Here is a 56,075-nt window from a genome sequence, read left to right on the forward strand (position 1 = left end):
ATCGTCAACGGCGAGGACGCGCACCTGCGCGAGGTGCTGGCGATGGGTTGCTGGACCCCGGTGGAGCGTTTCGGCCTGGATCCGGCATTCGACTGGAGCGCGCGCCTGCTGGTGGCCGACGGCAGCCATTTCGCGGTGCTGCACCATGGCCGGGAGCTGGGCCAGGTGCGCTGGCCGCTGCTCGGCCGGCACAACGTGATGAACGCGCTTGCGGCGCTGGCCGCGGCGCACGCGGTCGGCGTGGCGCCGGCGCAGGTGATGCCGGCGCTGGCGCAGTTCCGCAGCGTCAAGCGGCGCCTGGAAGTGCTGGGGCAGGCGCAGGGCATCACCGTCTACGACGATTTCGCGCACCATCCCACCGCGATCCGCACCACGCTCGAAGGCCTGCGCGCCAAGGTCGGCGCGGCGCGCATCGTGGTGGCGATGGAGCCGCGCAGCAATTCGATGCGGCTGGGTGCGCACGCCGATGCGCTGGCGCCGGCGCTGGAGGCGGCCGACGCGGTGGTGTTCCTGCAGCGGCCGGAACTGGCCTGGGACGCGGCCAGGGTGATCGCCGACGTGCGCGGCCAGGCCTGCGCCGCGGCGGACGTGGACGAATTGCTGGCGGCGCTGCGGGCGCAGGCGCAGGCCGGTGACCATGTGGTGTTCATGTCCAACGGCGGCTTCGACGGCGCGCCGCGGCGCTTCCTGGCGGCGCTGCAGTGAGCGCCATGCGGTGCGGCGGAGTGCGCGCATGAGCGAGGAACGCAGCACGCTGCCGCTGTTCCCGCTGCAGGCGGTGCTGCTGCCGGGCGCGTCGATCAAGCTGCGCGTGTTCGAACGCCGCTACCTGGACATGGTGCGCGAATGCGGCCGCAACGGCAGCGGCTTCGGCGTATGCCTGATCCTGGAGGGCGCCGAGACCGGTGCGCCGGCGGTGCCGGCCGCCTACGGCACCGAGGCGCGCATCGTCGATTTCGATGTCGGCGCCGACGGCGTGCTGGTGCTGAGCCTGCGCGGCGAGCGCCGCTTCCACGTGCTGCGCAGCCGCGTGCGCGACAACGGCCTGGTGGTCGGCGACGTGCACTGGCGCGAGCCGGACAGCGACGACGAGTTGCAGCCGCAGCACGCGCTGCTGTCGACCGTGCTGGACAGCATCCTCGACCAGGCCGCCGACGTGTATCCGGTGGCCGGCCCGCGCCTGCTCGACCAGGCCGCCTGGGTCGGCTGGCGCCTGGCCGAACTGCTGCCGCTGGAGGAACGCCAGCGCCTGGCGCTGCTGCAGGAAGACGATCCGCACGAGCGGCTGGAGCAGTTGCTTGGCTGGATACCTTGAGGCCGGGATTCGGGATTCGGGATGGATTGGCTGGGGTATCGGTGGCGGGTGCGTGGCGAGCTGCCAGGCGCTTTCTGACGAAGCCGGGCAGTGGCGTTCTTGTAGGAGCGGCTTCAGCCGCGACATGCGCCATCCGCGACCCGGGTCGTTCCATACACGACACCGAATTTATAGGTGCGACGAGGCGGCCTCGATCATTGGGCGCGACGGGTTTCGTCGGTAGTGCCTGTCGCGACTGAAGTCGCTCCTGCAGTGCTTCGCTACGCGATCCTGGCGGTGAACGGCTGAAGAGGAGGACGTGTCACTCGGCCTCCGCCGGCGCCTGGCCCTCGCTGCGCACCAGCAACACCGGCACCTGCGATGGGTGGTGCATGTCCTTGCGCGTGGGCAGCGCGTGCAGCGCTTCGGTGACCGCGTTCAGCGCGGGATCGGCGCCGCGCAGCGGCCGCCACAGGCCGATCAGGTTGAAGTGGCGTTCGTAGCGCAGGCTCTGCGCGCTGCCCAGCCACAGCGGCACGTTGCCCGGTTGCAGCTGCGCCGGCGCCGGCCACAGGCGCAGCGCGTAGAGTTCGCCGGGGCGCGGGCCGCTGCGCAGCATCAGCAGCGATTCCACCTGGGTGTCCAGCGTCGCCGGCAGCACCGGCACCTGCTCGGGCTGGGCCTTGTAGTCGAGCAACTGCAGCGCCTGCTGCCAGCCGGCCTGCGCCTGCACGCGCCAGCCGGCGGCCTCCAGCCGGCGCTGCAGCGGCGCCAGCGGCCCAGCCACCTGCAGGTCCAGCGGCCAGCGCTGGTTGTCGTCGAACTCGTTGCGCCGCGACGGCAGCAGGCGCCATTCGTCCTGCCACCACGCGCTCGTCGCCAGGTCCATGCGCACCGGCGGCGGCGGTTCGAACTTGGCCAGCTTGCGCTCCAGGTCGCGCGGCGCGTACCACAGCGCGGCGGCGACGAAGCCGCCATAGAACAGCCACGCCAGCGGCTTCATCCAGAACGCGCGGTTGAAGCGGCGGCGGTAGGCGATGCCCAGCACCAGCAGCCAGAAGATGCCGAACAGCATGCCGCCGATCACGTCGCTGAGCCAGTGCGCGCCCAGGTACAGGCGGGCGAAGCCGATCAGCGTCACCAGCGCGCCCGACAGCAGGTACGGCCACACCCGCGAGCGCCCGGGCAGTTCGCGCGCGATCAGCACGGCGAAGAAGCCGAAGCTGATCGTGGCCATGGTCACCGCCACCGACGGGAAGCCGAAGCCGCTGCTGGCCGCCGGCGGGCGCACCACGTGCACGGTGGTGCCGAGCAGCTTGGTCAGGGCCAGGCCGAAGGCCAGCGCCGCCAGCCAGTGCGCCGCGGCCATCCAGCGCCGGCGCCAGATCAGGTAGCCCAGGCCGAGCGTGGTGGCCGGCACCAGCACCTGCCAGTCGCCGAGCGAGGCCAGCGCGGTCATCGGGTAGTCGGCCAGCGGGTTGCGCAGCGCCAGCATCAGGTCGTGCACCGCCAGGTCCAGCCGCAGCGGCTCGCCGTGGCCGACCACCACCATCAGCAGCGCGAACCAGCACCAGCCCAGCGCCAGCAGCATCACCGCCAGCATCGCCAGCGGCACCGATTCGCGCCGTTGCGGGTCGAACACCGCGATCGAGTAGCGGCCCAGCACCGGGTGCCGGCGCGACCAGTCCAGGCCGCGCGCCAGCAGCGCGTCCATGTGCCCGGCCGACCAGCGGTAGCCGTACAGCACGATCGCCCAGGCCAGGCCCAGCGCCAGCACCAGCAGGCCCACCACCAGGAACAGGCGCCCGGCGACCGCGGCGACCGCGTCGTAGGCCTGGCCGAGCAGCCAGCCCGGGCCCAGGAACAGCAGCGCCCAGGTCACCGCGGCGACGCCGCTGGCGAGGAAATAGCGGCGCAGCGGCATCTTCATCATGCCCGCCACGGCCGGCACGAACGGGCGGATCGCGCCGACGTAGCGCGCGATCAGGATGCTCTTGAAAGCATTGCGGCGGAACATGGTCTCGCCGCGGTCCAGCAGCTGCGGGTAGCGCCGGAACGGCCAGTAGTTGCGCAGCTGGTGGCCCCAGCGGTGGCCGACCCAGTAGCTGAGCGCGTCGCCGGCCAGCGCGCCGAGGGCGGCGCTGACCACCGCGTACGGCCCGGAGATCTGGCCCAGGCCGATCAGCACGCCGATCGCGAACAGCAGCGGCAGCGCCGGCACGATGGTGCCCAGCACGATGACCGCGTCGCAGAACGCGATCGCGAAGATGACCGCGCCGGCCAGGAGGGGATGCGCTGCGACCCACTCCAGCGTGGCGTCGATCCATGATGCATTCATGGGGGGATTATAGGTGGGCTCAGATGGCGTTCCGCTTAAACTGGCGCGATGACCCGCGCGCCGGCCGCTTCCACCCAGATCCTCAAGTCCGACAGCTTCGGGCGCATCCTGCTGGTGCGCGACGGCGGCGCGGGCGTGTTCGTGCGCCGCGACCTGACCGCCGCGCCCTGGTGGCTGCGGCTGCCGGCCTGGTGGCTGGCGCGGCGCGAGGCGCAGGCCCTGCAGCAGTTGTCCGGCATGGCGGCGACGCCGCAGCTGCGCGGCTGGGACGGCACCTTCCTGGACCGCAGCTACCTGGCCGGCGAGGCGATGTACCAGCGCCCGCCGCGCGGCGACCTGGCCTATTTCCGTGCCGCCCGACGCCTGCTGCAGCAGGTGCACCGGCGCGGCGTGGCGCACAACGACCTGGCCAAGGAAGCCAACTGGCTGGTGCTGGAGGACGGCAGCCCGGCGCTGATCGATTTCCAGCTGGCGGTGCGCGGCGCGCCGCGCTCGCGCTGGATGCGGCTGCTGGCGCGCGAAGACCTGCGCCACCTGCTCAAGCACAAGCGCATGTACTGCCGGCACGCGCTGACCCCGGTCGAACGGCGCCTGCTCAAGCGCCACTCCTGGGTGCGCGAGCTGTGGTTCGCCACCGGCAAGCCGGTCTACCGCTTCGTGACCCGGCGCCTGCTCAAGTGGGAAGACAACGAGGGGCAGGGGCCGAAGCCCTGAAGGCCGGGAGTGGGGATTGGGGATTGGGGATTGGTAAAGCGCATGGCTGTGTCTGGGGCTGTCCTGGCGGGGACGACAAAAGCGCTAAGCTGCGGCGAATCTCCAATCCCGAATCCCCAATCCCGTGACCCTGAACGGCAAAACCCTGTTCATCACCGGCGCCTCGCGCGGCATCGGCCTGGCGATCGCGTTGCGGGCGGCGCGCGACGGCGCCAACGTGGCGATCGCGGCCAAGTCGGCGGTGCCCAATCCGAAGCTGCCCGGCACCATCCACGACGCGGCGGCGGCGGTGGAGGCGGCCGGCGGGCGCGGCCTGGCGCTGAAGTGCGACATCCGCGAGGAGGAGCAGGTGCGCGCGGCGGTGGCGGCCACGGTCGAGGCGTTCGGCGGCATCGACATCCTGGTCAACAACGCCAGCGCGATCTGGCTGCGCGGCGCGCTGGACACGCCGATGAAGCGCTTCGACCTGATGCAGCAGGTCAATGCGCGCGGCAGCTTCCTGTGCGCGCAGGCCTGCCTGCCGCACCTGCTGCGCAGCGCCAACCCGCACATCCTGACCCTGGCGCCGCCGCCGTCGCTGGACCCGAAATGGTGGGCGCCGCATACCGGCTACACCCTGGCGAAGATGGGCATGAGCTTCGTGACCCTGGGCCTGGCCGGCGAATTCGGCCCGCAGGGCGTGGCGGTCAACGCGCTGTGGCCGCGCACGCTGATCGCCACCGAGGCGCTGAACATGATCCCGGGCGTCAGCGCGGGCAATGGCCGCCGGCCGGAGATCATGGCCGACGCCGCGCACGCGCTGCTGACCCGGCCGGCGGCCGGGTTCCATGGCCAGTTCCTGATCGACGACGAGGTGCTGGCCGCGGCCGGGGTGATCGACCTGTCCGGCTACGCGCTGGATCCGGCGCAACCGTTGCTGCCGGATCTGTTCCTGGATTGAGCGGCGCAGGCGCAGGCGACGCCAGCGTGGCGGCGGATGCGCCCGGCGCACGGCAGGAGGGGCGTCGGTCGGCCCAGGCCGTTTCCGCGGTGTCGCAAACGTCCCCCGGTTTCGTTCGGGGCGGCGGGCTAACGATTGCTCCTGCAGGACCCGCGCCCGGCCGCTGGGTGCGCTGGAGCGCTGTCGCACGCGGCCCATGCCCCGCGGTTTGCCCGTCCCTGCACGCCGCGGGCGCTACCCTATGCATATGCAGCACGGCGCCGCGGCGCCATGCCGCCGGTTCCCCCATCCACTGGAGTTGTCGCAATGAAATACCTGCACGCCATGATCCGCGTCCACGATCTGGAGAAGACCAGCAAATTCTTCACCGAAGGCCTGGGCCTGCGCGAGACCCGGCGCAGCGAGCACGCGGCCGGCAAGTTCACCCTGGTGTACTTCGGCGCGCCGGAGAACCCGGAAGCCGAAGTGGAGCTGACCTACAACTGGGATTCGGACGAGGACTACGGCAGCGCGCGCAACTTCGGCCACCTGGCGTTCGAGGTCGACGACATCTACGCGACCTGCGCGCACCTGCAGGCGCAGGGCATCGTCATCAACCGCCCGCCGCGCGACGGGCGCATGGCCTTCGTGCGCAGCCCGGACCTGATCTCGATCGAGCTGCTGCAGAAGGGCGAGGCGCTGGCCCCGGCCGAGCCGTGGGCGTCGATGCCGAACACCGGCGTGTGGTGAGCCGCCGCCGCGCGCGCGCGGGATGCGCTGCGCGGCACCTGGCGCCAGCGGTCTTATACTCGTGGGCTTTCCCCTCAGGAATCCCTTCGATGACCGCTTCTTCCGCCGCGGACCTGATCGCCCTCGGCCAGCACTACTACCTGCCGATCTACCGCCAGCGCCAATTGGTGCTGGAGCGCGGCCAGGGCGCCAGGGTGTGGGACAGCGAAGGCCGCGACTACATCGACCTGTCCGCCGGCATCGCGGTGTGCGGGCTCGGCCACAACGATCCGGACCTGACGGCGGCGCTGCTCGAGCAGGCCGGCAAGCTGTGGCACACCAGCAACGTGTTCTACAGCGAGCCGCCGCTGCGCCTGGCCGAGGAACTGGTCGCCGCCTCGCGCTTCGCGCGCAAGGTATTCCTGTGCAATTCCGGCAGCGAGGCCAACGAGGCGGCGATCAAGCTGGTGCGCAAGTGGGCCGCCAGCCGGGGCCGCGCGCCGGACCGGCGGGTCATCGTCACGTTCCGCGGCAGCTTCCACGGCCGCACCCTGGCCGCGGTCACCGCCACCGCGCAGCCGAAGTACCAGGAAGGCTACGAGCCGTTGCCCGGCGGCTTCCGCTACGTGGATTTCAACGACATCGTGCAGCTGGAGACGGCGATGGCCGCCGGCGACGTGGCCGCGGTGATGCTCGAGCCGGTGCAGGGCGAAGGCGGGGTGATGCCGGCCGCACCGGGCTTCCTGGCGCAGGTGCGCGCGCTGTGCGACCGCCACGACGCGCTGCTGCTGCTGGACGAGATCCAGTGCGGCATGGGCCGCACCGGCACCTTGTTCGCGCACTGGCAGGACGACGTGACGCCGGACATCGTGACCCTGGCCAAGGCGCTGGGCGGCGGGTTCCCGATCGGTGCGCTGCTGGCCGGGCCGAAGGTCGCCGAGACCATGCAGTTCGGCGCGCACGGCAGCACCTTCGGCGGCAATCCGTTGGCGGCGGCGGTGGCGCGGGTGGCGCTGCGCAAGCTGGCGTCGGCGCCGATCGCGGCGAACGTGTCGCGGCAGGCGGCGGCGCTGCGGCAGGGGCTGGCCGCGCTCAACGAGGAGTTCAAGCTGTTTTCGCAGGTGCGCGGGCGTGGCCTGATGCTCGGCGCGGTGCTGAACCAGGCGCATGCGGGGCAGGCCGGGGCGATCCTCGATCACGCCGCCGCGCAGGGGCTGTTGACGTTGCAGGCTGGGCCGGATGTGTTGCGGTTCGTGCCCTCCTTGAACCTCACCGATCAGGAGCTGGCCGAGGGGTTGAGGCGGTTGCGGGCGGCGCTGCGGGAGTATGTCGGTAAGCGGTGAGTCGGGATGCGGATGGTGCTTGCTTGCACGTGATGCAACGGCGGCAATAGCCACAGCCAAAGCCAAAGCCGAAGCCAAAGGCCGAAGCCAAAGGCCGAAGCTTTCGCGCTTTGCGCGAGTCACCTTTCTTTGCTTGTGCAAAGAAAAATAACCAGAAGCGCTTTACAGCAGCCGAAGGCTGGTCAAGCACACCCCGGACGCGCGCCCTCCGCCGCGCTCTATGGGGCCCCGAAGAGCAACGTCGAAATCCTGAGCAACAGCAACAGCAACAACCGCTATAGCCATGGCCGCGGGCACAGGCACAGCCGTGGCCGCTGCAGCTGCGGCGGATCTGTTGCGCGGATGCGTGGTGCTTACGCCAGCCCGTGCCGCGCCAATGCGCGGCGCAGGGCGCGGGCGCCGCTGGCGGTTTCGGCAGGCATGCCGATGGCGCGGGCGCCGCGCACGTTGACGAACAGGTCGTCGATGAACAGCGCGTGCCGCGGTGCGACGCCGAAATGGGCGAGCGCGCGCCGGTAGACCTCGGCCTGCGGCTTGCGTCCGCCGAGTGCGCCGCTGCACAGCACACGTCCCTGCAACAACGGGAACAGCGCCGGCACGATCCGTGGGATCGCCTGCGCCATCAGCGTGCCGTTGTTGGTCAGCACGCCGATGCCGATCCTGTCGGCCAGCGCCAGCACGCGTTCGATCACGCCGGGATCGCCGCGGCTGCCGGCCACGCGCGCGGCGATCCAGTCGGCTTCGCCAACCTGCGCGCCCAGGCCCGCGCCGAGCCGTTGCAGATAGTCCGCGGTGGCGACGCCGCCGCCGTCGTAGGCGGTTTCCAGTCCGGACGCGAACAGCACCTCCCGCACCCGTGCCGGATCGCAGCCGCAGTGGGCGGCCAGGTGCGCGATGCGTGCCGTCCGCGAGTAGGCGGCCAGCACGCCGTCGAAGTCGAGCAGCAGCAATCTCGGGCTTGGATGGATCAACGCGGCCACCGTGTCTGGCGCTGCACGCAACGGCGCGGATGGGACATGGCTCGGGCCAGAAATGTCGGTGGCCGAGATTAACCCACTCCCCGCGGCGATGAACGCCACTACCCGCGGCTCGGCACTCGCCCGCCCCCACCCACCCGCTCGCGGCGCACCTACCCGTCGGATCCGGCCGCCGAGCGCTGTGCGCTGGCTATGGTCCCTGCACGCCGCGATCGCGGCGCCGCCGGCCGGGGAGCCGGTGCGCATCCACGCCACATCCACGTCACCTCGGGGGTCTTGAACATGAGCAAGCGTTTGAACGCCGATCGTCTGGCGGAATCGGTATGCAGGGGACTGCGCAACGCACGTCACGGCCACGGACTGGCCACGCTGACGCTGCTGCTGGCCGGCACGCAGGCGCTGCCGGCGCTGGCCGAAGAGCCGGGTGGCGAGGCCAAGACGCTGGACGCGATCACCGTCATCTCCACCGGCACGCGCAAGGCCAACATGGCGGTGACCGACAGCCCGGCGCCGATCCAACTGGTGAGCGCCGAGATGCTCAAGCAGTCGGCCGCGCCCGACCTGATCAACGCCATCGCCAACCAGGTGCCGTCCTACAACGCCAACCAGACCGGCAACGACATGGCGAGCCAGACGCTCACCGCCAGCCTGCGCAACCTGTCGCCCAACCACACCCTGGTGCTGGTCAACGGCAAGCGCCGTCACATCACCTCCAACGTCAACACCACCACCGGCGCGGCCTCGGCCGACCTGTCGTTCATTCCGGCCGCGGCGATCGACCACGTGGAGGTGCTGACCGACGGCGCCGCCGCGCTGTACGGCTCGGACGCGATCGCCGGCGTCATCAACATCATCCTCAAGAAGAACCACGAGGGCGGCGAGGTGGATGCCGGCTACGCCGGCTACAAGGATGGCGGCGGCGGCACCGATTCGTGGGGCGCCAACATCGGCTTCGGCAGCGACGCGGCGTATTTCAGCCTCAGCGCCGAGGTCGAGAACCGCAAGACCGTGTACCGGCTCGGTTCGTACAGCTACGCCGACTGCGTGGCCAACTATGCCGACTGTTCGGCGGTCAATCCGAGCATGGCCGAGTTCCTGGCCGACGACGTCGAGGGCATGACCCTCAACGGGCGCTTCCCCAACGTCAACGCCTGGCTCAATCCGCCGGAAGTGCATCGCAAGGCGCTGTTCTTCAACTCCGGCGCGGTGCTCAGCGACACCCTGGAGTTCTACGCCTTCGGCAGCTACGGCAAGAAGACCGCGGAGTCGGAGGAGAACTACCGCCGCCCCAGCCAGGACGGCGGCTACGTCGATCCGGCGACCGGCGCGGTCAGCCACAAGTATCCGCTGGGCTTCAATCCGTCCGAGGCGTCCGACGAGGTCGACTACGAGCTGACCGCCGGGCTGAAGGGCGTGCTGGCCGACTGGTCCTGGGATTTCTCCAGCAGCTACGGCAAGAACGAGATGGACGTGTACACGCTGAACTCGATGAACTTCAGCCTGTGGCAGGACTACGGCTATTCGCCGGAGGACTTCTACGACGGTTCGTTCTGGGCCAGCCAGTGGACCACCAACCTCAACGCCACGCACGACTTCGACGTCGGCCTGTCGCAGCCGCTGACCTTCAACGCCGGCGTCGAATACCGACGGGACCAGTACGGCATCGATCCGGGCGATCCGACCTCGTACTACGGCGCCGGCGCGTCCTCGTTCCCCGGCTACAACCCGCTGTTCAACACCGGCTCCTACAGCCGCCACAGCTACGCCGCCTACGCCGACGTGGTGTTCAACCCGACCGAGAAGTGGCTGCTCGACGTGGCCGGCCGCTACGAGAACTACAGCGACTTCGGCAGCAAGGTGGTCGGCAAGCTGACCACCCGCTTCGACCTCACCGATACCTTCGCGGTGCGCGGCACCGCCAGCACCGGCTTCCGCGCGCCGACCCTGCAGGAAGGCTACTACTCGGCGGTGCAGGTCGGCCCGACCAGCGCCACCCCGACCCTGCAGCCCAACAGCGCGGCCGCCGCGGCGCTGGGCTTCGGCAGCCTGAAGCCGGAGACCAGCACCAACTACAGCCTCGGTTTCGTGTTCCGGCCGATGCAGAACTTCGACAGCACGCTCGACGTCTACCGCATCACCATCTCCGATCGCATCGGCGTCGGCACCTTCGAGTATTCCAGCGCCGGCCAGCCGGGCGACACCAATGGCGACGGCACGCCCGATGCCGCCTACAACGCCGCGCTGGGCCAGGCGCTGGTCGACTTCGGCTACCTCGGCGGGATCGATCCGGCGGCGCCGGGCGGCTCGCTCGACGCCACCGCCCGGCAGAACATCTCGGTGGCGATCTTCAACAACGCGCTGAAGACCCGCAGCACCGGCGTGGACTGGGTGACCAACTACATCACCGAGTTCGACTGGGGCTCGATCGACTGGATGCTGGCGGCCAACTACAACAAGACCGAGGTACTCAGCGCCAAGCCGGCGCCGGAGGTGCTCGGCGGCGCCACCATGTACAGCGCGGCGACGCTGATCAACCTGGAGAACAACGCGCCCAAGTACCGCGCCAACCTGGGCGCCACGTTCAACGTGGGCAAGTTCAGCCTGCGCGTGACCGAGGCGATCTACGGCCCGCAGTACCAGTTGATCGCGCCATACGACGAATGGAACGGCGACGTCTTTCCCGACAGCGTGCTGGGCCAGCTCGACGTGGTCGACGTCAACGGCGCGCCTTACTACAAGCAGAAGATCGGCACGATGGCGCTGACCAACGTCGAACTGACGTTCCGGCCCAACGACCAGCTGACCGTCAGCGTCGGCGGCGACAACGTGTTCAACAAGTACCCCGACAAGATCCCGTCGGCGGCCTACGACTACCTCGAGAAAAACTACCTCAGCTACTACAACTCGCCGTACCTGACCGGCAGCCCGATCGGCTACTTCGGCGCGCGCTACTACGCCAAGCTGACCTACCGGTTCTGAGCGCCGCGCCCCGCTCGAGCCCCTCTCCTCCAGGGAGGGGGGAGGGGTGAGGGTCCGTCCGCGCCGCAATGCCCGCCACCGATCGCGCCGCGCACCGCACCGGCCGCGGTCCTACCCGCTCCATCGCGACCTACCCGCCGCACACGGCCTGCGCCGCCGCCGCGGCGGCTATGGTCGCTCTGCAATCCGCGAGGCGACGTCGACGATGCAAGCACCAACCAGGGGAGCCATGACCCGCCGCCAATTGCTCGCCAGGATCGGCCTGGCCGGCGGCGGCGCGATGATGTACCAGGCGATGCACAGCCTGGGCCTGGCCGCCGAATCGCGCTTCAATGGAGTGCCGCGGCTGGACGGCGACGCCAGGGGCGCCTCGGTGCTGGTGCTCGGCGCCGGACTGGCCGGGCTGACCGCGGCCTACGAACTGCGCAAGGCCGGCTACCGGGTGCAGGTGCTCGAGTACAACGCGCGCCCCGGCGGCCGCAACTGGACGCTGCGCGGCGGCGATCGCTACACCGAGCTGGGCGGCTTCGCGCAGCAGTGCGGCTTCGACGAAGGCATGTACCTCAATCCCGGCCCGTGGCGCATCCCGCACCACCACAAGGCGGTGCTGTCCTACTGCAGGCAGTTCGGGGTGGCGCTGGAACCGTTCGTGCAGGTCAACTTCAACGCGTTGCTGCACAGCCGCGAGGGTTTCGGCGGTAAGCCGCAGCGTTTCCGCGACATCGACGCCGACTACAAGGGGCATGTGGCCGAACTGCTGGCCAAGAGCACCCGGCAGGGCGCGCTGGATGCGCAGGTGCAGCGCGAGGACCAGGAGATCCTGCTCGAGTCGCTGCGCAACTGGGGCGCGCTGGACAAGGACTTCGGCTACGTCAAGGGCCGCGAGAGCAGCGAGCGCCGCGGCTTCGCCAAGTATCCCGGCGGCGGCCTGTCCGGCAAGCCGCAGTTCTCCGAACCGTTCACCACCCAGGACATCCTGCGCTCGCGGCTGTGGACCACGCTGGCGGCGGGCAACAACTACGAAATGCAGACCGCGATGTTCCAGCCGGTCGGTGGCATGGACCAGATCGGCAAGGCGTTCGCGCGCCAGCTCGGCGACGCGATCCGCTACAACGCACGGGTCACCCGCATCGACCAGGACGCGCACGGGGTCAGCGTCGCCTATCAGGACGGAAACGGCGGCGAGCAACTGGCCAAGGCCGACTGGTGCGTGTGCACGATCCCGCTGTCGATCCTCAGCCGCATCCCGCTGGCGGTGGGCGAGAAGATGGCCGCGGCGATCGGCCAGGTGCCGTATGCGGCCTCGGTGAAGGTCGGGCTGCAGTTCAAGCGCCGCTTCTGGGAAGAGGACGAGGCGATCTACGGCGGGATCAGCTACACCGACCTGCCGATCACCCTGATCAGCTATCCGAGCACCGGTTTCCAGAGCGCCGGCAAGGGCGTGCTGCTCGGCGCCTACGTGTGGGGGCTGGAGGCGTTCGAGTTCACCTCGATGACGCCGCAGCAGCGCGTGGCCAAGGCGGTGGAATACGGCACGCAGCTGCATCCGCAGTACCCGCGCGAATTCGACAACGGCATCGCCGTGGGCTGGCACCGGGTGCCGTTCACCCATGGCTGCTTCGGCATGTGGAGCGATGCCGCGCGCGCCGAGCACTACGAGAACCTGTGCCGGATCGACGGCCGCATCGCGCTCGCCGGCGAGCACGCCTCGTACATCCCGGCCTGGCAGGAAGGGGCCATCACCTCGGCGCTGGACGCGATCGAGCGCCTGCATCGCCGCGTCGTCAATGGAGCCCACGCATGAAGCTGGACCGTCACTGGGTGCTGGCCGCGGCGGTCGCCGCCGCGGTGCTGGCGCCGATGCTGCCACCGGCGATCGGCCCGGCCGCGGCGCAGAGTTCCGATGCCACGCCGCTGTATCCGCAGGCCACGTTCGCCACCGCTTCCGGCGCCACCGTGTACGCGGCGATCTGCCAGGGCTGCCACATGCCCGGCGGGCAGGGCGCGCGCGGCGGCGGCGAGTATCCGGCGCTGGCCGGCAACCCGAAGGTGGCCGCGGCGCCGTACGTGGCGATGATGGTGCTCGACGGCCGCGGCGGCATGCCCGGCTTCGCCGGCATGCTCAACGACCAGCAGGTCGCCGAGGTCGTGCACTACGTGCGCAGCCAGTTCGGCAACGACTACCCTGGCAAGCTCAGCGCCGACGAGGTGCGCACGCTGCGGCACTGAGCCGGTACCGTTTCATTCCCCTTTTCGATCGCGAGGAGTTCCGCATGCGCCGTCCGTCCGTTTCCCGCCCGCTCCGTGCCGGCCTGTGCGCCGCGCTGTGGCTGCCCGCCCTGGCCGGCGCCGCCGAGATCGTGCGCCACAAGATCCCCAACAGCGATTTCCCGATTTCCGCGGCGGTGGAGATCCCGGCCGGCAAGACCACGGTCTATCTCAGCGGCGCGGTGCCGCGGCCGATCGACCCGGACGCGCCGAAGGATTCGCCCGCCGCCTACGGCGACACCAAGGCGCAGACCGTCAGCGTGCTGTCGCAGATCAAGGCGCAACTGGAAGGCATGGGCCTGGGCATGCGCGACGTGGTCAAGATGCAGGCGTTCCTGGTCGGCGACCCGGCGCTGGGCGGGAAGATGGATTTCGCCGGCTTCATGGACGGCTACCGGCAGTTCTTCGGCACGCCCGAGCAGCCCAACCTGCCGTCGCGCTCGGCGTTCCAGATCGCTGCGCTGGGCAATCCGCTGTACCGCATCGAGATCGAAGTGGTCGCGGTACGTCCGTAGGTTCTTCGCCACGTTTTCCAAGGAGTCCGCCATGCAGCAACCGTCGCGTTCGCGCCGCACGTTCCTCAAGGAGTCGGCGCTGGTCGCCACGGCCGGCTTCGGCGCGCCGTGGCTGGCGCAGGCCGCGCCAGGCGCAGCGCAGGCGGCCGACGCCGACCTGGCGCCGGTGCTGATCAACGCCAACGAGTACCCGGGCGGCCCGTCGCCGGCCGCGCAGCGCGCGATCGCCGCGATCGCGCCCAGCGGCGGCCGCTACCTGGGCGAGCTGCAGCTGGAATTGCTGCAGACCCTCGCCGACCAGCTCGGCGTGGGACTGGATCACCTGATGGCCTACGCCGGTTCCACCGAGCCGCTGGACTACGCCATGCTGGCGTTCACCTCGCCCGGCGCGTCGCTGGTCACCGCCGATCCCACCTTCGAGTCCGGCTGGCGCGCCGCCGCGCGCAACGGCGCCAAGGTGATCAAGGTCCCGCTGCGCAAGGACGATGCGCACGACGTGCAGGCGATGTGCGCCGCCGACGCCAATGCCGGCGTGATCTACATCTGCAACCCGAACAACCCGACCGGTTCGGTGACGCCGCGCAAGGACCTGGACTACGCGCTGGCGCACAAGCCCAAGGGCAGCGTGCTGGTGGTCGACGAGGCGTACCTGCATTTCTCCGACAGCGCCGGCAGCATGGTCGATCGCGTCGCCGCCGGCGACGACGTGATCGTGCTGCGCACCTTCTCCAAGCTCTACGGCATGGCCGGCATCCGCCTGGGCTATGCGGTGGCGCGGCCGGAGCTGCTGGCCAGGCTGAAGTTCTACAGCGTCAACAGCCTGCCGGTGACCGCGGTCGCCGCCGGCCTGGCCAGCCTGCGCGACCCGACGCTGGTGCCGCAGCGGCGCGCGCTCAACAGCGCCATCCGCAACGACGTGGTGCGCTGGCTCGCCGCGCAGGGCCATGCGTGCACCGCCTCGGAAAGCAATTGTTTCATGGTCGACGTGAAGCGCCCGGCGAAGGAATTCATGGACGCGATGGCGACGTATGGCGTGTTCGTCGGCCGCAGCTGGGCGCTGTGGCCGAACCGTTCGCGCATCACCGTCGGCACCGCGGCGGAGATGGCGCGGTTCAAGCGCGCGTTCGCGCAGGTGGCGGCCGGCAAGCGCGGGCCGCTGCCGGTACCCGCGCCGAGGATGGCGCTGCACGATCCGCTGCACGGATTTTTCCGCAACGCCTAAGCGTGTTCCGCACTGCCGGGCAGGGCCAACCGGCGCCGTCGTACCCACGCGCGGCCGCGCGTCGCCCGGGCGCCGCCGCCTGTGCATTTGCGCGGTCCACGCATGCGCAAGGCGGCGCGGTCCGCTCGGGATGGACGCCAACGTCGGGCCCGCGATGTTGCAGTGCAAGAGCGATCGTCGTTGACAAACATTTGCGCAAAGGCAGACAGTCGTGGCGGCGCCGCCGCCGTTATTGCGCAGCGCATGCTGGCGACGTCGCTCGCATGTGCCGTCCCCATCGTCCAAGGAGTCCGTCTTGAAAGCGAAGTTCCTGTCTCCCCTGCTGGTCCTCGCCGCGCTCGCGTTCGCGCCGGCGGCCTGGGCCAAGACCTGCGCGGTGACCATCACCGGCACCGACCAGATGTCCTTCGACCAGACCCAGATCAAGGTCGCCGCCGACTGCACCGAAGTGGCGCTGACGCTCAAGCACAGCGGCAAGCTCGCCGCCGCGGTGATGGGCCACAACTGGGTGCTGACCAAGACCCCGGACTTCCAGGCGGTGGCCAATGCCGGCACCAGTTCCAGCCTGGCCGACAACTACCTGCCCAAGAGCGACGCGCGGATCATCGCGCATACCAAGGTGATCGGCGCGGGCCAGTCGGATACGGTCAAGTTCTCCACCGCCAAGCTCACCAAGGGCGGCGACTACACCTTCTTCTGTTCGTTCCCGGGGCACTGGGCGATGATGAAGGGCAAGTTCGTGTTCGGCTGAGCCGCGCGCGCGGGTTGCGACCGGCAACCCTGCCGCGGATGCTTCCGAACGTGATGGCGCCGCAGGCGTCGGCCCGTTTCGGCGCCTACTCCCCTGTAGGAGCGACGCCAGTCGCGACGGGCGTTCCCGCTAAAGCCCGTCGCGACTGACGTCGTTCCTACAGGGCCGCGCCGGCTCTTGCCGGTCGCGATGCCGCACTCAGTCCAGCGCCGGATCCGGCGGCGCCGCGCGCTGCAGCAGGCCGCGTTGCAGCGCGCTGGCCAGCGCCGCCTCGCGCGTGCCGGCTTCGAGCTTGCGGTACAGGTTCTTCAGGTGGAACTTGACCGTGTTCTCCGACAGCGCCAGGCGCCGCGCGATCTGCTTGTTCGCGTCGCCCTGCGCCAGCAGCGCCAGCACTTCCAGTTCGCGTTCGCTGAACAGTTCGGCGCCGCTGTCCTGGTCGTGGCGCAGCTTGTCGAGCAGCGTCTGGATGGTCATCGCCAGCGTGGTGTTCGGCGCGGCCTGCGGATCCTGCTGGCGCGCCATGCGCAGCAGCGCCTTGCCCGGTACCCCCAGTTCCAGCAGGCATTGCCAGGCCTGGGTGCTGGCCACGTGCTGCAGCGAATGGCGCAGGTAGGGCAGGGCGGCGGCGGATTCGCCGCGGTCGTGCAGCACCAGTGCGATGCGCGCGCGCGCCCGCGCCAGCTGCACCAGGTTGTCGGCCGCCATGCAGGCCGCCTCGACGCCTTGCAACACCGCCAGCGCGGCGCGGGTGCGTCCGCCCAGGCGATGCCAGCGCGCCAGGGCGAAGCCGAGCGCGGCGAGGAAGCGCCAATCCTGCGGCTGGTCCAGCGCGTGTGCGAACCGCGCCTCGCCGCCTGCGCGCGCGACCAGCACGTCGATCGCCGGCGAGGGCGGCTGGTCGAGCAGCACGTGCAGCCGCCAGGCCAGCGCCAGGTCGGCGAGCCGGCCCAGATGCCGCGCATGCGCGATGCGGTCGATGTGGTCGAGCAGGTCCAGCGCGGCGCGGCCGCTGCGGTCGTGCTGCCGCGCCAGCACCAGCGCGGTCTCGTAGCCGGCGGCGTATACGTCCAGCCAGCCGTCGTGCTGTTCGAGGAAGCCCAGCGCCGGCTGCAGGCAGTCGGCGGCCTCGTCGTAGCGGCCGTGCTCGCATTGCAGTTGCGCCAGCAGGCATTGACCCACCGCCTGCAAGGTGGGATCGAGCTGCTGCTGGCGCTGGGCGATGGCCAGCGCCTGCCGGCAGGTGGCCTCGGCCCGTTCCAGCCGGCCGCGGTAGTAGTGGCTCTGCGCCAGATGGATCAGCGCATAGCTGGCGCCGACCTCGCTGCCGCTGGCCTGCATCGCGGTGCCGGCCAGCTGCGCATAGCGTTCGGCGCCGGCGAAATCGGCGCGGCCCAGCGCGGTGGTGGCGCAGATGCACCACAGCGTGCCGCGGCCCAGGCTGTCGTCCTCGTCCAGCGCCGCCGCCTGCGCGGCGATCTGCGCCAGCCCGCGCGGGTTGGCGCATATCTGGTCGAGCAGGTCGCGCAGCAACGCGACGACCACCGTGTAGTCGCGCTCGAACGGCGCGCGCACGTGTTCGGGAAAATCGCGGAAGCGTTCCAGCAAGGTCTGCGCGTGGGCGAACTCGCCCAGCTTCATGTGCAGGTAGGCCTGGGTCAGGTTCAACGCCGGCCGTTCGCCGATGCTGCTGCGCGGGAAGCGGCGCAGCAGCGCGCGGATCGGCGCGGTGCCGTGGCGCAGCAGCAATTGCCAGGTGCCTGCGCGGGCGATGCAATCGGCGGCGCTGTCGATCGCGCCGCCGCGCACCGCATGCCGCACCGCTTCGGGCAATTGCCCATGCGCGTCGAACCACTGCGCGGCGCGCCGGTGCAGCTGCGGCGCCAGCCCGGGCGTATCGCGCTCCAGCTGCTGATGGAGGTAGTCGGCAAACAGCGGATGGAAGCGGAACCATTCGTGCTCGCCGTCCAGCGCCACCAGCAGGCCCTGGAAGTGCGCCAGGCGCTCCAGCAGGCGGCCGCTGTCGTCGCGCTCGCGTACCGCGTCGGCGAGCGCGGCGTTGAACCGTTCCAGCGGCGAGAGTTGCAGCAGGAACGCGCGCAGCGCCGGATCCAGGTCGTTGAGCACCTGTTCGGCCAGATACGCCGCCAGTTCGGCGGTGCGTCCGGAGAAACGGCCCAGGTCGTCGCGGCGGCGTTCGTCGCCGCCCAGCCACAGCCCGGCCAGCTGCAGCGCGACCGCCCAGCCCTCGGTCTGCCGGCGCAACTGGTGGGCCATCGCCGCCGGTACCTGCGGCCCCAGCAGCGCCAGCGTCTCCGCCTCGTCCAGCGCCAGTTCGCGCGCGCCGATGCGTTCCAGCTGGCCTTGCAGCGCCCAGCGCGCCAGCGGCAGCGCCGGTGCGCGCCGCGTCGCCAGCAGCAGGTGCAGCTGGCCGCCGGCATGTTCGACCAGCCGCGTCACTGCCTCGTCGAGCGCGCTGGCGTGGCCGCGGTCGTAATCGTCGAGGATCACCAGCAGGCGCTTCGGCGCGGCGCGGATCGCGCGGATCAGGCCGGGCAGGGTGGACCCCACGTCCAGGTCCTGGCCCTGCTGCTGCAGCGCGGCCTGCAGCGGCGCGCCGAGCTCGATCCCGGCGCCGCGCGCGGCCATCGCCAGGTAGGCGAGGAAACGCCCGGGATCGGCGTCGTCCTCGTCCAGCGACAGCCACGCCACCGCGGCGTCGCCGCGCTCGCGCAGGCGCTGGTGCCATTGCCCCAGCAAGGTGGTCTTGCCGAATCCCGGCGGCGCCAGCAGCAGCGTCAGCGGCAGGTCGGCGGCGCGGTCCAGGCGCTGCAGCAATGCTTCGCGCGCCACCGCGGCCACGCGCGAGCGCGGCGGCGCCAGTTTGTCGGCCAGCACCCAGTCGGGCACGGCAGGGCTGTCGTGCACGGAGGGCAGGGAACGCGGATTCAACAGCGTGACAGGCTTGAGCATGTCGCCACGGGTGTCTGCAGCGGTCGCCCTCGCGCCCTCTGGCGGCTCGGGTGACGGGACGGAAGCGACGCATGCCGGTTCGCCGCGCAGATCGCGGAAAGCCGTGTGCCGCGCCGATTCCACGGGCCCCCGCCCTGATGCCGTCCGTTGGCGTTGAACGTTGAACTTATGACACCGCCGCGACAAAAGCAAAGTCGCGACCGGGTGCTCAGTTTTCGTTCAGCTGGCGGCGACCACGGCGAATGCCTCGCGCGCCGCGGCCAGCGTGGCCTCCAGCACGCCGTCGTCGTGGGCGCTGGACAGGAAGCCGGCCTCGTACGCCGACGGCGCCAGGAACACGCCGCGCTCCAGCATGGCGTGGAAGAAGCGGTTGAACGCTGCGGTATCGCAGGCGGTGGCCTGGGCGTAGGTCTCGACCTTCTGCGTGGTGAAGAACAGGCCAAACATCGCCCCGACCTGGTTGGTGGTGACCGCCACGCCGGCGGCGGCAGCGGCCTGCTCCAGCCCCGCGCACAGCGCGGCGGTGGCGGCGTCCAGCCGCTGGTGGAAGTTCGGCGCCTGCACAAGCTCCAGCATCGCCAGGCCGGCGGCCATCGCCACCGGGTTGCCGCTGAGCGTGCCGGCCTGGTAGATCGGCCCGGACGGGGCGATCTGCCGCATCAGCTCGGCGCGGCCGCCGTAGGCGCCGACCGGCATGCCGCCGCCGATGATCTTGCCGAAGGTGGTCAGGTCCGGGACCACGCCGTAGTGCGCCTGCGCGCCGCCCAGCGCCACGCGGAAGCCGGTCATCACCTCGTCGAAGATCAGCAGCGCGCCGTGGCGCGTGCACAGCGCGCGCAGGTGCTGCAGGTAGCCTGCGCGCGGCGGGATGCAGTTGGCGTTGCCGACCACCGGTTCGATGATCACCGCGGCGATCTCGCTGCCGATCTCGTCGAACAGCGCGGTGGCGCCGTCGAAGTCGTTGTAGCTCAGGGTGGCGGTCAGTTCGCTCAGGCCGGCCGGCACGCCCGGCGAGGTCGGCACGCCCAGGGTCAGCATGCCGCTGCCGGCCTTGACCAGGAACGAGTCGCCGTGGCCGTGGTAGCAGCCTTCGAACTTGACGATGCGGCTGCGCCCGGTGGCGCCGCGCGCCAGGCGCACCGCCGACAGCGTGGCCTCGGTACCGGAGTTGACCATGCGCACCATCTCGCAGGAGGGCACCAGACGGGTGATGGTGTCGGCCATCGTCACCTCGGCCGGACACGGCGCGCCGAACGACAGGCCGTCGCCGATCGCGCGCTGCACCGCCTCGCGCACCGCCGGGTGGTTGTGCCCGGCGATCATCGGGCCCCACGAACCGACGTAGTCGATGTAGCGGTTGCCGTCCACGTCGTACAGGTAGGGGCCGTCGGCGCGCTGCACGAAGAACGGTTCGCCGCCCACCGACTTGAAGGCGCGCACCGGCGAATTGACGCCGCCGGGGATCAGCGACTGCGCCTGGCTGAAGAGGGCATGGGAGCGGGAGTGGTTCATGGGCGGGCGGATCCTTGGCGATGCTGGCCGGGCCGGTTGGCCGAGCGCGGAGCGGTGTCGCCTATTGTCGCGGCTGCTGCCTGCATGCGCCATGTCGCCTGCCCGGCGGCGCACCTACCCGCCAGCCGGGCACCTACCCGTCGCGGCCGGCTTCGCCGCGTGATCGGCTGCCTACTATCGAAGCGTCCAGGGGGCGCATGACCTGATCGCCAATGGTGATTGGGCATGCAACGGGCGCAGTTTCCATAGTGTTCGCGGGGGGTCGCCATTGGCGTTGCGCCTGCATTGTTTTCGTTGGGTTGCCAACGATTTTCATCTTCGGGGGAAGAGAGAGCATGAATCGAACGATCCGCAAGAGCGCTTTGGCGCTCGCGCTGGCGCTTGCCGCCGGCAATGGCTATGCACAGTCCACCACCGGCAGCATTGCCGGCAGCGTCGCCGATGGCGCCGACAAGACCGTGCTGGTGGAGAACAACAGCGGGTTCAGTCGCGAGGTGCCGGTGGACGCGCGTGGCCGCTATCAGGCCGGCAACCTGCCGCTGGGCACTTACAAGGTGACGGTCAAACGCGACGGTGCGGTGGTGCAGACCCGCGAGAACGTCAGCATCACCGTCGGCGCGAGTACTGAAGTGTCGTTCTCTGCGGCCGGTGTGCAGACCCTGGAAGGAGTCACCGTGAACGCGTCGGGGTTGTCGCCGATCGACGTGAGCAGCGTGGACACGCGCACCGTGATCACCGCCGAACAACTGCAGCAACTGCCGTTGGGTCGCACCGCCGAAGCCATCGCGCTGTTGGCGCCCGGCGTGGTCGTCAACAGCGGCGGCTTCGACAACGGCCCGCTCGGCGGCTCGCTACCCAGTTTCGGCGGATCGGCGGCCAGCGAGAACGCCTACTATCTCAACGGCTTCAACACCACCACCGCCAGCAACAGCCTGGGCGGACTGACCCTGCCATATGGCGCCATCGATCAGCAGGAAATCTTCACCGGCGGCTACGGCGCACAGTACGGCCGCTCCAACGGCGGGGTGATCAACCAGATCGGCAAGCGCGGCAGCAACGAATGGAAGTTCGGCGCGGCGGTGATCTGGGAGCCGAACGGCCTCAAGGCCAACCAGCGCGATCTGTACTGGCGTCCCGACAGCCAGGGCAGCAGCGTGAACAACGCCGCCTACCGGTACGCACGCTCGGCCAACGGCCTGTACCAGCCGCAGAGCGAGGCCGAAGCCAGCCAGACCACGTACAGCGCCTACATCGGCGGCCCCATCGTCCAGGACAAGCTGTTCTTCTTCCTGGCCGCGGAGAAGGTGGATTCCGACGGCGTGCGCACGGTCTCCAATCGCGATTCGGACAACGGCCGCACCGGCGGCCTGACCGACTACGACTACGAACAGAAGCGCTGGTACGCCAAGCTGGACTGGTACATCACCGACAACCATCTGCTGGAGGTGACCGGCGCCAGCGACGAAGCCGAAACCCAAGGCTCCATCTACCGCTACGACTACGTCAATCGCGAGCGCGGCAGCTACCTCACCGACGAGTCCACGTGGAAGACCGGGCCGACGCTGTTTTCCGGAAAATACACCGGCTATTTCGGCGACAACATCACCGTGACCGCGCTGTACGGGAAGATGAAGACCCCGGACGAACTGACCCCGTACAACTACGACGCCGGCAACGGGCCGGTGATCATCAGCGCGGCGCTGCAGAATCCCGCCTATGTCGGCGGCGCGCCGATCATCGGCCGGCAGCTGGTCACCTCGGTGAGTTCGCCGGACCGCGAATACGAGAAGGACAACCAGCGGCTGAACCTGGAATGGCGCGTGGGCAAGCACACGCTCAACTTCGGCATCGACAACCAGAAGTCCAAGGGCACGGACGTGGGGTCGATCCTGTCGGGCCCCGGCTATTCGTGGACGTACGGCCAGACCAGCGATCCGCTCGGCCTGCAGACCGGCGGCCTGGTGAGCCAGTCGGCGAACGAGGCCGGCGGCGTCGGCGCGCCGAGTCCGGGCCTGGTGGATCCGGTCTACGGGGCGCAGGGCTACTACGTCATCCGTACCGTCAACACCAGCCTCTATTCCTACGAAGCCAAGCAGCGCGCGTACTACATCGAAGACAAATGGCAGGTCACCGACAACCTGCTGCTCAGCCTGGGGCTGCGCAAGGACGAGTTCACCAACTACACCCCGTTCGGCGCCGCCTACATCGATGTCGACGATGCCTGGGCGCCGCGCCTGGGCTTCAGCTGGGACGTCAACGGCGATTCCAGCCTGAAGGTGTTCGGCAGCATCGGCCGCTACTATCTCGGCCTGCCTTTGTCGCCGGTCGGGTTGTTCACGCCGGCGATCAACACCGACACCTACTTCACCTACAGCGGCGTCAATGCCGATGGCACGCCGGTCCTCGCCCAGCAGCTGGGCTCTGCGGTATCGGCCAACTCGCGCTTCGGCCGCGTCGCCGACGTGCGCACGGCGGTGGCCAAGGACATCGAGGGCGAGAACCAGGACGAGATCATCCTGGGCTTCACCAAGCAGTTGGAGAGCGGCTGGGTGTTCGGGTTCCGCGGCACCCATCGCCGCCTGAACGCCGGTATCGACGACCAGAACTACGACGTCTCCAACACCGCGTTGATCGAGGCCGCCGCCGCCCAGGGCGTCACCATCGACTGGTCGAAGGTCTCCGGCGCGGCGCTGATCAATCCCGGGCAGACCAACACCTGGGGCGTGATCGGCACCGACGGGCAATTCCATGAGGTGTCGGTGAGCCGCCAGGCGGCGGGTTTCCCGGAGTTCAAGCGCAACTATTCGGCGCTGGAATTCAATCTGGAGCGTCCGTTCGACGGCAAGTGGTATGCGAAGGCCAACTACGTGTGGTCGCACAGCTACGGCACCACCGAAGGCCAGGTGCGCTCGGACCTGTGGCGCACCGGCGGCGCGCTGGGCAGCTACCAGGGCCAGGCCTCGGTCTCCACCACGCAGAGCTGGGACCACGCGGCGTTGATGGAGCACTTCAACGGCGATCAATCCAACGATCACCGCCATCAGCTGAAGCTGCTGGGCTTCTACCAGTTCACCCCGCAGTGGGGCGCATCGGCCAATTTCAGCCTGATCTCGGGCGCGCCGCGCAACTGCCTGGGCAACTACTACGGCGACAACTATCCCGGCAGGGACCCGGCCGGATATGGCGGCAGCGCGATCACCGGTGGTCCTTATCACTTCTGCTACAACGCCCAAACCGGTACCGGCGAACCATCGCCTCCGGGTTCGCAGGGGCGCCTGGGCTGGATCGCCCAGCTCGACCTGGGCGTGACCTACAAGCCTGCGTTCGCCAGCGGCAAGCTGGCGTTGCGATTGGACGTGTTCAACGTGACCAACGAGCAGACCGCGACCAACATCTATCCGTTCTCGCAGCTTCCCGACAACAGCACGAACCCGCTGTGGGACCAGGTGGTGGCGTATCAAGCGCCGCGCTCGGGCCGGGTCACGCTCAGCTACGACTTCTGACCCACGCCCCGGCCCGCCGCGCGGCGGGCCGGCCATTCCCCGGCGAAGGCACCGGCGTGGACCGCCGATGCCCGCTGCGTACGAGCCGATATCCGATGGCCAAGCTCCGTCCTTTCCTGCTGTTGTTGTGCCTGGCCTGTTGCTGCGGCGACCTGCCGGCCGCCGACGGGCTGTCGCGCGCGCGTGCGCTGCATGAGCGCTTCCCGGTGCTGGACACGCACCTGGATACGCCGGCCAATCTCGCGCGCCCGGGCTGGAACATCCTCGACCACCACCACTACGACGAAGACGGCACCCAGGTCGACTATCCGCGCATGCGCGAAGGCGGCCTGGACGGCGGCTTCTGGGTGATCTACACCGCGCAGGGCGAACGCACCGAAGCGGGCAACCGCCAGGCGCGCGACTTCGGCCTGCAACGCCTGGCGCAGATCCGCGAGATGGTCGCCGCCTACCCGGACACGTTCGAACTGGCCACCACGCCCGGGGACGCGGCCAGGATCAAGGCCGCCGGCAGGCGCTCGGTCTACATCAGCATCGAGAACGCCTCGCCGCTGGCCGCCGATCCGACGCTGCTGAGCGCCTACTACCGGCTCGGCGTGCGCATGCTCGGGCTGGTGCATACCAGCAACAACGACTTCGCCGATTCCTCCACCGACAGCAAGGGGCCGCAGTGGCATGGGCTCAGCCCGAAGGGCAGGGCGCTGGTGGCGCAGGCCAACCGCCTGGGCATCGTGCTCGACCAGTCGCACGCCTCCGACGCGGTGTTCGACCAACTGCTGGAACTGTCCACCGCCCCCATCATCCTGTCGCACACCGCCTCCGGCGAGCTCAATGCGCATCCGCGCAACATCGACGACGCACGCATCCGGAAGCTGGCGGCCAAGGGCGGCGTGATCCAGGTCAATTCGCTGTCCGGCTACCTGATCCCGGGCAACCGCGATCCGGCCTACGGCGAGGCACTGCGCGCGCTGTTCGCCGGCTACGGCGGGCGCCAGGCGATCAAGCCCGAGCAGTACCGCGAGGTGATGGCCAAGCGCAAGGCGCTGGACGCCGAGTACGGCGTCGCGCGTGCCACCTTCGACGACTACATGAAGCACATCCTGCACATCCTCGAGGTCGCCGGTCCCGACCACGTCGGCCTGGGCGCGGACTGGGACGGCGGTGGCGGCGTGGCCGGACTGGAGGACGTCTCGCAACTGCCGCGCATCACCGAGCGCCTGCTGCAGGCCGGCTACAGCGAACGGCAGATCGCCAACATCTGGGGCGGCAACCTGCTGCGGCTGCTCGAGCGGGTGCAGGCGCAGGCCGATCCGGCCGCGATCGCCGAACTGAAGTGAACCGGCAGGGCCGCCGGCGCAGTGGGCGCGGATCCGACGAGCGAGGGGCGCGCACACCGTGCGCGGCAGATGCGACCGAACCGATGGCATGAGGTCGCGAGGTGCTTTCAAGTAGCGTCATTCCAAGGTGGCGTTGCCCCTTGGGCGCCTCGCAAGCCGTGGCCCGCCACTAGCGCAGCGCGGGCCTTGCGGCTCGGATTCCGTCGGGGCTGACTGCAAGCGATTTGGCAAGGACTCACGCGCTTGGCCTCAGCGCCGTCTCCCCGTGTGAGCGATGCTGGGTGCCTCCGGCCATCGGTCGCGATCAGCGCCGCGGCGCGCGCTCCGGCGCCCGACAGCATCGGCGCCGATGACCGAGCCAGTCCGGAACCTCGGGCGAATTCGCCCGGCCGCCCGGTGCGCGCTGCAGGGGCGGCCGCGGGTGGCTCGCCCAGCCCTGGCGACGGCCGCGGCCGCGTGGCGCTTGCCGCTGTCGTGGCAGCGAAGTTCCGTGGACACCGGTTAGCGCAGTTCCGGAAAGCACGCGCGATACGCTCGCAGCGCAGCGAGCGGGTCGGGCGCGGAGCAGACGCCGCTGATGACCGCGAGCAGGTCGGCACCGGCGGCGATCGCCGGGCCGCAGTTGTCCGGGGTCAATCCGCCGATGGCCACGCGCGGCACGCCCAGGTCCGCGGCGGCGGCCAGCAGCGCCGGCGTGGCCCGCGCGGTGGTGGCCTTGCTGAGGCTGGGGAAGAACGCGCCGAAGGCGACATAGCTGGCGCCGGCGGCGACCGCGGCCCGGGCCAGCGCCAGGTCCGCATAGCATGACGCGCCGATCAGCGCATCGGGGCCGAGCGCCGCGCGCGCGGCGGCCAGGTCGCCGTCGTCCTCGCCCAGGTGCACGCCGGCGGCGCCGACCGCCTGCGCCAGGGCCACGTCATCGTTGACGATCAGCGGCACCCCGGCCTGCGCGCACAGCGCCTGCAGCGCCGTCGCCTGGGCCAGGCGTTGCGCCGCGCCGGCGCGCTTGTTGCGGTACTGCAGCCAGGTCACGCCCTGGTCCAGCAGCGGCGCCACACGCGCCAGCAGGCGCGCGCCGTCGGCCTCGTCGGGCGTGATCAGGTAGACGCCGCGGGGCGGCGATGCTGCGTTCATGGTGAGCCTTCCGGTGCGCGGGCGGGGGTGGGACAATGCCGCTCCGTCCCGCCTCCAGGCCCGCGATTATCCGATGAGCGACGCTACCGCCACCACCTACCGCACCTGGATGTGCGTCGTCTGCGGCTTCATCTACAAGGAAATCGACGGCCTGCCGGAAGAGGGCATCGCCCCCGGCACCCGCTGGGAAGACGTGCCCGACACCTGGACCTGCCCGGACTGCGGGGTGACCAAGGACGATTTCGAGATGGTCGAGATGGAGTGAGGCCGGGATTGGGGAGTCGGGATTGGGGATTCGCAAAAGCGGCTTCGGCGCTTATCCGGTGATCGCTGCGATCTGCAGGCGGGCCTCCGCTCGACGCCTACCCACTACCCAGTAAAGCGCCGGAGCTGAAACCCCGCGTGTAGCGACCTGCGCCACGCATGCGCCCCGCTTTTGCGAATCCCCAATTCCGACTCCCCAATCCCCGCCTCAATGCATGCGCTGCGCCCGCGCGCTGAGTTCCACCAGGCGTTCGCGGATCGGCAGCACGTCGTTGGCTTCCGGGTTCAGTTGCAGGTAGCGGCCCAGGTCGCGGCGGGCGCCGGGGACGTAGTCCATCTGCAGGTAGGCCAGGCCGCGGTCGCGCAGGGCTTCGGGCTGGTCGGGCATCAGCTTCAGCACGCGGTCGGCGCTGCGCGCGGCGCGGTCCCATTCGTCGCGTTCGGCGTAGACCCCGTGCAGGTTGCGCAGCACCCGGGTCAGGATCGCGCGGTGCGGCGCCGGGTCGAGGATCTGCAGCAGCGCGCGGTCGTCCGGGGTCTCCCCGCCCAGGTGCGGGCGCGCGCGTTCGCGCAGTTCCTCCACCGCCAGCGGGCGGCCGCCGTTGAACGGGTCCATCACCAGCAGGCCGTCGTCCACCGGCAGGCGCACCAGGAAATGCCCGGGGAAGGACACGCCGTCGAGCGGGATGTCCAGCCGCCGCGCCACTTCCATCTGCACCAGCGCCAGCGAGATCGGGTTGCCCAGGCGGCGCTCGAACACCTGGTTCATGTAGCTGTTGCGCGGGTCGTAGTATTCGTCGTGGTTGCCGCTGTAGCCGAGTTCCTCGAACAGGTGGCGGTTGATCGCGGCCATCTTCAACGGCCATGGCTCGATCATCGCCACCTCGTGGCGCAGGTGCTCGGCGTGGTTCTGCGCCAGCGTGTCGTAGTGCTCGGCATCCAGTTCCGGATACTCGTCGCGGGCGATCAGCAGCGCGGTGGCCAGCAGCGGCAGCGCGTCGTCGTCCAGCGCGGCCAGGGTATTCCAGCTCGGCAATGTCAGTCGGTGCGCCATGGCCCAAGACTGGCCGCAAAGTGCGACGCGATCAAGTCCGGGGATTCCCGACAGCGGTGTCGGGTTCAGCGCCGCAGCGGCGTCGGATTTCCCGACGCCGGCACGGTTCAGCGGGGCTTGGGGATGCCCGGGCCGAACGTCAGTTCGGCGCCGTTCTGCAGCTTGATCTGCTCGGCCTGGCCGGCATTGAGTTCCAGCACGTAGCGCGCCGGCGCGTTGCTCGGGTAGGGCGGGCAGGCGTTGCCGGCCGAGCACGGCGGCACGTCGCGCTGCTGCGCCACCAGCTTGCGCTGGCTGTCGAAGTACAGGATGTCCAGCGCGATCTTGGTGTTCTTCATCCAGTACGCCTGCGGTTCCTCGCGGTCGTGGATGAACAGCATGCCGTGGTCGGCGTCCATCTGGTCGCGGAACATCAGCCCGCGCGCGCGGGTCGCGTCGTCCTGGGCCAGCTCGACCTGGTAGCGGTGCCCGGCCAGTTCCACCCAGTCGCCGCCGGCGCTGGCGCAGCCGCTGAGGGTCAGCAGGACGAGGACGAACAGGGCGCGGAACAGGGACATGGCGGTGCCGGGAAGGTGGGATCAGCGCGCACCTTGTTGCATGGTGCGTGGCGAGTCAAGGGAGCCGGGATTGGGATTGGGGATTGGCAACAGCGGGGGGCTGCGGCCTGAAGGATTCGGCTTTTGCCAATCCCCAATCCCGAATCTCCGATCCCGCCGCGCGTCACAGGACGCGCGGGGGCTCGCCGCCGACGATCACCACGTCGGCCGGGCGGCGCGCGAACAGGCCGACGCAGACCACGCCGGGGATCTGGTTCAGTTCGCGCTCCAGCGCCACCGGGTCGGTGATGGACAGGTGGTGCACGTCCAGCACCACGTTGCCGTTGTCGGTGACCACGCCGTCGCGCCACACCGGCTGGCCGCCGGTGCGCGCCAGGATCTCGCGCGCGACCAGGCTGCGCGCCATCGGGATCACCTCGATCGGCAGCGGGAACGCGCCCAGGGTCTGCACCTGCTTGCTCGGGTCGATGATGCAGACGAAGCGTTCGCTGGCCTCGGCGATGATCTTCTCGCGGGTCAGCGCGGCGCCGCCGCCCTTGATCAGGCAGCGGTTCGGGTCGCATTCGTCGGCACCATCCACGTACAGCGAAAGATTGCCGGTGTGGTTCAGCTCCAGCACCTCGATGCCGTGCTGGCGCAGGCGCGCGGTGCTCTGCTCGGAACTGGACACCGCCCCCTTGATGCGGTGGCCGATGCGGCCCAGCGCGTCGATGAAGTAGGCTACGGTGGAACCGGTGCCGACACCGACGATCATGCCGTCCTCGACGTAGTCGATGGCTTTCTCGGCGGCCAGGCGTTTGCTTTCGGACATGGGGAGCTCGGGATTCGTGATTGGGGATTGGGGATTCGTCAAAAGCGGCAGACGGGGCTGGGCAGGGACGAATCCCAGATCCCCAATCCCGAATCCCGGCTACTCAAGCGCCAACAGCAGCTTCCACTGCGCGGCGGTGACCGGGAACACCGACAGGCGGTTGCCGCGCGCGGTCAGCGCGAAGCCTTCGCCGAGCGCGTCGGCGTGCTGCTTGATCTCGTCCAGCGCGATGGTGCGCGCGAGCTTGCGCTCGAAGGCCACGTCCACCAGGTACCAGCGCGGCTGTTCGCGGGTGGCCTTGGGGTCGTGGTAGTCGGACTTGGGATCGAACTGGGTGACGTCCGGGTACGCGTCGCTGGCCACCGTGGCGGTGCCGACGATGCCCGGCACCTTGCAGTTGGAGTGGTAGAACAGGATGCCGTCGCCGACCTTCATGCCGTCGCGCATGAAGTTGCGCGCCTGGTAGTTGCGCACCCCGTTCCAGGGTTCGGTGCCGACCCGCTGCAGGTCGTCGATCGAGAAGGCGTCCGGTTCGGACTTCATCAGCCAGTAGCGCTTGCGTGCGGTCATGCGGGAGGATCGGTCGCGGTCAGGAGGGTGAGGGAGTCGGTGCAGACCGCGTCCAGCGCCACGTCCCAGGCGGCGACCGGCAGCGCCGCGACCTGCTGCACCGCGAACGCGGCGCCGACCAGCCAGGGCGGAGGCGCGTGCCGCTGGCGAAACGCGAAGCTGCGATCATACCAGCCGCCGCCCATGCCCAGGCGCCCGCCGCTGGCGTCGAAGCCGACCAGCGGCGCCACCACCAGCGCCATCTGCTCCGGCGCCAGCGTCGCCTCGGCGGCGACGTCGGGTTCGGGAATGCCGTAGCGGTTGGCGACCAGCGGCTGCCCCGGGCGCCACGGCGCGAAGCGCAGGGTCGTGCCGCTGAGCACCGGCAGGCAGTACTGCAGCGTGGCCGGCAGGCGCAGCTGCCAGCGGTGCAGCGCGATCTCGCCGTCCATCGCCCAGTAGCCGGCGACGTGTCCGTGCTGCGGCGCGAACGGCAGGTCCAGCAGGCGCTGCGCCAGGGCGTCGGCGGCGGCCAGGCGCTCGGCCGCGGGGAGCGCGCGGCGGCGCGCGCGCAGTTGCTGGCGCAGGAGGTCGCGATCGTCGGGGAGCATCGGGCGGTCGTGGCGGAAGACGGCGCTATTGTCGGCGTCCGCGCGCGCACTGCCTAGGGCATGCCGCAGGCGCGAGCGATCGCGACGCTGCGGCGGCGTCGCGGGCCGCCGCGTCAGGCGTAGATCGCCACCGTCTGCCGGCCCGACAGCACCAGTTGCCCGGCCTGGTCCCAGATCTGCATGTCCTGCAGCGAGTAGCCGTCGGCGGCGTGCCGGCTGGCCGAGCGCAGCAGGAACCAGTCGCCGGCCGCCGCCGGCTGCGGGAAATCCAGGGTCCAGGTCATCGAGCTGACCGGCGCCGGTTCGGTGAAGCAGGCCATCGCCGCCGGCGGCAGGCAGTCGCCGAGCGCGACCAGGGCCACGCCGGGATCCACGCCGCTGGCGTCGCGGTGGCGCGCCCACACCAGCAGCTCCGGGGTGGCGGCGCCGGACACCGGCAGCGCGCCGCCGGCCAGGCGCATCTCGAAGTTGGCCACGAACGCCGGGGTGGCGGCGCTGTCGGCGATCGGCGCGGCAGCATCGGGCGCGCATACCGCTGGCCGCGCCGGCAGGAAGTCGTGGGCGATGCGGCTGGGCCGCGGCTGCGCGAACAGCAGCGCCGCCCGCAACGCGACCTGCTCGCCGGCCAGGCAGTCGACCGCGACCGAGGTGGCGGACTTGCCCTGGCGCAGCAGGCGCGCGTCGAAGCGCAGGGCGTCGTCGGTCGGGCCGACGAACCAGACGTGCGCCGACTTCAGCGGCGGCAGCGCGGACGGCGCCGCGCGCAACGCGGCCTGCAGCGCCAGCGCCGCGGACAGGCCGCCGAAGGCGGTGCGTCCCTGCCGCCAGCTGGCGGGGACGTCGAACCCGGCGGCCGGGTCGAAGCGGTCGACGAGTTGGGCGAGCGAGGGCATGCGGCGTCTCCTGGGTGGGGGCGACAGTATCCCAGGGTTGGCGCGGCGGCTGGCTGGTGCGTTGCCGGGTGCGGCGCGGAAGATACGCTGCGGCGCGAGGGTGACGCCTCCCACCGGGTCGGCGTACGCAGACGCACAATACGCAGACGCACAAAAGGAAACGGCGCCTTGCGGCGCCGTTTCCGGGATATTGCATTCTCCGCCATGACGATGCGTGCGAAACGACCTTGAACCCGGGGTTCAAGTGGGATAGCTGGGGAACCATCGGGCTTCCCGCTACGAGGCGGACCTGCACACCCGATTCCGTCGCCATCCCGTGGTCGTAATTAAGGGACAAGGCGAATGTTTGCACACGCTGTCGTTCACAGCAGAGAACGCAAGCGAAGTATAGCGCCGTCGCCGCGCTTGGCTAGTCCGTTCGTCGGTCGCGCGGTACGGCGCAATTCACGTTGATGATCGAAATGCGATGCGCGGATCAGCGCGCCGTATCGACCACGCCGTCGAGGCGGCGATTGAGATCGGCGAGCGTGCGCGTCATCTCATGATCGCGCCGCGCCTGCTCGTCGCGCAGCTGTTGCAGTTCGTGCGCCAGGTTCAGCGCGGCCAGCACCGCGACCCGGTCCACCGCCGCCATGCGGTTGCTGCCGCGCACCTCGCGCATCTTGGCGTCGAGCAGGCGCGCGGCGGCGAGCAGGCTGTCGCGCTCCTCGGGCTCGACGCCGACGGTGTATTCGCGATCGAGGATGCGGACGCTGACCGGTTCGCTCACGTGTGCTGCTCCAGCGACTTGAGCCGGGTGATCATGGCCTCGACCCGCGAGCGCGCCTGCTCGTTCTTGGTCAGCAGCTGCGAGCGCTCGCCGATCAGCTGCTCCTGCTGCTGGCGCAGGCTGCGGTTTTCGTCGGCCAGGCGCTGGCAGCGCTCGACCAGCGTTTCCACGCGTGCGCCGAGGGCGCGAAGCTGGGCGAGGGTGTCGGGGGTGTCCATGGCGCTCACGATAGGCATGCGCCCGAGCGGCGGTCAAGACGCCGCGCAGCGGCGCGACGGCCGCCGCTCAGGCGGGCAGCCGCAGCGGCTGCCGCAGCAACTGCAGGCATACGTCCGGTTCCAGCGCCGGCGCGACCAGGTGGCCCTGGATCTCGTCGCAGCCGTGCTCGCGCAGGAACGCCAGCTGGCCGGGCTGCTCGACCCCTTCGGCGACCACTTTCAGCGCCAGCGAATGGCCCATCGCGATGATGGTGCTGGTGATCGCCTCGTCGTCCGGGTCGCGGGTCAGGTCGCCGATGAATTCCTGGTCGATCTTCAGGGTGTTGATCGGCAGCCGCTTCAGGTAGGCCAGCGACGAGTAGCCGGTGCCGAAGTCGTCGATCGCCAGGGCCAGGCCCAGCGCGCGGCAGGCGTGCAGGGTGGCGGCGTTCTTGCCGACCTGCGACATCACCACGCTCTCGGTGAGTTCCAGCTCGACGCTGGCCGCCGGCACCCCGGTCTCGGCCAGGATCCGCGCCATCAGCGCCGGCAGGTCGCCGCGCTCGAGCTGGATCGCCGACACGTTGACCGACATGCACAGCTCGGTCAGGCCCAGCTCGCGCCAGCCGCGCAGGGTGGTGCAGGCCTGGCGCAGCACCCATTCGCCGATCTCCAGGATCAGCCCGGTCTCCTCGGCCAGGGGAATGAACTGGCTCGGCGAGACCGGGCCGAAATCGGCGCTGTGCCAGCGCAGCAGCGCTTCCACGCCGACCACGCGCTGCTCGCGCAGCGAATAGCGCGGCTGGTAGACCAGCTTCAGTTCCTGGTCGAGCGGGATCTTGCGCAGGGTGCTGGCCAGGGTGGCGCGGTGGCGGGTGGCCTCGTCCATGCGCGCCGAGTACACCTGGATGTTGCGGCGGCCGGCGGCCTTGGCCTGGTACATCGCGGTGTCGGCGTGCTTGAGCAGTTCGCTGGGCAGCAGCGCGTGCTGCGGGAACAGCGAGATGCCGATCGAGGAGGAGATCGCCACCTCGCGGCGGTCGTCCAGCTGCAGCGGCGCATCGAACGCGGTCAGCACGCGCGCGGCGACGGCCTCGGCCTGGGCCTGGCCGGCGACGTCCTCCACCACCACGGTGAACTCGTCGCCGGCCAGGCGCGCGACCGTGTGCTGCGGGCCCACCGCCTGCTGCAGGCGCTCGGCGACCGCGCGCAGCACCCGGTCGCCGATCGCGTGGCCGAGCGAATCGTTGATGTCCTTGAACCGGTCCAGGTCCAGGAACAGTACCGCCACCGAGCTGCCCTGGCGCCGCGCCCGCACGATCGCGCGCGCCAGCCGCTCGGACAGCAGCGCGCGGTTGGGCAGGCTGGTCAGCGTGTCGTAGTTGGCCAGGTAGCGCAGTTCCTGCTCGGCGCGCTTCTGGTCGGTGATGTCCTCCAGCACCACCACGTGGAAGCTGTGGCGGCCGTCGGCGTCGACCAGCGTGTTGCGGCGCATGTGGCAGAGGATCTCCTGGCCGTCCTTGCGCCGTTTCCAGGCTTCGCCGCGCCAGTGCCGGCCATGGTCGAAGGCGGGCGGGGCGGACACGTCCGGCGCATGGTCCAGCAGCGCCATCGGCTGGCCCAGCACTTCGCGCTCGCTGTAGCCGGTGATGCGGGTGAAGGCCGGGTTGACCGAAATGAAGCGGGACTCTTCGTCCAGCACCGCGACCGCCTCGCTCATGCTGCGCAGCACTTCGCTGGCGATGCGCCGCTCCAGGTCGGCCTGGCGGTGCGAGGTGATGTCGCGCGCGGTGCCGGCGAGCCGTCGCGGCTTGCCGTCGGCGCCGTAGTCGACCACGCGGCCGCGGACCCGCGCCCACAGCCACACGCCGTCGCCGGCCAGGTCCACCCGGTACTCGGCCACGTAGACCGGGGTCAGCCCCTGCAGGTGCTCGCGCAGGATGCGTTCGGCCTGCGGCACGTCGTCGGGGTGGATGCGCAGCGGGTCGTCCTCGCGGATCACCATGGTGATCTCCTGCGCATGCGGCGCCGCTTCGTCGGCACGCATCCGGCGCAGCTTGCGCTGCTGCAGGTCGTAGTCCCAGAAGTGCTCGCCGGAGGCCCACAGCGCCAGTTGCAGGTGACGGTCGCGTTGCTGCAGCTGCTGCTGGCGTTGCAGTTGCTGCTGCATGCGCCGCCGCCAGTGCACGGCCTGCAGCACGGCCACCACCGTGGCCACGGCCAGGACCGCGGCGGCGGCGGCCCAGCCCCAACGCCAGTCGCCGCCGGCATACCCCGTGATTCCCGCAGCGACGTGCTCGATCGACATGGCGGGAAGAGGGCTTCGAACAGGAAAGGGTGGTGGAGTGTAGGCGCCGGTCGGAAGCCTCCACAAGCAGCGCTGCGCATGCGGATTGCTACACTGCGCAGTCCCCGCTCCACCGCTGCGCCCCGACCCGGCGGCCGGCGCCCAACAGGCCTTGCGTCCATGACCGAACTTCCCACCGCCGACGACGTCAACCAAGCCAGCCAGCAGCTGGGCCTGGCCGCGTCGGCGGCCGAACTCCACGGCGCGTTGTGCGGCTGGCTGGCCGGCGGCGGCGCCGACCTGGCGGCCTGGCCGGCAGCGGTGCTGGCCGACGTCGGCATCGCCGCGCCGCGCCCTGGCGATGCGCTGGACCGGCTGCGCCAGGCCACCGCCGCGCAGCTGGAGGACCGCGATTTCGCCTTCGACCTGGTGCTGGCCGATGCCGGCGCGCCGCTGTCCGAGCGCGCCGACGGCCTGTTCGACTGGTGCCGTGGCTTTCTCGGCGGCTTCGGCCTGGCCGCCGGCGCCAAGCCGCCGCTGTCGGAAGAGGGCGAGGAAGCGCTGCAGGACCTGGCGCGGCTGGCGCAGGCCAGCGCTGAGGATTTCGACAGCGCCGACGAGGACGAGGACGCGCTGGCCGAGATCGAGGAATTCGTGCGCGTGGCGGCCTTGCTGCTGCACGGCGACTGCGTGCTCGGCCCGCGCCACCGGCAACGCCTGAACTGAGCGATGAAGCGACTCACCGGGATCGGCGCGGGCGAATATGCGCGCCGGCGCAGACACTTGATGGACATGGCCGGCGAGCACGCCATCCTGGTGCTGCCGAGCGCGCCGGAACGGGTGCGCAGCCACGACACCCACTACCCGTACCGGCAGGACTCGGACTTCTGGTACCTGTGCGGCTTCCCCGAGCCGGAGGCGGTGCTGGTGCTGGTGCCGGGCCGCAAGCACGGCGAGGCGCTGCTGTTCTGCCGCGAGCGCGATCCCGAGCGCGAGGCCTGGGACGGCCCGCGCGCCGGCCAGGAAGGCGCGGTCGAACGCTACGGCATGGACGATGCGTACCCGATCGAGGACCTGGACGAGATCCTGCCCGGGCTGCTGGAAGGGCGCTCGCGGGTGTACTACCACTTCGGCCGCGACGTGGACTTCGACCTCAAGCTGATCGGCTGGGTCAAGCGCGTGCGCGAGCAGGTGCGGCACGGCGCGCAGCCGCCGCACGAGTTCCTGGAGCTGGGCCACCTGCTGCACGAGCAGCGCCTGTTCAAGTCGCGCGACGAGGTCGCGCTGATGCAGGTGGCCGCCGACCTGAGCGTGGCCGGGCATCGCGCGGCGATGCGGCTGGCGCGCCCGGGCGTCCACGAGTACCAGCTGCAGGCCGAGATCGAACGCGAGTTCCGCGCCGGCGACGCCTGGCCGGCCTACGGCAGCATCGTCGGCAGCGGCGCCAACGCCTGCGTGCTGCACTACCGCGCCAACGCCGCGCGGCTGCGCGAAGGCGAACTGGTGCTGGTCGACGCCGGCGCCGAGTACCGCGGCTATGCCGCCGACATCACCCGCACCTTCCCGGTCGGCGGCCGCTTCAGCGCCGAGCAGCGCGCGCTGCACGACCTGGTCGGCGCCGCGCACGCCGCGGCACTGGCGCAGGCGCGGCCGGGCGTGGCCTACGAGGCCGGGCACCTGGCGGCGGTGCAGACCCTGACCGAGGGCCTGCTGCGGCTGGGACTGCTCAAGGGCAGCGTGGAGCAGAACCTGGCCAGCGGCGACTACCGGCGCTTCTACCGGCACAAGACCGGGCACTGGCTCGGCCTGGACGTGCACGACGTCGGCGACTACAAGCTGGCCGGCGAATCGCGCCTGCTGGAACCGGGCATGGTGTTCACCATCGAACCGGGCCTGTACGTCGCGCCCGACGACAAGGAGGTCGACGCCAGGTGGCGCGGCATCGGCATCCGCACCGAGGACGACGTGCTGATCACCGACGACGGCCACCGCGTGCTGACCGCCGCGCTGGCGCGCAGCGCCGAGGAGATCGAGGCGGAGATGGCTGCGCGCTGACCTCGCTTGCGCACTTGGCGTCCGCTGCGCACAGTGTGCAGGTACGGGGGAGGGAATGATCTTGAAGAACATGATGTCGGGATTGCTCGCGGCAGCGCTGTGGCTTGCGGCCAGCGCGGGCGCGGTGCCACAGGAGCACGATGCGGCGCCAGCGCCGGCCAGCGTGGCGGCCGTCGTTCCCAGCATGGCGCTGGCCGATCTGGAAACGCTATTGTCGGTCCGCTCCGTTCCTGCTGCCCGGGAGCAGTTGTTGGCGCAGTTGGTGGCACTGGCCCGCAACGGCGACGGCGCTTCGGCCTTTTACCTCGGCGTGCTCTACCGACACGGCGATGCGCATCCGGCGCATCTGGTGCAGCGCGACGACGATACCGCGCGCTACTGGCTGGAAACATGCCTCGGGATGGCGCGGTGTCCGTTGCTGGCGCTCGCCTCGCTGGCGGAGCTGGAACTGTCCGCGGGCAACCCCAAGCCGGCGATGCAGTGGGCGCAGGCCTGGATCGCACTGGATCGTGAGCTCACGGCGCGCGAACGCCAGGCCAGCGGCCGCACGCTTCGGCCCAGCCAGTTCAATCGCGATACCGCGTATCACGCCTATCTGCTGGAACGCTGCTACTCCGCCATGCCGTCGGGCGACCGCAACGCGATCGGTCTGGCCTGGTTCAACGAACTTCGGCTGCAGCGGGGCAAGGTGCTGGATCGCATGCTGTTCGCGCAGATCGACGCGCTGCAGGCGCAGGGCACGGACCAGAGCGCCGGGCTTGCGCCACGCGCCGAGAACCAGCGGCGCAAGACCGTGCGCGATAGCCCGATGGACTTGCCGGTCACCCCGGCGCTGACCCTGTTCCTGCTCCGCGGCAACCCCCAAGGCGGGCGCCCCGAGTCGTCGCTGGTGATCGAGGCATTGCCCTCGCCGAACGCGGCGCGCGGGCTCGAGGCGCTGGCGCGCGATTTCAAGACCGCGCCTTATCCTGCTGCGGCAGGGCAGCGGCGCTACGACACGGTGCCCATGAGCTTCAATCGCGGCCCCTATGCGTTGACCGGCAAGCAATGACCGCGGCGGTGAGGCCGAGCAGCGAACGTGCGGGTCTTGCGCTTGCTGTGTCAGACCGCCGGATAGCTGGCTTTCACGCGCCGCATCAGTTCAACGCTGGCATGTTGCTTCTTGCTGGCCCAGCAGAACCGCGCGGTCGCAATGGATGTGGCGTCCCCGCGCGCAAGCTGGCGTCGCTAGCGGCATCGCCGATTGGTCAGGCAGACGCAGCCTGGCGCCAGCGGTGCGCATCCATTGCCCGCTGGCAGCATCGAGGCACTGCGCCGCAGAGCCCGGGGAGGCGGGCAGGGGAAAGCCGGCCAGTCGCGGCGCGTCTGCGCTGACCGGCAAACAACACGTTGGCGGTCAGGCCGCCGCGGCGAACACCGGGCGGGTCAGGTTCTCCGGATCGCCGTCGGTGCACGCCACCTCGTCCTCGATGCGGATGCCACCGTAGGGCTTGAACTGCGCCACGCGCGCCCAGTCGATGCTGGAGGCGTGGCCGGCCTGTCTGGCTTCGTCCAGCAGCATGTCGATGAAGTACACGCCCGGTTCGATCGTCACCACCATGCCCGGTTCCAGCACGCGGGTCATGCGCAGGTAGGGATGGCCGGCGGGACGTTCGATGCGGCCGCCGCGGTCGCTGGCGGCGAAGCCGGCCACGTCGTGCACCTGCAGCCCGATCGGATGGCCCAGGCCGTGCGGGAAGAACGCGGCGCTGACGCCGGTGGCCAGCGCGGCTTCCGGCGACACGGTGAGCACGCCGAAGTCCTTGAGCACGCCCATCAGTGCCAGGTGCGCGTCGAGGTGCAGCTGCTTGTAGTCCACGCCGGCGCGCACGCTCTGGCCCATGCGGACCTGCGCGGCATCGACCGCGTCGATCAGCGCCTGGAACTCGCTGCCGGTGTCGGCGGCGTAGCTGCGGGTGATGTCGCTGGCGTAGCCGTGCGCGGAGGCGCCGGCGTCGATCAGGAAGCTGCGCAGCGGCGCCGGCGCCTGCCGCTGCAGTTCGGTGTAGTGCAGCACCGCGCCGTGCTCGTTGAGCGCAATGATGTTCCCGTACGGCAGGTCGTTGGCGTCCTGGCCCACCGCGCTGCAGTACGCCATGTGGATCTCGAATTCGCTGCGGCCGTCGCGGAACGCCGCTTCGGCGGCGCGGTGGCCGCGCACCGCCAGGTGCTGTGCCTGGCGCATGAGCGCCAGTTCGTAGGCGGTCTTGTAGGCGCGGTGGTACTCCAGGTACTGGACCACCGCCTCGGGATTGTTCGGCACGTACTCGCCCAGCGCGCTCTGCGCCTCGCCCAGGATCGCGCAGCGCGCCGCCGGCTTGGGCAGCAGCGCCAGCGCTTCTTCCGGGGTGCGGATGATGTGGATGTCGCAATGTTCCACCCACCAGCCGTTCGGCGCGGCCGGCACCACGTGCCAGTAGTCGTGCGGCTGGTGGAAGATCACCTGCGGGCGGCGTCCGGGCGTGTACACCAGCCAGCTGTTCGGCACCCGGGTCAGCGGCAGCCAGGCCTTGAACTGCGGGTTCACCGCATACGGATAGTCGCGGTCGTCGAAGACCTGGTAGTGCAGGCTGCCGCTGGGCACCACCAGGTGCTCGAAGCCGCCGCGCGCCAGCGCGGTGTCGGCGCGTTGCGCCAGCGTGCGCAGATGGTCGGCATACAGGGCGCTGGGGTCTGGCTGGTTCATGGCGGCGGCTCGGTCGGCAATGCGGAAAGCGGGCGCCAAGTTTGCCGCAAACCTCGCCGGGCCTGGTAACGCGATCGCGCGCGGTGCCACCGCGGTTCGTGTGGGAGCGACTTCAGTCGCGATCGGCTTTACCGGTAATGCCCGTCGCGACTGAAGTCGCTCCCACAGACATGCTGCTGGCGAAAGTGCTTTACCCGGCCGGCCCCGCATTGATCCACTGCCGCAGCAGTTCGCGATGCGCCGGCGAGATGGTCAGGAAGCGGAAGCCGGCCCAGGCCTGGCCCGGCGCGTGCGAGCGTTCGCTCCACAGCAGGTGCACGCCGACGTCGATCTGCGTGTCGTCGCCGAGCTGCGGCATCGCGAAGCGCAACTGGTACAGCGCGTCCTCGTGCAGCGGGGCGGACGCCAGCAGCAGCATGCCGCTCTCGGACAGGTTGCCGAGGCGGCCGATCACGGCGCCTTCCATCACGTCCAGCACCGGCACCATGTCCGGGACCTGCCGGCGCGGCGAGCGGCGGGCTTCGGCGATCATGCGTCCTCCAGGGGGCCGTTGGGCGCGGGCGCCCCGGCCAGGTTGCGCAGCGCGCGGACGGTGGCCTGCCAGGCGCGGTCGATCAGCCGCGCACGGTCTTCGGTGACGATCCGCGCCTGGCCCTGCGCCAGCAGCCGCGACAGCGCATCCAGCGAGTGCTCGGCGGTCTTGTGCCCGCGCTGGTTGACGAACAGCGCGCGATCGGTGACCGGGCTGTACCAGGACAGGCGCTGCCGTTTCAGGTCGCCCTGCTGGTTGGTGACGAATTCGAACCAGGTGCCGAACGGCAGGCTGCGCAGCCGCGCATACGCGGCCTGTTCGGTGTCGTTGCGCGGCGCCAGCACGGGACGCTCGTCCTCGCCCTGGTCGCCCAAGCGGGTGCGCGATTTCAGCCTGGCGCTGAGTTCGGTGCGCGAGGTCAGTTCGTCGCCGCCGCCCGGGGTGGACAGGCGCCGCGCGATCGCGGCGGCTTCGTCCTGGTGGTAGCCCACCTGCAGCAAGGCCTCGCGCACCTCGTCGGCCAAGTCCGGATCGGAGGCGCCGCCGCTGTCGCGGCAGGTGATCTCGGCGATGCACTGGGTCAGCTGCTGGCGCTCGCGCCAAGCGTCCGAGTCCTCGCCCTGGCGCAGCAGGGTCAGGGTCAGCACGTCGGACCAGGCCTGTTTCAGCAGCGCCTGCACGAACTTGGGCGGCTGCCAGGTGCGGCACAGCGCTTCCAGCGTGGCGCTGACCAGTTGCTTGGCCACCTCCAGCCGTTCCTTGCCGCGCGCGGCCTCGATATGCCGGCGCTCGGCGATCTCGGCCTTGTGCGCCAGCGCGCGGTATTGCGCCTGGATGTCCTGGTGGGCCTGTTCGAAGACCTGTTCGTCGCCTTCGTAGTCCTCGACCACCCGGTCCACGGTCTGGTTCAGCTTCACCAGCAGCTGCGGATCGGTGTCCTCCTCGCTGAGCCAGGTGGCGCCGGATTCGGCGACCGCGTTGAGCAGTTCGCGCGCTGGATGCTGGCTGCGCACGAAGAACGCCGGATCCTGCAGCGCCGCGCGCGCCAGCGGTACCTGCAGGCGTTCCAGCAGCGCGCTGGCCGGCGCCTCGCTGCGCACTTCGCGCTCGACCTCGGCGTAGAGCAGGCCGAGCAGTTCGAAGGTGTCGGTATCCTGCGGCGCCAGCGCGACCTGCGGGCCATGCTCGGCGCGCAGCGCCGCCAGCAGCGCCGCCTGCACGTCGCGCACCTGGCGGCGTCCGCGCAGTCCGGCCTGCGCGCTGTGCGCGGGCGGCTGCGCCTGCAGTTCGCCCAGCGCCTGCAGCAGCGAGGTGGTCGGCACGGCGGGCGGACGGGCGCTGGCCGATGTCGCGGGCGCGCCGTTCGCCGCGACGGCGCGCGGCGCGGCCGGCATGGCGGGACCGCCCGCGCCGGGTGCCGTCGCCGCGGCGGTCGCGCCGGGCAGGGCGGCGGCCGATGCGGCGTGGGCCGCGCCGGCGTGCCCCGGTGCCGCCGCACGGCCGCGTGCGATGGCGAGCAACTGGCGCAGCGTGGCCAGGTCGGTCGGCGCGCTGTCGGCCGCCTGCGCGGCCGGTGCACGGGCCGCAGTCGCGGCGGCGGGCACGGGGGCTGCTGCGGCGCCGCTGCGGGCGACAGGCGCGGTGCGGCCGGCGTGCCGGGCCCGGCGCCCGCATGGCCGGGACGCGCTTCGGGCCACCCCGTGGGCGCGGCCTGTCCCGACCAGGCGGTGGCCGGGCGGGCGGCGGCGGGGGACGGCCGCGGCGTGCCGCGTGCGCCGGCCGCCGGTTCCGCCGCCGGTCGCGCCACGTACGGCAGGTAGACCAGCCCGGGCAGCACCCCGGCATGGGTCAGCAGCACGTTGGCGCGTTCCACGAATTCGCCGTAGCGCGCCAGCACCTGGCGTTCGAAGGCGCGGTACAGGGTCAGTTGCGCGTCCAGCCCCAGCTGCAGTTCCTCGCCGGCCTCGCGCAGGATCCGGCACAGCAGGTGCGGGCCCAGCGGCACGTGTTCGGCCTCGAACGCCGGCCGCGCGGCGAGCACGCCGAAGCGCTGGCCGAGCAGTTGCAGCGGGGTGCTGGCACGCGCCGCCTCGCGGCGGGCGATCTCGTGCAGCACGATGTCGCGGTCGATGTCCACGTCGGCGACCAGGGTCAGCATCTGCATCGCCGCGTTGGCCTTCTCCTGCCGGCGCGGGCCGGCGGGGGACGGCGGCAGCCGCAGCGTGGCCAGCGCCGCTTCCAGCCGCGCCTTGAAGAACGGCGCGAAGCGTTCGCGGCGCGCGCGCAGGCCCTGCAGTTCCTGGTAGACGTTCTGTTGCAGGTGGCTGTTGCGCGCGCGCTCGGCCTGGTCGAACAGTTCGCGCTCCAGATCGGCCAGGGTCGACTCAAGCGGCGCGTCCAGATCCTGCCATAGCAAGGCTTTCAGCGAATCCAGGATGTCGCGCACGCGCGTGGGCAGGGCGGCGCCAGCGAGCGTGGCGGGGCTGGCCGACGGGGTAGCAGACAATGACATCCTGTGATCGCCGTTTACTTTTTCCGGGTCCGGTATGTAGCACGTTTCCGGCGGCGCAACCACGCCGGCGGGCGGCGCGGTGTTGTCAGGCCAGGAACAGCGCGACCACGTCGTTGGTGAAGCGCCGCCCCAGCTCGGTGGGGACGGCGTACCCGGCGTCCACCCGCAACCAGTCCCGGGCCTGCGCCTGGGCCAGCGCCGGCGCGATCGTCTCCGCCGCCAGGCCGGTGCGTGCGGCGAAGTCGCGCAGCGCGAAGCCCTGGTTCAGGCGCAGCGCATTGAGCATGTATTCGAACGGGCGCCGCTCGGCCGCGATCCACTCGTCGCCGCCGATCGCCGCCGGGGTGCCGGCGGCGGCCAGGAACGCCTGCGGATGCTTGGTCTTCCAGCGGCGCAGGATGCTCTGCTCGGCGCCGGAGCTGATCTTGCCGTGGGCGCCGGCGCCGATGCCCAGGTAGTCGCCGAACTTCCAGTAGTTGAGGTTGTGCGCGCACTGGTAGCCGTCGCGCGCGTAGGCGCTCACTTCGTACTGGGCGTAGCCGGCGGCGGCCAGCAGCGCCTGGCAGCGCTCCTGCATGTCCCAGGCGTCGTCGTCCTCGGGGATGCCCTGCGGCGGCCGCGCGGCGAACACGGTGTTCGGTTCCAGGGTCAGCTGGTAGTGGCTGATATGGGTCGGCTGCAGGGCCAGCGCGCGGGCGATGTCGGCCTCGGCCCCGGCCAGGGTCTGCTGCGGCAGCGCGTACATCAGGTCCAGGTTGAGGTTGGCGTAGCCGGCGTCCTGCGCCAGCTTGACCGCGCGCTCGGCGTCGGCGCTGTCGTGGATCCGGCCCAGGCGCTGCAGCGCGGCGTCGTCGAAGCTCTGGATGCCGAAGCTGAGCCGGTTGACCCCGGCCGCCAGGTAGCGGTCGAAGCGGCCGTGCTCGGCGGTGCCCGGGTTGGTCTCCAGGGTGATTTCCAGGTTCGGCGCGAAGCGCAGGCGCGCGCTGGCCGCCTGCAGGAAGCGGTCGATCGCCTCGGCCGGGAACAGGCTGGGGGTGCCGCCGCCGAAGAACACGGTCTGCACGGTGCGGCCCCAGACCAGCGGCAGGTCCTGGTCCAGGTCGCGGACCAGTGCGTCCACGTAGGCGTCGAACGGCAGCGCGCCCTTGGCCGCGTGCGAATTGAAATCGCAGTACGGGCATTTGCGCACGCACCAGGGCAGATGCACGTACAGCGACAGCGGGGGCGGGATCAGCGGCGGCATGCGGGCAGTGTAGGGCGAAGGGCCGGCGCGGCAGCGGCGGGGCGCGCCGGCTACCGGCCGTTGTTACAGCGAGGCCAGTTGCCGCTTCAGCAGCGCCAGCGCCTGGCCGCGGTGGCTGATCCGGTTCTTCAGCGCCAGCGGCATCTGCGCCGCGCTCTGGCCGTGTTCGGGATCGAAGAACACCGGGTCGTAGCCGTGGCCGCCGTCGCCGGCGCGCGCGTGCAGGATGCGCCCGTGCCAGCTGCCTTGCACCAGCAGCGGCTGCGGGTCTTCTGCGTGCCGCAGCAGCACCAGCACGCAGTGGAAGTGCGCGCTGCGCTGCGCGTCGGGGACGTCGCGCAGTTCGTGCAGCAGCTTGTCGATGTTGGCCGCGGCGTTGCCGTGTTCGCCGGCGTAGCGCGCCGAATACAGGCCGGGCGCGCCGCGCAGCGCGTCCACGCAGATGCCCGAGTCGTCGGCCAGCGCCGGCAGGCCGGTGAGCTGCGCGGCGTGGCGCGCCTTCAGCAGCGCGTTCTCGATGAAGGTCAGCCCGGTCTCGTCGGCGTCGCGCACGCCGAGCGCGGATTGCGCGACCAGTTCGATGCCACTGCCGTCGAGCAGCGCATGCAGTTCTTCCAGCTTGCCGGCGTTGCCGCTGGCCAGGACCAGTGTCTTCATTGCTTGGGTTCCAGCAGGTCCCACTTGGTGCCGTACAGGTCGCGGAACACCGCCACCGTGCCGTAGGGTTCCGCGCGCGGGGGTTCGAGGAACTCCACGCCCTGCGCCAGCATCGCGGCGTGGTCGCGGGCGAAGTCGTCGGTGTACAGGAAATGGTCCACGCGCCCGCCGGTCTGGTCGCCGATCCGCGCACGCTGGGCGGCGTCGCCGGGTTCGGCCAGCAGCAGCGCGGCATCGTCGCTGCCGCCCGGGCCGACCACCACCCAGCGCTTGCCGTCGCCGAGCGCCACGTCCTGCAGCAGGGCGAAGCCGAGCTTGCCGGTGTACCAGGCGATCGCCGCGTCGTAGTCGGCCACGACCAGCGTGGTCAGTGCGATCCGCCGCTTCACCGTGCCAGCGCCTCGCGCTGGGCGGCCAGCAGCTGGCCGATGCCGGTCTCGGCCAGCGCCAGCAGCGCGTCGAGCTCGTCGCGGCGGAACGCATGGCCCTCGGCGGTGCCCTGGATCTCGATGAAGCCGCCGCCGTCGTTCATCACCACGTTCATGTCGGTGTCGCAGTCGCTGTCCTCGGCGTAGTCCAGGTCCAGCACCGGGGTGCCGCGGTAGACGCCGACCGAGACCGCGGCGACCGCGCCCAGCACCACCGGCTTCTTCAGGTCGCCGCGCTTCTGCAGCCAGTTCACCGCGTCCATCAGCGCCACGTAGGCACCGGTGATCGCCGCGGTGCGGGTGCCGCCATCGGCCTGCAGCACGTCGCAGTCCAGGGTGATGGTGCGCTCGCCGAGCGCGTTGCGGTCCACGCAGGCGCGCAGCGCGCGGCCGATCAGGCGCTGGATCTCCAGCGTGCGCCCGCCCTGCTTGCCGCGCGCGGCCTCGCGGTCGGAGCGCGAATGGGTGGCGCGCGGCAGCATGCCGTACTCGGCGGTGACCCAGCCTTCGCCCTTGCCGCGCAGGAAGCCCGGCACGCGGTTCTCGACGCTGGCGGTGCACAGCACGCGGGTGTCGCCGAAGCTGACCAGCACCGAGCCTTCGGCGTGGCGGGTGAAGGCGCGTTCGATGCGCACCGGGCGCAGCTGATCGGCCGTGCGGCCACTGGGACGGGAAAAGGACATGGGATCGATCCGGAGGTGGCGTGGGGCCGGGCGCGGCGTGGGGCCGGGCCGGTGGGGCGCTAGGGTACCATTCGCGCTTTGCACGCACCGGAACACCGCATGATCCGCAGCATGACCGCCTTCGCCGGCGCCGAGCGCATCACTCCCTGGGGCACGCTGGGCTGCGAACTGCGCTCGGTCAACCACCGCTTCCTGGAAGTGGGCGTGCGCCTGCCGGAGGAACTGCGCGCGCTGGAGCCGCAGTTGCGCGAACGCCTGGCCGCGCGGATCAGCCGCGGCAAGCTGGACCTGATGCTGCGCCTGCGCGCGCCCGAGGCCAATGCGCAGTCGCTGGCGGTGAACGAGCCGCTGGTCGAGCAGCTGGCGGTGCTCGCGCAGCGGCTCGGCGCGCGCTTCCCGCAGCTGCAGGTGCAGTTCGCCGACCTGCTGCAACTGCCCGGCGTGCTGCAGGGGCAGGCGGTGGACCCGGCCGCGCTGCAGGCGCAGGCGCTGGATCTGCTGGACGACGTGGTGGCCGAGTTCGTCGCCGCGCGCGAGCGCGAGGGCGGCAAGCTGGCCGCGGCCATCGTCGAGCGGGTCGACGCGGTGGAGCGCATCGCCGGCGAGGTGAAGGAACTGATCCCGGCCATCCGCGAAGGCCAGCGCGCCAAGCTGGCCGCGCGCCTGGCCGACCTGCCGCATCCGGTCGATCCCGGCCGCGCCGAGCAGGAACTGGTGCTGTGGCTGCAGAAGCTCGACGTGGACGAGGAACTGGACCGGCTCGGCAGCCACATCAAGGAGATCCGCCGCGTGTTGCGCCAGCCCGAGCCGGCCGGCCGGCGCCTGGATTTCCTGTTGCAGGAATTCAACCGCGAGGCCAACACCCTGGGTTCCAAGTCGGTGGACAGCCGCACCTCCAACGCGGCGGTGGAGCTGAAGGTGCTGATCGACCAGATCCGCGAGCAGGTGCAGAACCTGGAGTAGCGCTCCGCGCACTTCGGTGCGGCGCGATCGAACCGGCGCGGCCGCGTCAGCGGTCGCGCAGAAAGAAGTCCACCGGCACCACCACCTGTACCGGGTCGCCTTCGATCTCCGGCGGCGGCGCCGGCAACGGGCTGGCGCGCTGCACCGTCGCCAGCGTCTCGCTGTCCAGCGCGTCGTGGCCGCTGCCCTGGACGATGCGGATCGCGCTGGCATGGCCGTGCCGGTCCACCGCGAACTGGACCTGTACCACGCCTTCCTGCCTGCGCCGTTGCGCCGGCCGCGGGTAGCGCTTGTAGCGCTGCAGATGGCCCAGCACCTGCGCCTGCCAGGTGGCGCGCAGCTGTTGCGCCGCGCCGGAGAGCGACTGCGCCGCGGCATAGCGGCTGGCCGGCGGCGCCGCCACGCTGGGCGGGGCGCTGGCCTGCGCGGTGCTGGCCGCTTGCGGTTGCTCCTGCGCCGGCGCCGACGGCTGCGGTGCTTCCGGGTCGGCATGCAGCGGTTGCGGCAGCGGGGGCGCCGGCAGCGGCGCGCGCACGCGCGGGGCCTGGCGCTGCTCCTGCCGCGGCGGGCCCGGCGGCAGATCGGTCGGTGGCGCCGGCGGCGCGGTCGGGGCCGGCGCCAGCTCCAGCATGAGCGCCTGCGCCGGAGCGACGGGCGGCGGCGCCCGATCGCGCGCCGGCCAGCACAGCAGCGCGGCGAGGAGCGCCGCATGCGCCGCCAGCACGCCACCCAGGCTGAGCAGCCAGCGGCGCAGCGCCCGCGCCTGCGGCCCCGCGCTCATCGATCGGCCGGCTCCAGCCCGACCAGCGCGACCTTCAAGTAGCCCGCGTCGCGCAGCGCGTCCATCGTCCGCATCAGCTCGCCGTAGGCCACCGCGCGGTCGGCGCGCAGGAAGATGCGCTGCGCGCGGTCGCCTTGGGTCAGCCGGTCCAGCGCCGGCTGCAGCGCATCGCGCTCGATCCGGGTGTCGCCGAGGCGCAGGCTCAGGTCCTTGCCCAGGGTCAGGTAGACCGGGTCGCGGTCCCTGGGCTGCGGCGCCGCGGTGCTGGCGGGCAGTTCCACCGGCACCTGCACCGTGGCCAGCGGCGCGGCGACCATGAAGACGATCAGCAGCACCAGCATCACGTCGATCAGTGGGGTGACGTTGATCGCGTGGTTCTCGTCCAGCGCATCGTCGTCGTCTCGGTCGGTGCGGATCGCCATGCCGGTGGCCTCACCGCATGCCGGCCAGGGGCGCGCCTTGCGACGCGGGCCTGGATGCCCGATCGCGGTCCAGGTCGCGCGACACCAGCTGCTGCACGCCGGCCGACAGATCGCCCAGTTGCTGGCGCAGGCCGCCCAGCGTGCGCGCGAAATGGTTGTAGACCACCACCGCCGGAATCGCGGCGACCAGGCCCAGCGCGGTCGCGAGCAATGCCTCGGCGATGCCGGGCGCGACCACCGCCAGGTTGGTGGTGTTGGCCCGGGCGATGCCGACGAAGCTGTTCATGATGCCCCACACGGTGCCGAACAGGCCGACGAACGGCGCGGTGGCGCCGATCGTGGCGAGCAGGCCGGTGCCCTTGCGCAGTTGTCGCGCATGGCCCAGTTCGATCCGTTCCAGGCGCGAGGCCAGCCGTTCCTTGATCCCGCCCGTGTCCTCCAGGCCGCTGGAAAGCTGCAGTTCGGCGCGGGCCTCGTGCAGCAGCAGCTGCGCCGCAGGCGCCGCCAGCGGCGGGCGGCGCTCGGCATCGGCCAGGTCCTGCGCTTGCGACAGCGCCGTGCGCGCGGCCTGCAGCGCCTGCCCGAGCCGCGCCAGTTCCCAGCTCTTGGCCACCAGCACCGTCCAAGTGGCGACCGAGGCGATGGCCAGGCCGACCATCACCGCCTGCACCACCACGTCGGCGTGCAGGAACATCTGCCAGGGCCCCAGGTCGGGCGGCAGCACGGAGGGCGGGGCGATGTCGGCATGCATGGGCGTCATCCAGCGGATCGGAACGAGGGCGGAAGTGTGTGTTTGCGTCATGGCGCGGGCGGGCGGCGCGCCCGGCAGCAGGCCGGCCGATTGCAGGCAGGACCAGCACCCGGGACCAGGCCGATGCCGCGGTCGCGCGGCCGCGTCGCGCGCGGCGGCATGCAGGTGCCGCAGCATCGGCCGGCGTGCGCGCTGGGCACCTGCCGTGCCAGCCACGGCGCCGTCAGGCGTGCCGAGGCAGCGTCCAACCCGGCGCCGCGCCGCCGCGCGCGGATCCCGCCCGTCATCACGGCGCTCCCTGCGCATCGGCGGCGTGGCGCGGTGCCGGACGCGACAGCACGTAGGCGGCGCTGCCGGCGAAGAACAGGCCCACGCCCACCGCCAGCTTCCAGCCCGGATGCGCGCCGCACCAGAACAGCGCGTAGCCCATGCCCATGCCGGCGCCGGCGAAGCACTTGCCGCGGCGCGTGATCGCGCCCTGTTCGCGCCACAGCCGCAAGGCGGCGCCGTAGCGGGGATGCTGCAGCAGCCATGCCTCCAGGCGCGGCGAGGAGCGCGAGAAGCACCACGCCGCCAGGATCAGGAAGATCGTGGTCGGCATCACCGGCAGCACCGCGCCGATCAGGCCCAGCGCAAGCATCAGCAGGCCCAGGCAGCGCCACGCGCCGCGGCTCAGCGCCATCGCCGGAACTCCTCGCGGCACGGCCTCATCGCGCGCCATCGGCAAGATAGGCGTCGACATGGGCGTACACACGATCGAACGCGGCGCACGCCGCATCGATCACCGCCTGCTCCTGCGCCGGATCCAGCGGCACGCTGTCGAGCGCGGCGGTGAACTGGCGCCAATGCCGCGCGCGCCCGTCGGGATGGCCGGCGAGATGGCGCGCACCGAACTGCTCGTGCAGTCCCAGTTTGGCGGCCAGCTTGGCCAGGATCGCCGCGCCCAGGCTGGACCCTTCGGCCACGTACAGCCAGCCCAGCGCGTTGACCTGCTTTTCGTAGTAGCGGCCGTCCGGCGCCGGCGCCGGGCGCATGGCGGGGACCGCCACGCCCAGGTCGGCCAGGTCGGCCACCATCTGCGGCAGGCGCCGCCGCTGCGCCAGTTCGGGCACCACGCTGGCCAGCACCGGGTTGCGGTACACGCTCTCCATGTCGCAGTGGAAGCAGTACTGCGCCTGCACGAAGCGCGTGTAGTTGGCGCGCGATGCGAACGGCTGCGCGGCCATGATGCGTTGGTCCAGGCGCGCGTGCGCGGCGTGGGTGGCGGCCTTCAGGCGCTGGCTGCGGGTGGCGTCGACGAGGGTCTGGTTCATGGCGCAGGCTCGATGGCGAAAGGGAAGGAAGGCGGCGCGCTTGGCACGGGCGCCGATCGCAACGACACTTGGGTCACAGCGTCCGCTCCAGCTTCAGACTGACCGTGTTCCTGTCGTAGCTGTACAGCCAGTCGACGTTGCTGCGGACATGGCTGCGGCGCAGCGCCAGCAGCGGCACGAAGCCGGCGACGGCCAGGCGCGGCGCGCGCAGGACCAGGCTGTAGCCCTGCTCGGCGTCGTCGCGCCGCGCACCGAGCACGGCGCTGAAGGCGCCGTAGTCGCGGCGTCGGTAGGAAGCGAACAGCGTGCCGCTGAAGCCATTCGGCCACTGCAGCGAGCCGCCCAGGCGAACGCCCTTCTGCAGGAAGGACTCCACCGGTTGCGTGGCGGCGCTGTCGGTCAGGTCGGCGCCGGCGAAGACGGTCCAGCGCGTGCCGAGACTGCGGAAATAGGTGGCGTACGCGCTGCGCACCACTCCGTCGTAGCTGCCGGCGTAGTCGCCGCGGCGATAGCGCACGTCCTTCCAGTCGCCTTCCAGCTTGAGCAGCGCGCGCGGCGAGAGCGTCCAGCTCCATTCCGCATGCGCGCCCCAGGCTCCGTACAGCGCGTCGTTGCCCAGTGCGTAGTATTCGAACGAGGGCGCCAGCGCCAGCGTGTGCCGTCCGCTGCGATAGCTGTAGCCGGCCTGGCTGGTCGAGGTCAGTTCGTTGTAGGCGCCGTTGTCGCGGTAGCCCTGGCCGAACAGCAGCGAGCGCAGGTACAGCCCGTGGTGCCCGCGCAGCGGCAGGCGCCGGTCGACGCTGGCATCGTAGTCGTAGCCGGCGGCGCCGATCGCGTCGGGCGTGCTGCGGCTGAAGAAGCAGCGTCCGTCCATCAGCAGCAGGCAGACCGAGCTGGCCGAGGTGCGATTGACGTTGTCGCTCCATGCCGGTCCCAGCGCGAACGCGCCGTTCCAGCCGCGGCGCCCGGCCAGGGCCCGACGGAAGCTGGCGACGCTGCCGCGCACGCCCTCGGTCTTGGGATCGCTGGCATCGATCGAGGCCTCGATCGCCGCGAACGCCTGCTCGGCCTCGCGATCCTGCTGGTCCTCGAACAGTACCCGCGCCAGTTCCAGCCGGCCCGGCAGGAAGTCCGGTCGCAGCGCCAGCACTGCCCGGTACTCGCGTTCGGCCTCGCGGTAGCGGCCGCCGTTGCGCGCCACCGCGCCCTGCGCGTAGTGGATCAGCAGCGGATCGCGATCGGCCAGGGTCAGGTATTCCTGCAGGAAACGCTGCACCGCCGGCCATTGCCGGTTCTGCAGCGACAGGTACAGCGCGCGGCCGACGTCGTTGGCGGTGTGCGCGACGATGTAGGACTTGCCGTCGACGCTGATGGTCGGTCGCTCGGCGTCCGCTTCGTCCTTGAGCAGCGCGCGCTCGCGCTCGGCCGCCTGGCCCTGGCTGCGTTGGTCCAGCATGCGCCGCATGTCGTCCTGCGACTGCGCCGGCACGCAGGCGCAAACGGCCATGGCCATGCATCCCAGCAGGAACGCCGTGGTGCGCGGACGCCGCCGCGCAGAAGGAATGGAATGCATCGATGCGCCGTGGAAATGAGGGAAGCAGGACTGGCTTGGCCTTGGCTTGTCCTGCGTGAAGTGGCTCGGAGGAACGCGAGCCGGGGAAGCGCTTGCGGTTACTGCTTGGCGCCGCCGAACGCGGTGTCGTAGGCGACGCCGGCGAAATCGGCGATGCCCGCCAGCGCGGTCTGGTTGGCGTAGAACTGGCCGGAGACCGCGCCGTTGGACGCCACCAGGGTGCCCGACTGCCGCGCCGTGGCGTTGCTGCCGGAGATGCTGGCGTTGCCGTTGATGGTGGCCGTGCCGATGTTGACCGCGAAGCCGGCGCCGTTCTGGATCGAGCCGGTCAGCCTGGCGGTGCCGAAGTTGGCGCTGAAGGTGCCGGTCAGCTGGTTGCCGGCGCTGTAGTTGTTGAGGCCGACCACGCTGTAGCTGGCCGTGCCCGAGGTCGGGACGCTGCTATCGGGCTTGTCGCCGATGAAGTACACCGTGTGCGTGCCCAGCCCGTCGGTGGTGTCCTTGCGCGAGTACCACTCGCCGAACCACACGTCCTGGCTGCCCACCTGGGCGAAGGCGAACACGCCCAGGTTGTCGTGGCTGCTCGGCGCGCCGCTGTAGGGGAAGTTCAGCACCTTCACCGAGCCGACGCCGCCGTAGGTGGCCAGCCCCTTGAAATCCACCGGATTGTTCAGCCCGGTCGAGTTCACCGCGATGCCGGCGAATCCGGCCTGGTGCGGCCCGCCGTTGACCGTGGATTCGCCGACCTTGACGTAGGCCTCGTTGCTCGATTTGCCGACGAACGGAGCGGCGTGCGCGCTGCCCAGCATGCCGGCCACGGCCAGGCCCAGGACGGCGGCGATGCGTGTGTTTTTCGTGTTCATGCGATGTATCCCTATGGTTGGATTGGAACGACGAGGACGTCCGTGTCCGGAACAGGCCACACTCCTTGATGCGTCCGGGCTCAGAACCTCCCGGTCAAACTGAGTTTCAGCGTCCGTCCCGGCGCCGCCACGGTCGAGCGCGTGGCGGGGTCGACGTAGTAGCGGTCGGTGAGGTTGGTGGCGGTCAGCTCCACGTCCAGGTTCTCGCGCAGCCGGTAGCGGGCGTAGGCATCCAGCAGCAGCGTCCTGCCCCAGGAGAAGGGAACGTTGAAGGTGTAGACCAGCCGCCCGTCCTGGTTCTGGATCGAGTTTTCGCGGAACCATTCCAGGTCCGGGTTCCGGTACTGCCGGTAGTACGTGACCCGGCTGCCCAGCTCCAGGCGCCGCTGCAGCAGGCGCGTTCCCAGCGACCACGTCGCCGACAGCTCCGGCGTGCTCTGGGTCAACAGGTAGCCGCCGACGAATCCGTAGTCGACGCAGGTCGGCACGATCTGGCCGCTGCCGATGACGTAGCCGTTGGTGCTGGACAGCAGCGCCGCGGTGGTCTCGTCGCAGACCTCGTTCTCCAGGCTGTAGTTGACGCCCAGGTCGGTGAACAGCCGTCCGTCGTCGTAGCGGCCCTGCAACTCGAGGCCGCGGATGGTCTGCTTTTCGATGTTGTCGAACTTGAAGCCGGGATCGCGTTCGATCACGTCGCGCGTCTTGTTGACGTAGTAGGCCAGCTTGACGTCGGCGCTCGCGTCGGCGCCGAGCAGCGGGCTCAGGTCGTGGACGTAGGCCAGCTCCCAGTTGTAGGCATGCTCGGGCCGCACGCCCCAGGGGTTGAGCGAGGCGGAGAACGCCACCGTGCTCTCGAACATGCTGGGATAGCGCAGGGTCTCGCCGTAGCGGAAATAGACGCGGCTGTAGTCGCCGAAATTCACCGTGGCCGAGAGGAACGGCACCCAGCCATGGTCCTTGCGCTTGCGCGCCGTGGCGTCGAGGGTCTCGGTCACGGCGCTGGCCAGGCAGGTCTGGCCCGCCGTTCCGGGCAGGCCGTCCAGCGAGCCGTTGAGGCAGGCGTTGCCGGCCTTGGTGTAGTCGCCGTTGGCATCCGGTCGCCACGGCACCCGGTGCTGCACCTGGTAGCTGCTAGGCACGTTCTGCAGCAGGGCGGCGGCGATCTCGTCGTACTCCTGCCGGGTGATGATCTCCAGTTCCAGCAGTTCCAGGTTGCCGGCGAGCTGGTCGGCGATCAGCGCCTCGCGCTGCTGCTGGGTATAGGTTTCGGTCGTGCGGTAGCTGATCTCGTAGCCGGTCACCACGGACTGCCTGATCTGGCCGGCGTGCGCGTCCAGGAAGTCGTCGAAGGCCCAGTACGAGGCGTAGCGCGCACCGGCAGTGAGGGTCAGGAAGTCGAACGGCCGCCATTCGAAGTTGAAATGGGCCTGCCATTCCTCGCGCCGGCCGGCGCGCGGGTACATGCGCCAGCCGTCGCTGACGCCGAAATAGGCATCGTCCGAGCGCAGCGTCTCGTGCTGGATGTTGCCGCCCAGGGTCAGGTCGAGGCGATCGGCGAGGCGGATCCTGTTGCTCAGGGTGATGCCGTTGCGCGCGTTGCGCGCATTGGCGAGCGCGGTGTTCTTCAGCAGCGGGGCGTCGATGCCCTGCGCGTAGTTCGGAAAGCCGCCGGCGGTGTAGGTGTCGCTGACCGTCTGGGTACGCCACAGGTTGGCGTGCAGATCGATCCAGCGGCTGTCCGCCGGTTGCCACTGGTACTCCAGGTTCCACGCCTTCGCATCGACCCGGCTCGACGGCCACTGGATGGCGGCGCGGTCCTCCGACTCGATGATGCGCGATGGCATCACCTCGCCGTAGTGCGACAGGCTGTCGCGGTAGCCCAGCTGCAGCGCCTGTTCGTCGGTGGGGCGCCAGCTGGCCTTGAACAGCCAGGATTCCATCTGGCTCGACGTGTTGGTCACCTCGTTGCCGGGCAGCCAGTAGTTGGCCATCGACAGGATGTAGTCGTCGGCGGAAGAGCTTCTCGACTTGCTGTAGTAGCCGGCGCCGCGCTTGCCGGCGTAGTAGTTGCCGCGTTCGCGATAGGCATAGGCGGCCAGCAGGTCGAGGCTTTCGGCCGGCCGCCAGCCCAGCGCGAGCCGGTAGGCGTAGTCGTCGCCGTCGAGGACGTTGTAGCCTCCGCCTCCGCTGCGCGGCGTCACCAGCAGGGTGCGATCGGTGTAGGGGATGTTCGGCGTGGCCTGCGGGAAGCCCTCGACCGTGCGGTAGTCCTCGCCGGTGTGCAGGGTCGGCAGCCGCGGCGAGGTCGCGTTGCTGCTGCCTTCGAGCCTGAATTCGCCGCCGAAGCGCCGGCCGGGCTCGACGACGTCGTCCACGTCCAGGGTGTCGACGACCATCGCGCCGCCGATGCCGGTGGCGACGTCGCGGGTCAGCGAAGGGCCCTTGAGGATCCGGATGCCGCCGATCAGGAACGGGTCGATGTAGTTGCGGTTGCTGGCGCCGTTGTAGCCGCGCCAGACCGTCAGCGCCTGCTCGGTGCCGTCGATCGTCACCGGCACGCGGCCGGGGCCCTGGATGCCGCGGACGTTGAGGTCCAGCGCGCCGCTGTTGCGGGCGTCGCCGCTGAACACGCCGGCCACGCCGTTGAGCAGGTCCGATGGCGTCGCGCCCTTGTAGCGTTCGACCTCGGTGCGGCCGATGTAGGAACTGGACAGGTCCAGGTCGTAGACGTCGTCGTGACCCTGCGCATCGCGCGCGCTGCCGGTGGCGGTGCCGCGCGCGGCACCGGCCACGCGCAAGGTGTCGGTGACGATCGCCGGCTCGCGTCCGGCCTGGGCAGAGCGATGCGCGGCGGTCTCCAGGGTGACCGCATTGGCGCCGGTCCGCCGCGGCACCAGGCCGCTGCCCTGCAGCAGCTGCTGCAGGGCCTGCTCGGCGCTGTAGTCGCCCTTCACCGCGGGAGCGACCAGGCCGTAGGGTTCCTGCCGGCTGTACAGCACCTGCAATCCGGTCTGTGCGGACAGTTTCACCAGCGCGTCGGGCAGCGGCTGGGCGTCCAGGTCGATGGCGTAGCGCGCTGGCTGCGCGCCGACCGCGGGGATCGGCGACTGCGCATGCGCAAGGCCGGCGATGCCGAACAGGGTCGCCGCGAGGGCGCTGGAGAGCAGGGTGCGGCGGGCGCGTGAGCGGCCCTGGCGCAGGGCGGTGGCGATGGACATGGATTCGGGTATCGGGAAGAAGGTATGCGATGCGAACGAAAATCATTACGTTCTTCCTGTTGACACGGGTTCGGCCTGGCCGACTACCCAGTCCAGTCGCGGACGATGTGCCGCTGCGCCGCTTTTGTTTACGTTTTGTTCATTTTTTCTGCGGCACCGGCGCCGGCCGGTACACGAAGGTCGCCCATCCCAGGTGCACCGCGTCCAGCTGCAGGCTGTCCAGCAGCACCTGCAGGCCGGCGTCCGGGTCGGCGATGTTGAACGCGCCGGAGACCGGAAGGGCGCCTACGTCGCCGCGCAACCGGATCACGCCGTGGCGGTAGCGCGAGAGCTCGCGGACCACCTGCGACAACGGCGTGTTGTAGAAGACCAGCTGTTGCCGCCGCCATGCGGCCACCGCGAACGGATCGACCCCGGTTTCGCGGCGCACGGTGCTTCCGGCCAGCCACGCGCTCTGCCCGGCGCCGAGCACCGTGCCGGTTGCGCCGGCCGGCGCGCGGACGGCGACGCGGCCTTCCACCACGCTCACCCGGGCAGCGCCGTCGTCGAGATGGACATTGAACGCGGTGCCGAGCACGCGCGCGCTGCCGCCGACGCTGTCCACGACGAACGGGCGGCGTGGATCGTGCGCGACCTGGAAGAAGGCTTCGCCGCGCAGCAGCCGCACCGCGCGCGTGCCTTCGCGCATGCGCACCGCGATGGCGCTGTCGGTGTTGAGGGTGACCACGCTGCCGTCCTCCAGCTGCAGCCGCCGCATCGCGCCGACCTCGGTGTAGGCATCGCTGCGCAAACGGTCCAGGCCGCCGGCGCCCAGCCAGGTGCCGGCGCCGATCGCCAGGACGAGCGCGGCGGCCAC

At 70.7% G+C, this 56,075-nt stretch carries 49 protein-coding genes, 1 other RNA gene and 1 pseudogene (2 of these 51 running past the window's edge); 19 read left to right on the plus strand and 32 right to left on the minus strand.

All coding sequences use genetic code 11. The features are described 5' to 3' along the window. Positions 1 to 705, plus strand: the end of a protein-coding gene (gene mpl / locus OCJ37_RS04270; RefSeq protein ID WP_263112458.1) for a UDP-N-acetylmuramate:L-alanyl-gamma-D-glutamyl-meso-diaminopimelate ligase. 780 nt of this gene lie to the left of the window's left edge; the window shows 705 of its 1,485 coding nt (coding positions 781–1,485); its start codon lies off the left edge, out of view; the stop codon is at positions 703 to 705. A gap of 28 nt (positions 706 to 733) precedes the next feature. Then, entirely contained in the window at positions 734 to 1,315 is a 582-nt protein-coding gene (locus OCJ37_RS04275) for an LON peptidase substrate-binding domain-containing protein (protein WP_263112459.1), read from the plus strand. Between the two features lie 301 nt (positions 1,316 to 1,616). Here OCJ37_RS04275 and OCJ37_RS04280 read toward each other — a convergent pair whose 3' ends face one another. After that, complete coding sequence (locus OCJ37_RS04280; protein ID WP_263112460.1) at positions 1,617 to 3,632, minus strand: bifunctional DedA family/phosphatase PAP2 family protein; 2,016 nt, start codon at positions 3,630 to 3,632, stop codon at positions 1,617 to 1,619. Positions 3,633 to 3,680: 48 nt separating this feature from the next. Here OCJ37_RS04280 and OCJ37_RS04285 point away from each other — a divergent pair, with 48 nt between their 5' ends. The 4 genes from OCJ37_RS04285 (at position 3,681) to OCJ37_RS04300 (ending at position 7,337) form a co-directional block, all read left to right on the plus strand. Continuing rightward, positions 3,681 to 4,346: a serine/threonine-protein kinase gene (locus OCJ37_RS04285; RefSeq protein WP_263112461.1), complete on the plus strand. Its 666-nt coding sequence runs from the start codon at positions 3,681 to 3,683 to the stop codon at positions 4,344 to 4,346. A 124-nt stretch (positions 4,347 to 4,470) separates the two neighbouring features. After that, positions 4,471 to 5,286 carry an SDR family oxidoreductase gene (locus OCJ37_RS04290; protein ID WP_263112462.1) on the plus strand — a complete coding sequence of 272 codons (816 nt, stop codon included), beginning with the start codon at positions 4,471 to 4,473 and terminating at the stop codon, positions 5,284 to 5,286. Positions 5,287 to 5,592: 306 nt separating this feature from the next. Then, positions 5,593 to 6,015 (plus strand): VOC family protein, encoded by a 423-nt coding sequence (locus OCJ37_RS04295; protein ID WP_263112463.1) that lies wholly within the window; start codon positions 5,593 to 5,595, stop codon positions 6,013 to 6,015. Between the two features lie 89 nt (positions 6,016 to 6,104). Further along, on the plus strand, positions 6,105 to 7,337 hold the full coding sequence (locus tag OCJ37_RS04300) for an acetylornithine transaminase (RefSeq protein WP_263112464.1): 1,233 nt from the start codon (positions 6,105 to 6,107) through the stop codon (positions 7,335 to 7,337). 353 nt (positions 7,338 to 7,690) lie between these two features. Here OCJ37_RS04300 and OCJ37_RS04305 read toward each other — a convergent pair whose 3' ends face one another. After that, positions 7,691 to 8,305 carry an HAD-IA family hydrolase gene (locus OCJ37_RS04305; protein ID WP_263113581.1) on the minus strand — a complete coding sequence of 205 codons (615 nt, stop codon included), beginning with the start codon at positions 8,303 to 8,305 and terminating at the stop codon, positions 7,691 to 7,693. A 291-nt stretch (positions 8,306 to 8,596) separates the two neighbouring features. Here OCJ37_RS04305 and OCJ37_RS04310 point away from each other — a divergent pair, with 291 nt between their 5' ends. The 6 genes from OCJ37_RS04310 to azu all read left to right on the plus strand — a co-directional run bounded on the left by OCJ37_RS04310 (position 8,597) and on the right by azu (position 16,049). Further along, positions 8,597 to 11,293 (plus strand): TonB-dependent receptor plug domain-containing protein, encoded by a 2,697-nt coding sequence (locus OCJ37_RS04310; RefSeq protein ID WP_263112465.1) that lies wholly within the window; start codon positions 8,597 to 8,599, stop codon positions 11,291 to 11,293. A gap of 229 nt (positions 11,294 to 11,522) precedes the next feature. Continuing rightward, positions 11,523 to 13,097 (plus strand): NAD(P)/FAD-dependent oxidoreductase, encoded by a 1,575-nt coding sequence (locus tag OCJ37_RS04315; protein ID WP_263112466.1) that lies wholly within the window; start codon positions 11,523 to 11,525, stop codon positions 13,095 to 13,097. Then, a complete protein-coding gene (locus tag OCJ37_RS04320; protein ID WP_263112467.1) occupies positions 13,094 to 13,522 on the plus strand; it encodes a c-type cytochrome in 429 nt (142 codons plus the stop codon). Before OCJ37_RS04315 ends, OCJ37_RS04320 begins: the two co-directional genes overlap by 4 nt. A gap of 44 nt (positions 13,523 to 13,566) precedes the next feature. Beyond that, positions 13,567 to 14,076 carry a RidA family protein gene (locus OCJ37_RS04325; protein ID WP_263112468.1) on the plus strand — a complete coding sequence of 170 codons (510 nt, stop codon included), beginning with the start codon at positions 13,567 to 13,569 and terminating at the stop codon, positions 14,074 to 14,076. 31 nt (positions 14,077 to 14,107) lie between these two features. Continuing rightward, a complete protein-coding gene (locus tag OCJ37_RS04330) occupies positions 14,108 to 15,298 on the plus strand; it encodes a pyridoxal phosphate-dependent aminotransferase (protein WP_263112469.1) in 1,191 nt (396 codons plus the stop codon). A 295-nt stretch (positions 15,299 to 15,593) separates the two neighbouring features. Next, a complete protein-coding gene (gene azu / locus OCJ37_RS04335; RefSeq protein WP_317633214.1) occupies positions 15,594 to 16,049 on the plus strand; it encodes an azurin in 456 nt (151 codons plus the stop codon). A 198-nt stretch (positions 16,050 to 16,247) separates the two neighbouring features. Here azu and OCJ37_RS04340 read toward each other — a convergent pair whose 3' ends face one another. Next, positions 16,248 to 19,022, minus strand: a complete 2,775-nt coding sequence (locus OCJ37_RS04340; RefSeq protein WP_263112470.1) for a winged helix-turn-helix domain-containing protein — start codon at positions 19,020 to 19,022, stop codon at positions 16,248 to 16,250. A gap of 219 nt (positions 19,023 to 19,241) precedes the next feature. After that, positions 19,242 to 20,534, minus strand: coding sequence for a glutamate-1-semialdehyde 2,1-aminomutase (hemL, locus tag OCJ37_RS04345; protein ID WP_263112471.1), 1,293 nt, complete (start codon positions 20,532 to 20,534; stop codon positions 19,242 to 19,244). 335 nt (positions 20,535 to 20,869) lie between these two features. Between hemL and OCJ37_RS04350 the strand changes: the two genes are divergently transcribed. Continuing rightward, the gene (locus OCJ37_RS04350; RefSeq protein ID WP_263112472.1) at positions 20,870 to 24,037 is read left to right on the plus strand and encodes a TonB-dependent receptor; all 3,168 of its coding nucleotides are present in this window, start codon (positions 20,870 to 20,872) and stop codon (positions 24,035 to 24,037) included. 95 nt (positions 24,038 to 24,132) lie between these two features. Continuing rightward, positions 24,133 to 25,374, plus strand: coding sequence for a dipeptidase (locus tag OCJ37_RS04355; RefSeq protein WP_263112473.1), 1,242 nt, complete (start codon positions 24,133 to 24,135; stop codon positions 25,372 to 25,374). 501 nt (positions 25,375 to 25,875) lie between these two features. Here the strand turns inward: OCJ37_RS04355 and thiE are convergent. Beyond that, positions 25,876 to 26,508, minus strand: a complete 633-nt coding sequence (gene thiE / locus OCJ37_RS04360; protein WP_263112474.1) for a thiamine phosphate synthase — start codon at positions 26,506 to 26,508, stop codon at positions 25,876 to 25,878. On the opposite strand from thiE, the gene OCJ37_RS04365 reads away from it, so the two are divergent. Beyond that, positions 26,507 to 26,773 carry a rubredoxin gene (locus OCJ37_RS04365; RefSeq protein WP_263112475.1) on the plus strand — a complete coding sequence of 89 codons (267 nt, stop codon included), beginning with the start codon at positions 26,507 to 26,509 and terminating at the stop codon, positions 26,771 to 26,773. The two genes, thiE and OCJ37_RS04365, sit on opposite strands and share 2 nt — an antisense overlap. Positions 26,774 to 26,980: 207 nt before the next feature. Here OCJ37_RS04365 and OCJ37_RS04370 read toward each other — a convergent pair whose 3' ends face one another. From OCJ37_RS04370 to OCJ37_RS04415, 10 genes are all read right to left on the minus strand, one after another. Beyond that, entirely contained in the window at positions 26,981 to 27,826 is an 846-nt protein-coding gene (locus OCJ37_RS04370) for a SirB1 family protein (protein ID WP_263112476.1), read from the minus strand. A gap of 107 nt (positions 27,827 to 27,933) precedes the next feature. Then, a complete protein-coding gene (locus OCJ37_RS04375) occupies positions 27,934 to 28,383 on the minus strand; it encodes a DUF192 domain-containing protein (protein ID WP_263112477.1) in 450 nt (149 codons plus the stop codon). 163 nt (positions 28,384 to 28,546) lie between these two features. Then, complete coding sequence (gene rpiA, locus OCJ37_RS04380) at positions 28,547 to 29,194, minus strand: ribose-5-phosphate isomerase RpiA (protein ID WP_263112478.1); 648 nt, start codon at positions 29,192 to 29,194, stop codon at positions 28,547 to 28,549. A gap of 99 nt (positions 29,195 to 29,293) precedes the next feature. Continuing rightward, positions 29,294 to 29,764 (minus strand): EVE domain-containing protein, encoded by a 471-nt coding sequence (locus tag OCJ37_RS04385; protein WP_263112479.1) that lies wholly within the window; start codon positions 29,762 to 29,764, stop codon positions 29,294 to 29,296. Continuing rightward, positions 29,761 to 30,354, minus strand: coding sequence for a 5-formyltetrahydrofolate cyclo-ligase (locus OCJ37_RS04390; RefSeq protein ID WP_263112480.1), 594 nt, complete (start codon positions 30,352 to 30,354; stop codon positions 29,761 to 29,763). The genes OCJ37_RS04385 and OCJ37_RS04390 overlap by 4 nt, the downstream gene beginning before the upstream one ends. A 113-nt stretch (positions 30,355 to 30,467) precedes the next feature. Then, entirely contained in the window at positions 30,468 to 31,247 is a 780-nt protein-coding gene (locus OCJ37_RS04395; protein ID WP_263112481.1) for a thioesterase family protein, read from the minus strand. A 192-nt stretch (positions 31,248 to 31,439) separates the two neighbouring features. After that, positions 31,440 to 31,624, minus strand: a non-coding RNA gene (gene ssrS / locus OCJ37_RS04400) — 6S RNA. Between the two features lie 98 nt (positions 31,625 to 31,722). Next, the gene (locus OCJ37_RS04405; protein WP_263112482.1) at positions 31,723 to 32,016 is read right to left on the minus strand and encodes a cell division protein ZapA; all 294 of its coding nucleotides are present in this window, start codon (positions 32,014 to 32,016) and stop codon (positions 31,723 to 31,725) included. Then, entirely contained in the window at positions 32,013 to 32,234 is a 222-nt protein-coding gene (locus tag OCJ37_RS04410; protein WP_263112483.1) for a TIGR02449 family protein, read from the minus strand. Before OCJ37_RS04410 ends, OCJ37_RS04405 begins: the two co-directional genes overlap by 4 nt. A gap of 67 nt (positions 32,235 to 32,301) precedes the next feature. Further along, positions 32,302 to 34,521 (minus strand): putative bifunctional diguanylate cyclase/phosphodiesterase, encoded by a 2,220-nt coding sequence (locus tag OCJ37_RS04415; RefSeq protein ID WP_263112484.1) that lies wholly within the window; start codon positions 34,519 to 34,521, stop codon positions 32,302 to 32,304. A 159-nt stretch (positions 34,522 to 34,680) separates the two neighbouring features. On the opposite strand from OCJ37_RS04415, the gene OCJ37_RS04420 reads away from it, so the two are divergent. The 3 genes from OCJ37_RS04420 to OCJ37_RS04430 are packed head-to-tail and all read left to right on the plus strand — an operon-like array spanning position 34,681 to position 37,606. Next, on the plus strand, positions 34,681 to 35,226 hold the full coding sequence (locus tag OCJ37_RS04420; protein WP_263112485.1) for a YecA/YgfB family protein: 546 nt from the start codon (positions 34,681 to 34,683) through the stop codon (positions 35,224 to 35,226). 3 nt (positions 35,227 to 35,229) lie between these two features. Beyond that, the gene (locus OCJ37_RS04425; protein WP_263112486.1) at positions 35,230 to 36,555 is read left to right on the plus strand and encodes an aminopeptidase P N-terminal domain-containing protein; all 1,326 of its coding nucleotides are present in this window, start codon (positions 35,230 to 35,232) and stop codon (positions 36,553 to 36,555) included. A gap of 55 nt (positions 36,556 to 36,610) precedes the next feature. Next, a complete protein-coding gene (locus OCJ37_RS04430; RefSeq protein WP_263112487.1) occupies positions 36,611 to 37,606 on the plus strand; it encodes a hypothetical protein in 996 nt (331 codons plus the stop codon). Positions 37,607 to 37,951: 345 nt separating this feature from the next. Here OCJ37_RS04430 and pepQ read toward each other — a convergent pair whose 3' ends face one another. The 8 genes and pseudogenes from pepQ to rph form a co-directional block, all read right to left on the minus strand. After that, positions 37,952 to 39,280 carry a Xaa-Pro dipeptidase gene (gene pepQ / locus OCJ37_RS04435; RefSeq protein ID WP_263112488.1) on the minus strand — a complete coding sequence of 443 codons (1,329 nt, stop codon included), beginning with the start codon at positions 39,278 to 39,280 and terminating at the stop codon, positions 37,952 to 37,954. Between the two features lie 190 nt (positions 39,281 to 39,470). Continuing rightward, positions 39,471 to 39,812 (minus strand): PilZ domain-containing protein, encoded by a 342-nt coding sequence (locus tag OCJ37_RS04440; RefSeq protein WP_263112489.1) that lies wholly within the window; start codon positions 39,810 to 39,812, stop codon positions 39,471 to 39,473. Next, positions 39,809 to 41,509, minus strand: coding sequence for a DUF1631 domain-containing protein (locus OCJ37_RS04445; protein WP_263112490.1), 1,701 nt, complete (start codon positions 41,507 to 41,509; stop codon positions 39,809 to 39,811). Before OCJ37_RS04445 ends, OCJ37_RS04440 begins: the two co-directional genes overlap by 4 nt. A 68-nt stretch (positions 41,510 to 41,577) precedes the next feature. After that, positions 41,578 to 42,324 (minus strand): annotated as a pseudogene (locus OCJ37_RS04450) (DUF1631 family protein); the annotation flags it as partial. A gap of 85 nt (positions 42,325 to 42,409) precedes the next feature. Then, complete coding sequence (gene hemW, locus OCJ37_RS04455; protein WP_263112491.1) at positions 42,410 to 43,567, minus strand: radical SAM family heme chaperone HemW; 1,158 nt, start codon at positions 43,565 to 43,567, stop codon at positions 42,410 to 42,412. A gap of 63 nt (positions 43,568 to 43,630) precedes the next feature. Beyond that, a complete protein-coding gene (gene rdgB, locus OCJ37_RS04460) occupies positions 43,631 to 44,224 on the minus strand; it encodes an RdgB/HAM1 family non-canonical purine NTP pyrophosphatase (RefSeq protein ID WP_263112492.1) in 594 nt (197 codons plus the stop codon). Further along, entirely contained in the window at positions 44,221 to 44,613 is a 393-nt protein-coding gene (locus tag OCJ37_RS04465; RefSeq protein WP_263112493.1) for a VOC family protein, read from the minus strand. Before OCJ37_RS04465 ends, rdgB begins: the two co-directional genes overlap by 4 nt. Beyond that, positions 44,610 to 45,335: a ribonuclease PH gene (rph, locus tag OCJ37_RS04470; protein ID WP_046981340.1), complete on the minus strand. Its 726-nt coding sequence runs from the start codon at positions 45,333 to 45,335 to the stop codon at positions 44,610 to 44,612. Before rph ends, OCJ37_RS04465 begins: the two co-directional genes overlap by 4 nt. A 99-nt stretch (positions 45,336 to 45,434) precedes the next feature. Between rph and OCJ37_RS04475 the strand changes: the two genes are divergently transcribed. Beyond that, a complete protein-coding gene (locus tag OCJ37_RS04475; protein WP_263112494.1) occupies positions 45,435 to 46,298 on the plus strand; it encodes a YicC/YloC family endoribonuclease in 864 nt (287 codons plus the stop codon). 46 nt (positions 46,299 to 46,344) lie between these two features. On the opposite strand, the gene OCJ37_RS04480 is transcribed toward OCJ37_RS04475, so the two are convergent. The 9 genes from OCJ37_RS04480 to OCJ37_RS04520 form a co-directional block, all read right to left on the minus strand. Further along, on the minus strand, positions 46,345 to 47,079 hold the full coding sequence (locus tag OCJ37_RS04480) for an energy transducer TonB (RefSeq protein ID WP_263112495.1): 735 nt from the start codon (positions 47,077 to 47,079) through the stop codon (positions 46,345 to 46,347). After that, positions 47,076 to 47,501, minus strand: a complete 426-nt coding sequence (gene exbD / locus OCJ37_RS04485) for a TonB system transport protein ExbD (RefSeq protein ID WP_263112496.1) — start codon at positions 47,499 to 47,501, stop codon at positions 47,076 to 47,078. The genes OCJ37_RS04480 and exbD overlap by 4 nt, the downstream gene beginning before the upstream one ends. Positions 47,502 to 47,511: 10 nt before the next feature. Then, a complete protein-coding gene (exbB, locus tag OCJ37_RS04490; protein ID WP_263112497.1) occupies positions 47,512 to 48,261 on the minus strand; it encodes a tonB-system energizer ExbB in 750 nt (249 codons plus the stop codon). A 277-nt stretch (positions 48,262 to 48,538) separates the two neighbouring features. Next, a complete protein-coding gene (locus OCJ37_RS04495) occupies positions 48,539 to 48,934 on the minus strand; it encodes a YbaN family protein (RefSeq protein WP_263112498.1) in 396 nt (131 codons plus the stop codon). 25 nt (positions 48,935 to 48,959) lie between these two features. Beyond that, positions 48,960 to 49,565, minus strand: a complete 606-nt coding sequence (locus OCJ37_RS04500) for a biliverdin-producing heme oxygenase (RefSeq protein WP_263112499.1) — start codon at positions 49,563 to 49,565, stop codon at positions 48,960 to 48,962. Between the two features lie 73 nt (positions 49,566 to 49,638). Next, positions 49,639 to 51,072, minus strand: coding sequence for a surface lipoprotein assembly modifier (locus OCJ37_RS04505; protein WP_263112500.1), 1,434 nt, complete (start codon positions 51,070 to 51,072; stop codon positions 49,639 to 49,641). Between the two features lie 164 nt (positions 51,073 to 51,236). Further along, positions 51,237 to 52,001, minus strand: coding sequence for a Slam-dependent surface lipoprotein (locus OCJ37_RS04510; RefSeq protein WP_263112501.1), 765 nt, complete (start codon positions 51,999 to 52,001; stop codon positions 51,237 to 51,239). Positions 52,002 to 52,081: 80 nt separating this feature from the next. Further along, complete coding sequence (locus tag OCJ37_RS04515; RefSeq protein WP_263112502.1) at positions 52,082 to 55,219, minus strand: TonB-dependent receptor; 3,138 nt, start codon at positions 55,217 to 55,219, stop codon at positions 52,082 to 52,084. A gap of 139 nt (positions 55,220 to 55,358) precedes the next feature. Continuing rightward, positions 55,359 to 56,075 carry the 3' portion of a FecR family protein gene (locus tag OCJ37_RS04520; protein WP_263112503.1) on the minus strand. The gene runs 321 nt beyond the window's last position, so the window shows 717 of its 1,038 coding nt (coding positions 322–1,038); its start codon lies off the right edge, out of view — the gene reads right to left on this strand; the stop codon is at positions 55,359 to 55,361.

The sequence above is a fragment of the Xanthomonas sp. AM6 genome (genome assembly GCF_025665335.1).
Classification (GTDB): domain Bacteria; phylum Pseudomonadota; class Gammaproteobacteria; order Xanthomonadales; family Xanthomonadaceae; genus Xanthomonas_A.

What these genes read in the sequence shown, in the direction of transcription:
- OCJ37_RS04430 (WP_263112487.1), top strand. Translation starts at nt 36,611, where the DNA reads ATGATCTTGAAGAACATGATGTCGGGATTGCTCGCGGCAGCGCTGTGG.
- thiE (WP_263112474.1), bottom strand. Translation starts at nt 26,508, where the DNA reads ATGAACGCAGCATCGCCGCCCCGCGGCGTCTACCTGATCACGCCCGAC.
- OCJ37_RS04495 (WP_263112498.1), bottom strand. Translation starts at nt 48,934, where the DNA reads ATGGCGCTGAGCCGCGGCGCGTGGCGCTGCCTGGGCCTGCTGATGCTT.
- pepQ (WP_263112488.1), bottom strand. Translation starts at nt 39,280, where the DNA reads ATGAACCAGCCAGACCCCAGCGCCCTGTATGCCGACCATCTGCGCACG.
- OCJ37_RS04385 (WP_263112479.1), bottom strand. Translation starts at nt 29,764, where the DNA reads ATGACCGCACGCAAGCGCTACTGGCTGATGAAGTCCGAACCGGACGCC.
- OCJ37_RS04285 (WP_263112461.1), top strand. Translation starts at nt 3,681, where the DNA reads ATGACCCGCGCGCCGGCCGCTTCCACCCAGATCCTCAAGTCCGACAGC.
- hemW (WP_263112491.1), bottom strand. Translation starts at nt 43,567, where the DNA reads ATGCCGCCGCTGATCCCGCCCCCGCTGTCGCTGTACGTGCATCTGCCC.
- OCJ37_RS04280 (WP_263112460.1), bottom strand. Translation starts at nt 3,632, where the DNA reads ATGAATGCATCATGGATCGACGCCACGCTGGAGTGGGTCGCAGCGCAT.
- OCJ37_RS04475 (WP_263112494.1), top strand. Translation starts at nt 45,435, where the DNA reads ATGATCCGCAGCATGACCGCCTTCGCCGGCGCCGAGCGCATCACTCCC.
- OCJ37_RS04415 (WP_263112484.1), bottom strand. Translation starts at nt 34,521, where the DNA reads ATGTCGATCGAGCACGTCGCTGCGGGAATCACGGGGTATGCCGGCGGC.
- OCJ37_RS04425 (WP_263112486.1), top strand. Translation starts at nt 35,230, where the DNA reads ATGAAGCGACTCACCGGGATCGGCGCGGGCGAATATGCGCGCCGGCGC.
- OCJ37_RS04510 (WP_263112501.1), bottom strand. Translation starts at nt 52,001, where the DNA reads ATGAACACGAAAAACACACGCATCGCCGCCGTCCTGGGCCTGGCCGTG.
- OCJ37_RS04420 (WP_263112485.1), top strand. Translation starts at nt 34,681, where the DNA reads ATGACCGAACTTCCCACCGCCGACGACGTCAACCAAGCCAGCCAGCAG.
- OCJ37_RS04365 (WP_263112475.1), top strand. Translation starts at nt 26,507, where the DNA reads ATGGTGAGCCTTCCGGTGCGCGGGCGGGGGTGGGACAATGCCGCTCCG.
- exbB (WP_263112497.1), bottom strand. Translation starts at nt 48,261, where the DNA reads ATGACGCCCATGCATGCCGACATCGCCCCGCCCTCCGTGCTGCCGCCC.
- OCJ37_RS04340 (WP_263112470.1), bottom strand. Translation starts at nt 19,022, where the DNA reads ATGCTCAAGCCTGTCACGCTGTTGAATCCGCGTTCCCTGCCCTCCGTG.
- OCJ37_RS04295 (WP_263112463.1), top strand. Translation starts at nt 5,593, where the DNA reads ATGAAATACCTGCACGCCATGATCCGCGTCCACGATCTGGAGAAGACC.
- OCJ37_RS04300 (WP_263112464.1), top strand. Translation starts at nt 6,105, where the DNA reads ATGACCGCTTCTTCCGCCGCGGACCTGATCGCCCTCGGCCAGCACTAC.
- rdgB (WP_263112492.1), bottom strand. Translation starts at nt 44,224, where the DNA reads ATGAAGACACTGGTCCTGGCCAGCGGCAACGCCGGCAAGCTGGAAGAA.
- OCJ37_RS04440 (WP_263112489.1), bottom strand. Translation starts at nt 39,812, where the DNA reads ATGATCGCCGAAGCCCGCCGCTCGCCGCGCCGGCAGGTCCCGGACATG.
- OCJ37_RS04395 (WP_263112481.1), bottom strand. Translation starts at nt 31,247, where the DNA reads ATGCCCTCGCTCGCCCAACTCGTCGACCGCTTCGACCCGGCCGCCGGG.
- hemL (WP_263112471.1), bottom strand. Translation starts at nt 20,534, where the DNA reads ATGAACCACTCCCGCTCCCATGCCCTCTTCAGCCAGGCGCAGTCGCTG.
- OCJ37_RS04390 (WP_263112480.1), bottom strand. Translation starts at nt 30,354, where the DNA reads ATGCTCCCCGACGATCGCGACCTCCTGCGCCAGCAACTGCGCGCGCGC.
- OCJ37_RS04325 (WP_263112468.1), top strand. Translation starts at nt 13,567, where the DNA reads ATGCGCCGTCCGTCCGTTTCCCGCCCGCTCCGTGCCGGCCTGTGCGCC.
- OCJ37_RS04410 (WP_263112483.1), bottom strand. Translation starts at nt 32,234, where the DNA reads ATGGACACCCCCGACACCCTCGCCCAGCTTCGCGCCCTCGGCGCACGC.
- OCJ37_RS04505 (WP_263112500.1), bottom strand. Translation starts at nt 51,072, where the DNA reads ATGGCCGTTTGCGCCTGCGTGCCGGCGCAGTCGCAGGACGACATGCGG.
- OCJ37_RS04375 (WP_263112477.1), bottom strand. Translation starts at nt 28,383, where the DNA reads ATGTCCCTGTTCCGCGCCCTGTTCGTCCTCGTCCTGCTGACCCTCAGC.
- exbD (WP_263112496.1), bottom strand. Translation starts at nt 47,501, where the DNA reads ATGGCGATCCGCACCGACCGAGACGACGACGATGCGCTGGACGAGAAC.
- OCJ37_RS04330 (WP_263112469.1), top strand. Translation starts at nt 14,108, where the DNA reads ATGCAGCAACCGTCGCGTTCGCGCCGCACGTTCCTCAAGGAGTCGGCG.
- OCJ37_RS04350 (WP_263112472.1), top strand. Translation starts at nt 20,870, where the DNA reads ATGAATCGAACGATCCGCAAGAGCGCTTTGGCGCTCGCGCTGGCGCTT.
- OCJ37_RS04515 (WP_263112502.1), bottom strand. Translation starts at nt 55,219, where the DNA reads ATGTCCATCGCCACCGCCCTGCGCCAGGGCCGCTCACGCGCCCGCCGC.
- OCJ37_RS04310 (WP_263112465.1), top strand. Translation starts at nt 8,597, where the DNA reads ATGAGCAAGCGTTTGAACGCCGATCGTCTGGCGGAATCGGTATGCAGG.
- OCJ37_RS04480 (WP_263112495.1), bottom strand. Translation starts at nt 47,079, where the DNA reads ATGAGCGCGGGGCCGCAGGCGCGGGCGCTGCGCCGCTGGCTGCTCAGC.
- rpiA (WP_263112478.1), bottom strand. Translation starts at nt 29,194, where the DNA reads ATGTCCGAAAGCAAACGCCTGGCCGCCGAGAAAGCCATCGACTACGTC.
- OCJ37_RS04320 (WP_263112467.1), top strand. Translation starts at nt 13,094, where the DNA reads ATGAAGCTGGACCGTCACTGGGTGCTGGCCGCGGCGGTCGCCGCCGCG.
- OCJ37_RS04370 (WP_263112476.1), bottom strand. Translation starts at nt 27,826, where the DNA reads ATGGCGCACCGACTGACATTGCCGAGCTGGAATACCCTGGCCGCGCTG.
- OCJ37_RS04315 (WP_263112466.1), top strand. Translation starts at nt 11,523, where the DNA reads ATGACCCGCCGCCAATTGCTCGCCAGGATCGGCCTGGCCGGCGGCGGC.
- OCJ37_RS04500 (WP_263112499.1), bottom strand. Translation starts at nt 49,565, where the DNA reads ATGAACCAGACCCTCGTCGACGCCACCCGCAGCCAGCGCCTGAAGGCC.
- rph (WP_046981340.1), bottom strand. Translation starts at nt 45,335, where the DNA reads ATGTCCTTTTCCCGTCCCAGTGGCCGCACGGCCGATCAGCTGCGCCCG.
- OCJ37_RS04275 (WP_263112459.1), top strand. Translation starts at nt 734, where the DNA reads ATGAGCGAGGAACGCAGCACGCTGCCGCTGTTCCCGCTGCAGGCGGTG.
- OCJ37_RS04355 (WP_263112473.1), top strand. Translation starts at nt 24,133, where the DNA reads ATGGCCAAGCTCCGTCCTTTCCTGCTGTTGTTGTGCCTGGCCTGTTGC.